The 57,671-nt window shown below is 68.2% G+C and carries 49 protein-coding genes and 1 tRNA gene (1 of these 50 running past the window's edge); 20 read left to right on the top strand and 30 right to left on the bottom strand.

All coding sequences use genetic code 11. From position 1 onward, the window contains the following. Together EEB19_RS20440 and EEB19_RS20435 are read left to right on the top strand one after the other, a co-directional pair. Positions 1 to 57, top strand: partial view of a sulfite reductase subunit alpha gene (locus EEB19_RS20440; protein ID WP_187589194.1) — the end only. The gene continues 1,770 nt to the left of window position 1, outside the view; the window shows 57 of its 1,827 coding nt (coding positions 1,771–1,827); its start codon lies beyond the left edge, outside the window; it ends in the stop codon at positions 55 to 57. An 88-nt stretch (positions 58 to 145) separates the two neighbouring features. Continuing rightward, a complete protein-coding gene (locus EEB19_RS20435; protein WP_262365812.1) occupies positions 146 to 1,165 on the top strand; it encodes a heme transporter in 1,020 nt (339 codons plus the stop codon). A gap of 106 nt (positions 1,166 to 1,271) precedes the next feature. Here the strand turns inward: EEB19_RS20435 and rho are convergent, their stop codons facing one another. From rho to argS, 6 genes are all read right to left on the bottom strand, one after another. Continuing rightward, positions 1,272 to 3,335, bottom strand: coding sequence for a transcription termination factor Rho (rho, locus tag EEB19_RS20430; protein ID WP_187589193.1), 2,064 nt, complete (start codon positions 3,333 to 3,335; stop codon positions 1,272 to 1,274). Between the two features lie 331 nt (positions 3,336 to 3,666). Further along, the gene (thrB, locus tag EEB19_RS20425) at positions 3,667 to 4,626 is read right to left on the bottom strand and encodes a homoserine kinase (RefSeq protein WP_262365811.1); all 960 of its coding nucleotides are present in this window, start codon (positions 4,624 to 4,626) and stop codon (positions 3,667 to 3,669) included. A 22-nt stretch (positions 4,627 to 4,648) separates the two neighbouring features. Beyond that, positions 4,649 to 5,728, bottom strand: a complete 1,080-nt coding sequence (gene thrC / locus EEB19_RS20420) for a threonine synthase (RefSeq protein WP_187589191.1) — start codon at positions 5,726 to 5,728, stop codon at positions 4,649 to 4,651. Next, complete coding sequence (locus tag EEB19_RS20415; protein ID WP_187589190.1) at positions 5,721 to 7,031, bottom strand: homoserine dehydrogenase; 1,311 nt, start codon at positions 7,029 to 7,031, stop codon at positions 5,721 to 5,723. The genes thrC and EEB19_RS20415 overlap by 8 nt, the downstream gene beginning before the upstream one ends. Beyond that, positions 7,028 to 8,449 (bottom strand): diaminopimelate decarboxylase, encoded by a 1,422-nt coding sequence (gene lysA, locus EEB19_RS20410; RefSeq protein WP_187589189.1) that lies wholly within the window; start codon positions 8,447 to 8,449, stop codon positions 7,028 to 7,030. The genes EEB19_RS20415 and lysA overlap by 4 nt, the downstream gene beginning before the upstream one ends. After that, positions 8,446 to 10,098: an arginine--tRNA ligase gene (gene argS, locus EEB19_RS20405; protein ID WP_187589188.1), complete on the bottom strand. Its 1,653-nt coding sequence runs from the start codon at positions 10,096 to 10,098 to the stop codon at positions 8,446 to 8,448. Before argS ends, lysA begins: the two co-directional genes overlap by 4 nt. A 160-nt stretch (positions 10,099 to 10,258) precedes the next feature. Here argS and EEB19_RS20400 point away from each other — a divergent pair, with 160 nt between their 5' ends. Together EEB19_RS20400 and EEB19_RS20395 are read left to right on the top strand one after the other, a co-directional pair. After that, positions 10,259 to 11,122 (top strand): DUF3105 domain-containing protein, encoded by an 864-nt coding sequence (locus EEB19_RS20400; RefSeq protein ID WP_187589187.1) that lies wholly within the window; start codon positions 10,259 to 10,261, stop codon positions 11,120 to 11,122. Positions 11,123 to 11,133: 11 nt separating this feature from the next. Then, a complete protein-coding gene (locus tag EEB19_RS20395; protein WP_187589186.1) occupies positions 11,134 to 12,018 on the top strand; it encodes a DUF305 domain-containing protein in 885 nt (294 codons plus the stop codon). A 10-nt stretch (positions 12,019 to 12,028) separates the two neighbouring features. Here the strand turns inward: EEB19_RS20395 and EEB19_RS20390 are convergent, their stop codons facing one another. From EEB19_RS20390 to EEB19_RS20360, 7 genes are all read right to left on the bottom strand, one after another. Beyond that, the gene (locus EEB19_RS20390; RefSeq protein WP_262365817.1) at positions 12,029 to 12,634 is read right to left on the bottom strand and encodes a hypothetical protein; all 606 of its coding nucleotides are present in this window, start codon (positions 12,632 to 12,634) and stop codon (positions 12,029 to 12,031) included. Positions 12,635 to 12,774: 140 nt separating this feature from the next. Further along, complete coding sequence (locus EEB19_RS20385) at positions 12,775 to 13,650, bottom strand: class II glutamine amidotransferase (protein WP_187589184.1); 876 nt, start codon at positions 13,648 to 13,650, stop codon at positions 12,775 to 12,777. A 154-nt stretch (positions 13,651 to 13,804) separates the two neighbouring features. After that, positions 13,805 to 13,877: transfer RNA gene (locus EEB19_RS20380), tRNA-Arg, on the bottom strand. Positions 13,878 to 13,932: 55 nt separating this feature from the next. Then, a complete protein-coding gene (locus EEB19_RS20375) occupies positions 13,933 to 16,656 on the bottom strand; it encodes an ATP-binding protein (RefSeq protein WP_187589183.1) in 2,724 nt (907 codons plus the stop codon). Further along, positions 16,613 to 17,833, bottom strand: coding sequence for a metallophosphoesterase (locus tag EEB19_RS20370; protein ID WP_187589182.1), 1,221 nt, complete (start codon positions 17,831 to 17,833; stop codon positions 16,613 to 16,615). The genes EEB19_RS20375 and EEB19_RS20370 overlap by 44 nt, the downstream gene beginning before the upstream one ends. Before the next feature lie 86 nt (positions 17,834 to 17,919). Beyond that, positions 17,920 to 19,431 carry an MFS transporter gene (locus EEB19_RS20365; protein ID WP_187589181.1) on the bottom strand — a complete coding sequence of 504 codons (1,512 nt, stop codon included), beginning with the start codon at positions 19,429 to 19,431 and terminating at the stop codon, positions 17,920 to 17,922. Further along, positions 19,428 to 20,072, bottom strand: a complete 645-nt coding sequence (locus EEB19_RS20360; protein ID WP_187589180.1) for a PadR family transcriptional regulator — start codon at positions 20,070 to 20,072, stop codon at positions 19,428 to 19,430. The genes EEB19_RS20365 and EEB19_RS20360 overlap by 4 nt, the downstream gene beginning before the upstream one ends. 98 nt (positions 20,073 to 20,170) lie before the next feature. On the opposite strand from EEB19_RS20360, the gene EEB19_RS20355 reads away from it, so the two are divergent. The 4 genes from EEB19_RS20355 (at position 20,171) to EEB19_RS20340 (ending at position 29,824) form a co-directional block, all read left to right on the top strand. Further along, positions 20,171 to 21,229, top strand: a complete 1,059-nt coding sequence (locus tag EEB19_RS20355) for a glutathione S-transferase family protein (protein WP_187589179.1) — start codon at positions 20,171 to 20,173, stop codon at positions 21,227 to 21,229. Further along, positions 21,222 to 21,992 carry a hypothetical protein gene (locus tag EEB19_RS20350; protein WP_187589178.1) on the top strand — a complete coding sequence of 257 codons (771 nt, stop codon included), beginning with the start codon at positions 21,222 to 21,224 and terminating at the stop codon, positions 21,990 to 21,992. Before EEB19_RS20355 ends, EEB19_RS20350 begins: the two co-directional genes overlap by 8 nt. A gap of 83 nt (positions 21,993 to 22,075) precedes the next feature. Beyond that, positions 22,076 to 25,849 carry an ABC transporter ATP-binding protein gene (locus EEB19_RS20345; RefSeq protein WP_262365816.1) on the top strand — a complete coding sequence of 1,258 codons (3,774 nt, stop codon included), beginning with the start codon at positions 22,076 to 22,078 and terminating at the stop codon, positions 25,847 to 25,849. A 138-nt stretch (positions 25,850 to 25,987) separates the two neighbouring features. Next, complete coding sequence (locus tag EEB19_RS20340) at positions 25,988 to 29,824, top strand: multifunctional oxoglutarate decarboxylase/oxoglutarate dehydrogenase thiamine pyrophosphate-binding subunit/dihydrolipoyllysine-residue succinyltransferase subunit (protein ID WP_187589176.1); 3,837 nt, start codon at positions 25,988 to 25,990, stop codon at positions 29,822 to 29,824. A 143-nt stretch (positions 29,825 to 29,967) separates the two neighbouring features. On the opposite strand, the gene EEB19_RS20335 is transcribed toward EEB19_RS20340, so the two are convergent. Continuing rightward, positions 29,968 to 30,696, bottom strand: a complete 729-nt coding sequence (locus EEB19_RS20335; RefSeq protein WP_262365810.1) for an endonuclease domain-containing protein — start codon at positions 30,694 to 30,696, stop codon at positions 29,968 to 29,970. A 21-nt stretch (positions 30,697 to 30,717) separates the two neighbouring features. On the opposite strand from EEB19_RS20335, the gene EEB19_RS27050 reads away from it, so the two are divergent. Next, a complete protein-coding gene (locus EEB19_RS27050; RefSeq protein ID WP_262365809.1) occupies positions 30,718 to 30,906 on the top strand; it encodes a hypothetical protein in 189 nt (62 codons plus the stop codon). 270 nt (positions 30,907 to 31,176) lie between these two features. Here the strand turns inward: EEB19_RS27050 and EEB19_RS20330 are convergent, their stop codons facing one another. Next, complete coding sequence (locus EEB19_RS20330; protein ID WP_187589174.1) at positions 31,177 to 31,746, bottom strand: TetR/AcrR family transcriptional regulator; 570 nt, start codon at positions 31,744 to 31,746, stop codon at positions 31,177 to 31,179. A 154-nt stretch (positions 31,747 to 31,900) separates the two neighbouring features. Here EEB19_RS20330 and EEB19_RS20325 point away from each other — a divergent pair, with 154 nt between their 5' ends. After that, a complete protein-coding gene (locus EEB19_RS20325; RefSeq protein ID WP_187589173.1) occupies positions 31,901 to 33,466 on the top strand; it encodes an NAD(P)/FAD-dependent oxidoreductase in 1,566 nt (521 codons plus the stop codon). 44 nt (positions 33,467 to 33,510) lie between these two features. Then, a complete protein-coding gene (locus tag EEB19_RS20320; RefSeq protein ID WP_187589172.1) occupies positions 33,511 to 34,341 on the top strand; it encodes an SDR family oxidoreductase in 831 nt (276 codons plus the stop codon). Between the two features lie 30 nt (positions 34,342 to 34,371). On the opposite strand, the gene EEB19_RS20315 is transcribed toward EEB19_RS20320, so the two are convergent. Both EEB19_RS20315 and EEB19_RS20310 read right to left on the bottom strand, forming a co-directional pair. After that, positions 34,372 to 35,364 carry a glycine betaine ABC transporter substrate-binding protein gene (locus EEB19_RS20315; protein WP_262365808.1) on the bottom strand — a complete coding sequence of 331 codons (993 nt, stop codon included), beginning with the start codon at positions 35,362 to 35,364 and terminating at the stop codon, positions 34,372 to 34,374. 70 nt (positions 35,365 to 35,434) lie between these two features. Next, entirely contained in the window at positions 35,435 to 36,052 is a 618-nt protein-coding gene (locus EEB19_RS20310; RefSeq protein ID WP_187589171.1) for a MarC family protein, read from the bottom strand. A 38-nt stretch (positions 36,053 to 36,090) separates the two neighbouring features. On the opposite strand from EEB19_RS20310, the gene EEB19_RS20305 reads away from it, so the two are divergent. Then, a complete protein-coding gene (locus EEB19_RS20305; RefSeq protein WP_187589218.1) occupies positions 36,091 to 37,164 on the top strand; it encodes a magnesium and cobalt transport protein CorA in 1,074 nt (357 codons plus the stop codon). 21 nt (positions 37,165 to 37,185) lie between these two features. On the opposite strand, the gene EEB19_RS20300 is transcribed toward EEB19_RS20305, so the two are convergent. Further along, positions 37,186 to 37,761: a suppressor of fused domain protein gene (locus EEB19_RS20300; RefSeq protein WP_187589170.1), complete on the bottom strand. Its 576-nt coding sequence runs from the start codon at positions 37,759 to 37,761 to the stop codon at positions 37,186 to 37,188. A gap of 47 nt (positions 37,762 to 37,808) precedes the next feature. Here EEB19_RS20300 and EEB19_RS20295 point away from each other — a divergent pair, with 47 nt between their 5' ends. The 3 genes from EEB19_RS20295 to EEB19_RS20285 are packed head-to-tail and all read left to right on the top strand — an operon-like array spanning position 37,809 to position 39,873. Then, positions 37,809 to 38,483: a metallophosphoesterase gene (locus tag EEB19_RS20295; protein WP_187589169.1), complete on the top strand. Its 675-nt coding sequence runs from the start codon at positions 37,809 to 37,811 to the stop codon at positions 38,481 to 38,483. After that, complete coding sequence (locus EEB19_RS20290) at positions 38,473 to 39,330, top strand: chromosome partitioning protein ParB (RefSeq protein WP_187589168.1); 858 nt, start codon at positions 38,473 to 38,475, stop codon at positions 39,328 to 39,330. The genes EEB19_RS20295 and EEB19_RS20290 overlap by 11 nt, the downstream gene beginning before the upstream one ends. Positions 39,331 to 39,390: 60 nt before the next feature. Continuing rightward, entirely contained in the window at positions 39,391 to 39,873 is a 483-nt protein-coding gene (locus EEB19_RS20285) for a nucleoside deaminase (protein WP_222929963.1), read from the top strand. Here the strand turns inward: EEB19_RS20285 and EEB19_RS20280 are convergent. The 5 genes from EEB19_RS20280 to EEB19_RS20260 form a co-directional block, all read right to left on the bottom strand. Then, positions 39,854 to 41,029, bottom strand: coding sequence for an ABC transporter ATP-binding protein (locus EEB19_RS20280; protein ID WP_187589166.1), 1,176 nt, complete (start codon positions 41,027 to 41,029; stop codon positions 39,854 to 39,856). The two genes, EEB19_RS20285 and EEB19_RS20280, sit on opposite strands and share 20 nt — an antisense overlap. 2 nt (positions 41,030 to 41,031) lie before the next feature. Then, a complete protein-coding gene (locus tag EEB19_RS20275; RefSeq protein ID WP_187589165.1) occupies positions 41,032 to 41,862 on the bottom strand; it encodes a carbohydrate ABC transporter permease in 831 nt (276 codons plus the stop codon). A gap of 6 nt (positions 41,863 to 41,868) precedes the next feature. After that, positions 41,869 to 43,014, bottom strand: a complete 1,146-nt coding sequence (locus EEB19_RS20270; RefSeq protein WP_262365807.1) for a carbohydrate ABC transporter permease — start codon at positions 43,012 to 43,014, stop codon at positions 41,869 to 41,871. Beyond that, positions 43,011 to 44,432, bottom strand: a complete 1,422-nt coding sequence (locus EEB19_RS20265; protein WP_187589164.1) for an extracellular solute-binding protein — start codon at positions 44,430 to 44,432, stop codon at positions 43,011 to 43,013. The genes EEB19_RS20270 and EEB19_RS20265 overlap by 4 nt, the downstream gene beginning before the upstream one ends. A 260-nt stretch (positions 44,433 to 44,692) precedes the next feature. Next, positions 44,693 to 45,181 carry a general stress protein gene (locus tag EEB19_RS20260; RefSeq protein WP_187589163.1) on the bottom strand — a complete coding sequence of 163 codons (489 nt, stop codon included), beginning with the start codon at positions 45,179 to 45,181 and terminating at the stop codon, positions 44,693 to 44,695. A 165-nt stretch (positions 45,182 to 45,346) separates the two neighbouring features. Between EEB19_RS20260 and EEB19_RS20255 the strand changes: the two genes are divergently transcribed. The 4 genes from EEB19_RS20255 to EEB19_RS20240 all read left to right on the top strand — a co-directional run bounded on the left by EEB19_RS20255 (position 45,347) and on the right by EEB19_RS20240 (position 49,797). Continuing rightward, complete coding sequence (locus EEB19_RS20255; RefSeq protein WP_187589162.1) at positions 45,347 to 46,669, top strand: CBS domain-containing protein; 1,323 nt, start codon at positions 45,347 to 45,349, stop codon at positions 46,667 to 46,669. Beyond that, complete coding sequence (locus EEB19_RS20250; protein ID WP_187589161.1) at positions 46,666 to 47,199, top strand: DUF1003 domain-containing protein; 534 nt, start codon at positions 46,666 to 46,668, stop codon at positions 47,197 to 47,199. The genes EEB19_RS20255 and EEB19_RS20250 overlap by 4 nt, the downstream gene beginning before the upstream one ends. A 277-nt stretch (positions 47,200 to 47,476) precedes the next feature. Further along, entirely contained in the window at positions 47,477 to 48,616 is a 1,140-nt protein-coding gene (locus tag EEB19_RS20245) for a lytic transglycosylase domain-containing protein (RefSeq protein ID WP_262365806.1), read from the top strand. 35 nt (positions 48,617 to 48,651) lie between these two features. After that, positions 48,652 to 49,797: an Mrp/NBP35 family ATP-binding protein gene (locus tag EEB19_RS20240; RefSeq protein WP_187589159.1), complete on the top strand. Its 1,146-nt coding sequence runs from the start codon at positions 48,652 to 48,654 to the stop codon at positions 49,795 to 49,797. 19 nt (positions 49,798 to 49,816) lie between these two features. On the opposite strand, the gene tatB is transcribed toward EEB19_RS20240, so the two are convergent. The 4 genes from tatB to sigE all read right to left on the bottom strand — a co-directional run bounded on the left by tatB (position 49,817) and on the right by sigE (position 53,301). Then, a complete protein-coding gene (tatB, locus tag EEB19_RS20235; RefSeq protein WP_187589158.1) occupies positions 49,817 to 50,281 on the bottom strand; it encodes a Sec-independent protein translocase protein TatB in 465 nt (154 codons plus the stop codon). A 17-nt stretch (positions 50,282 to 50,298) separates the two neighbouring features. Next, positions 50,299 to 51,750: a S1C family serine protease gene (locus EEB19_RS20230; RefSeq protein WP_187589216.1), complete on the bottom strand. Its 1,452-nt coding sequence runs from the start codon at positions 51,748 to 51,750 to the stop codon at positions 50,299 to 50,301. A 135-nt stretch (positions 51,751 to 51,885) separates the two neighbouring features. Beyond that, a complete protein-coding gene (locus EEB19_RS20225) occupies positions 51,886 to 52,509 on the bottom strand; it encodes an anti-sigma factor (RefSeq protein ID WP_262365815.1) in 624 nt (207 codons plus the stop codon). A gap of 180 nt (positions 52,510 to 52,689) precedes the next feature. Further along, positions 52,690 to 53,301 (bottom strand): RNA polymerase sigma factor SigE, encoded by a 612-nt coding sequence (gene sigE, locus EEB19_RS20220; RefSeq protein WP_187589156.1) that lies wholly within the window; start codon positions 53,299 to 53,301, stop codon positions 52,690 to 52,692. A gap of 316 nt (positions 53,302 to 53,617) precedes the next feature. On the opposite strand from sigE, the gene EEB19_RS20215 reads away from it, so the two are divergent. Continuing rightward, positions 53,618 to 54,286, top strand: a complete 669-nt coding sequence (locus EEB19_RS20215) for an O-methyltransferase (protein ID WP_187589155.1) — start codon at positions 53,618 to 53,620, stop codon at positions 54,284 to 54,286. A gap of 55 nt (positions 54,287 to 54,341) precedes the next feature. Here the strand turns inward: EEB19_RS20215 and EEB19_RS20210 are convergent, their stop codons facing one another. From EEB19_RS20210 to rfbD, 3 genes are read right to left on the bottom strand one after another with little or no spacing between them, the layout of a single operon-like run. After that, complete coding sequence (locus EEB19_RS20210) at positions 54,342 to 55,424, bottom strand: NDP-sugar synthase (protein WP_262365805.1); 1,083 nt, start codon at positions 55,422 to 55,424, stop codon at positions 54,342 to 54,344. 11 nt (positions 55,425 to 55,435) lie between these two features. Next, the gene (locus tag EEB19_RS20205; RefSeq protein WP_187589153.1) at positions 55,436 to 56,317 is read right to left on the bottom strand and encodes a glycosyltransferase family 2 protein; all 882 of its coding nucleotides are present in this window, start codon (positions 56,315 to 56,317) and stop codon (positions 55,436 to 55,438) included. Then, positions 56,314 to 57,237, bottom strand: coding sequence for a dTDP-4-dehydrorhamnose reductase (gene rfbD, locus EEB19_RS20200; RefSeq protein ID WP_187589152.1), 924 nt, complete (start codon positions 57,235 to 57,237; stop codon positions 56,314 to 56,316). The genes EEB19_RS20205 and rfbD overlap by 4 nt, the downstream gene beginning before the upstream one ends. Between the last annotated feature and the right edge of the window lie 434 nt (positions 57,238 to 57,671).

Below are 57,671 nucleotides of genomic sequence, written 5' to 3'. Positions count from 1 at the left end.
CAGGACTACATCGACGACCTCAAACGCGCGAAACGCTATCTGCGCGACGTCTACTGACCGGCCGCTCGCCCCGCCACCGAGAACCACAACCAACCCGACCCCGACCTCGTGGACACCTAGATCGCACGGGAAAGGAATGGCAACGATGCCCGACTCACCCCGCCCATCGGACTCCGGTCGTACCGGAGGGCCTCCACGCCCACGATGCGGAGAGCGCTGCAGTTGTCCGCGGGCGAACGGGACCACCAACGACCTCGACACGTTGTTGGCCACCCCGGGATTCTCGGGCACTGTACTGGGCTCCGACGTCGCCGCGGTCGCCCAGCATCTGCCCCTGCTCGACCAGGTCGTCGGTGTGACGGTGGCGGGTCCGGTGTTGATGAACGATGTCGGAACACACGAGAGCCCCGTCGGCATCGGTGGGCCGATCCGATGCCGGCCGTCGCGGATCTCGTTGCGCATCAACCCCGCCCGGCTCGGTGCCGCGCTCGTGACCGACCCGGCCGCCCACGTCCCGCCGACGTTGCGCCTGTTCGACTCGGACGGCAACACCGCGCACGCCACCTATCTCACCGAGTCGTCGGATCGCCTGGCCTTCGAATCGCTGTCACTGAACGCCGGCGGCTTCGACGCGCCCGATCACGAGGTCGGTGGACGGGTGGATCGCGCCGATCCGCCGCACGAGACGGGATGCGTCGCGGAGCCGGGGGCTGCGACCGACCAGATCGGCCAGTTCGACTCGATCCTGGAAGACGGCGGACGACAACGACTCTCGTCACTGCCCGGCATGATCGACCAGGGATTTGCGCGAGTCGAGTCACGGCGGGTGATCGCGGCTGTCGAGCACGCCGCCCTCCTGGGACTCCCGATGACGATGACCACCGCGGCGCCCGGCTGTCTGCAGATGCGTCATGACCGGCTCGACGGCGCCCGGGAGCACCGTGGGTCGATGGTGATCGCGTCCGGCAGCTGCCGCGCGATGATCAACTTCAATCTGGTGACCGAATGCTGGGTGACCTGGTCGGACGGCGTGTGGGGGCGAACCGGCTCGATCGAGTTGTACGACCGTCACGCCCAGTGCAGTCTCGTCGCCACGCAGACCGGTTCGGTCTCGCCGGAGACCTTCGATGCCTGGAATCAGCTGATGGCCGACGTCGCCGGATAGCTCGCACCCGCCTCAACGTCGAACGTGCGACACACCATCGGTGTGCCGCACGCTCGACGTGAGTAGAAGACACGATCGGCGCACGTCGGCGCCGTCGTGACGGAAATCAGTCGTCGTTCATCGCTCCCGGAGCGGTCTTCTGGACCTGCATCAGGAACTCGATGTTGGTCTTCGACTTCTTCAGCTGGCTGATCAGCAGGTCGATGGCCTGCTGGGAGTCGAGGCCGGACAGCACCCGCCGCAGCTTGTGCACGATGGAGAACTCCTCCGGCGACAGCAGCAGTTCGTCCTTGCGCGTGCTCGACAGGTTCACGTCGACGGCCGGGAACACACGACGCTCGGAGATCTTGCGGTCCAGTTTGAGCTCGGCATTGCCGGTGCCCTTGAACTCCTCGAAGATCACGGTGTCGCCGGTGGAACCGGTCTCGACCAGCGCCGAGGCGATGATCGTCAGCGAGCCGCCGTTCTCGATGTTGCGAGCTGCGCCGAGGAAGCGCTTGGGCGGATAGAGCGCGGTGGAATCCACACCGCCGGACAGGATTCGGCCCGAAGCAGGGGACGCGTTGTTGTACGCACGACCGAGGCGGGTGATCGAGTCCAGCAGCACGACGACGTCTTTGCCGTTCTCCACCAGACGCTTTGCGCGTTCGATGGCCAACTCGGAGACCGAGGTGTGGTCTGACGGCGGGCGGTCGAAGGTGGAGGCGATGACCTCACCCTTCACCGAGCGCTGCATGTCGGTCACCTCTTCCGGCCGCTCGTCGACGAGGACGACCATGAGGTGACATTCCGGGTTGTTGGTGGCGATCGCGTTGGCGATGTCCTGCAGGATCGTGGTCTTGCCGGCCTTGGGCGGCGATACGATCAGCGCGCGCTGTCCCTTGCCGATGGGCATGATCAGATCGATGACACGCGTGTCGAGCCGCTCGGGAGTGGTCTCGAGGCGCAGCCGCTGGTTCGGGTACAGCGGGGTCAGCTTGTTGAAATCGGGCCGCTTCTTCGCGGTCTCGATGTCGGTGCCGTTGACGGTGTCCAAGCGGACCAGCGGATTGAACTTCTGTCGCTGGTTGGGCTGTTCGCCTTCGCGCGGGACCTTGACCGCACCGGTGATCGCGTCGCCGCGCCGCAGTCCGTTCTTGCGGACCATGTTCATCGACACGTAGACGTCGTTCGGGCCGGCGAGATATCCCGACGTCCGCACGAACGCGTAGTTGTCGAGGACGTCGAGGATGCCGGCAACCGGCTGCAACACGTCGTCATCGGAGACCTGCGGTTCGCTGGGACCCGAAGGATCGCGGTCACGCCCGCGGCGACGCTCACGGAAACGCCGACCTCGTCGGCCCCGGCCGCTGCCGTCGCCGTCGTCGTCGCGGTTCTGATTGTCCCGGTTCTGTCCACCGTCGCGGTTGGAGCCGCCACCCTGGTTCTGGTTGTCCCGGTTCTGGCCACCCTCGCGGTTCTGGCCACCGTCGCGGTTCTGATTGTCGCCGCGGTTCTGGCCACCGTCGCGGTTCTGATTGTCGCCGCGGTTCTGGTTGTCGCCGCGGTTCTGACCGCCGTCCCGGTTCTGGTTGCGGCCGCGACCCCGTCCACGCTGGTCACCGGCGTCGGAGGAGTCGGACTGACGATCATCGGTCGAGGTCGTGGCCTCGGGCGAGGACCCGGCCTTGCCGCCCTCGGCCTTGCCGTTGTCCGACTTGCCGCTCCCGGCCTTGTCGGCGGTCGTCGTCTCGGCCGCGGGGGCGCTACCTGCGTCGGTGGTGTCGGCGGGCTTGGTGTCGGCGGGCTTGGTACCGGCGCCGGCATCGCTCGCCTCCGGGGCGGCGCTCCGCGCTCGACGACGACCGCGGGCCGGCGGGCCTGACTCCGTCGACGTGCTGTCGGCGTCGATGGTGAGCTGCGCATCCGACTTCTTCGGAGCCGGCGACGAGCCTTCCTGACGCTCCTTGATCGCGGCGATGAGGTCGCCCTTGCGCATCCCGGAGGTGCCCTTGATGCCCAGCTCGCCGGCGAGGGCGCGCAGTTCGGTGAGCACCATGCCGGAGAGTCCGCTGCGAGCGCGCGTGGAGGAGCCACGTGTGGTCGAACTCACCGCGGACGACGAGCCGTCGGCAGAGGCCTCGGGCGACGACGTGGGGGCTGGTGCGGTGATGAGGTCCGTATCCGTCACGGATATCCTTTCATTCCCTCGCAGACCGGAGCTGCGTCGGGATTCATTGCCACCCCGCCTCATTCAGGCGGGACTTCGTCTCCGTCGGAGATGTCCCTGGGAGTCTCCTCAGAAGACGGTAGAAGAAATGTGGTCCGCTGCGGTGTGTCCGCTGGTAGTGCTGGGCAACCCCTGATGGCAGATCGCGCGTTCGGCATCGGGCCAGACGGCACGATCAGAAATCGGAGAGGAGCACGGCAAGACAAGCCTGCGCGGCTAGACCAGTATATGGTAACTCGTTCGCATGATAGGGGCAACACGCCCGTGACGCCATCTCCGACCGCGCGGCGGCTCAGACGCGACCGTGCGTGACCTCTACCCCGCCTGCGATGGCCACGGACGAGGCCGCGAAACCCAGCGACGCGGCGATCTCACGCGACTCGGCCGGTACCGGGCCGACGCCCAGGACCAGCACGGTGGGGCCGGCCCCCGAGACCGTCGCGGCGTGGCCACGACGACGCAATGCAGAGACCAGCTCGGCCGTCGGCGCCATCGCCTCGGCCCGATAACCCTGGTGCAGCCGGTCGGCGGTGGCGGCGAACAGCACACTCGGATCGGTGGTCAGCGCGACCACCGCGAGCGACGCACGACTGACGTTGAAGATGGCATCCCGGCGCGGAACCAGATCCGGGAGCAGGCCTCGTGTGTACGAGGTGGACGACTCGGTGTCGGGGACGAACACCGTGGCGGTGATGTCCGGATGCACCACGAGGCGGCGTGCGCGGTAACGCGGCTCGTCGGCGGCCTCGATCCAGGTGACCACGGCGGCGCCGAGGACGCTGGCCGCGGCATTGTCCGGGTGTCCCTCGAACTCGGAGGACAGCTGGACGAGTGCGTCGTCGTCGAACGCGGGACGGACACCTGCCTCGACCAGCAGGCCGGAGGCCGCGGCGAGTCCGGAGACGGCGGCGGCCGCCGACGACCCGAGGCCCCGGGAATGCGGGATCGCATTCACGCACCGCAAACTCAGCCCCGGTGCGGCACAGCCGGCGGCGTCGAGTCCCCGCCGGATGGCACGGGCCACCAGATGACTCTCGTCGCGCGGGACATCCTGCGCGCCCTCGCCGATGACCTCGACCTGCACGCCGCCGTCGGTCGTCTCGACGATGAGCTCGTCGTACACGCCCAGCGCGATGCCGAGGCAGTCGAAGCCCGGGCCCAGGTTCGCGCTCGATGCGGGAACCCGGACGCGGGTCGAGATGCCCACGGGCAGAGTCATCTTGGTCTCCGTGAGAGCCACAGGCTCGGTCATCGCGATGGGGTCACCTGCCGGGTCAGCGGACGCCGAGCGCATCGGCAACCGCGATCGGGTCGACGGGGATCGCCTCCACCTCCGGCATACCGCGCAGTGCGGTGTCCGGATCCTTCAGTCCGTTTCCGGTCACCGTACACACGACGGTCGAGCCCGGCGCGATCCAGTTGTCCGCGCGTGCTGCGAGCAACCCGGCGACGCTTGCGGCCGACGCCGGCTCGACGAAGACACCCTCGCGTCCGGCGACGAGGCGGTAGGCCTCGAGGAGTTTCTCGTCGGTGGCGGCGCGGAACTGACCGGAGGATTCGTCCTTGGCCGCGACGGCCTGATTCCAGCTCGCGGGTGACCCGATCCGGATCGCCGTGGCGATGGTCTCGGGGTCCTTCACCGGCGCACCGTTGACCAGCGGCGCGGCGCCTGCGGCCTGCACGCCGAGCATGCGCGGCAGAGACGAGCTGACGCCGTCGGCGTGGTACTCGGTGTAGCCCTTCCAGTAGGCGGTGATGTTGCCCGCGTTGCCGACCGGCAGCGCGTGTACGTCGGGCGCACGGCCGAGGACGTCGACGATCTCGAACGCCGCGGTCTTCTGACCCTCGATACGCGACGGGTTGACCGAGTTCACCAGCTCGATCTCGGTGAACTCCGAGGTCGCCTTGCGTGCGAGCTCGAGGCAGTCGTCGAAATTGCCCTGCACCTGGATGATCTTGGCACCGTGCATGACCGCCTGGGCGAGCTTGCCCATGGCGATCTTGCCCTCGGGGATCAGCACCGCACAGGTGATCCCGGCACGCGTCGCGTAGGCGGCGGCCGAGGCCGAGGTGTTGCCCGTCGAGGCGCACAGGACGGCGGTCTTGCCGTTGTTGACGGCGGTGCTGACCGCCATCGTCATCCCGCGGTCCTTGAAGGAGCCGGTCGGGTTGAGCCCCTCGACCTTGAGATAGACCTCGCAGTCGGTGAGCTCGGACAGGTGCGGAGCCGAGATCAACGGCGTGCCGCCCTCGAGGAGTGTGACGACCTTCCAGTCGTCGGCGACCGGCAACCGATCACGGTAGGCCTCGATCAGTCCGGGCCAGCGCTGATGTACCGGGGTGGCGTTAGTCATCGGTTCCTTCCAATCGCAGCACACTCGACACCTTGATGACGGCGTCCATATCCTCCAGCGCTGCAACCGTTTCCGATTGCGCGCGATCCGGGGCACGGTGGGTCACGACGATCAGGCGGGCGTCGTCGCCCGCGCCCTCCTGCCGGACCGCGGCGATCGACACCGACCGCTTGGAGAACTCGCCGGCGACCTGGGACAACACGCCCGGCCGGTCGGCGACCTTCATCGACACGTAGTAGCGGGTCGGCACGTCGTCGACGGGCGCGATCGGCAGCTTCGCGTACGTCGACTCGAGGGGCCCGCGACCGCCGTGGACCTTGTTGCGCGCGGCCATCACCATGTCTCCCAACACTGCGGAGGCCGTGGGCGATCCGCCGGCGCCCTGCCCGTAGAACATCAGCCGCCCGGCGTTCTCGGCCTCGACGACCACCGCATTGAACGCGCCGTTGACGGTCGCAAGTGGATGGCTGAGCGGGATCAGTGCCGGGTACACCCGCGCGGAGATCCGCTGACGCCCGTCGGCGTCGTGGACGCGTTCACAGATGGAGAGCAGCTTGACCGTGCAGTCGAACTTCTTGGCCGCCACCAGATCTGCCGACGTCACCGACGAGATTCCCTCGCGGTGCACGTCCGCGGCGGTCACGCGGGTGTGGAAGGCGATCGACGCGAGGATGGCCGCCTTGGCGGCCGCGTCGTAGCCCTCGACGTCGGCTGTCGGATCGGCCTCGGCGTAGCCGAGCCGTCCGGCCTCGGCCAGGGTGTCGGCGTAGTCCGCGCCGGTCTCGTCCATCTCCGAGAGGATGTAGTTCGTGGTGCCGTTGACGATGCCCGCCACCCGCTCGACGGTGTCACCGGCCAGCGACTGCATCAACGGTCGGACCACCGGGATCGCACCGGCGACCGCGGCCTCGAAGTACAGATCGACCTTGGCATCGGCAGCGGCGGTGGCCAATTCGCCCGTGTACTCGGCGAGCAGCGCCTTGTTCGCGGTGATCACCGACTTCCCGCTCTCGAGCGCCGCCCGAATGAGCGCGCGGGCCGGATCGATCCCACCCATGAGTTCGACGACGATGTCCACGTCGTCGCGGTCCACGAGCGACGCCGGGTCGTCGGTGAGCAGTTCCTGGGCGACCTTGCGCGGCTTGCCGAGATCGCGGACCGCGACACCGCGCAGTTCCACCGGTGCCCCGACCCGGGCGCGGAGGTCGTCGGCGTTCTCGTCGATGATCCGTACGACCTCGGAGCCGACGTTGCCCATGCCGAGCACGGCCACACCGATGGCGCGGTTGGGTGTCTGGTTCATTCGGTCACCTCCAGGGTGAGGATGTCGTCGATCGTCTCCCGACGCAGGAGCACGCGGGCGGCGGCATCGCGGACGGCCACCACCGGTGGTCGCATCGCGAGGTTGTAGCGACTCGACATCGAGTAGCAGTACGCGCCGGTGGCCGCGACGGCGACGAGGTCACCGGGCGCGAGGTCCGCGGGCAGCCAGCAGTCCTTGATGATGATGTCGCCGCTCTCGCAGTGCTTTCCGACGACTCGGCAGACCACAGCGGGCGCCTCGGACACCCGGGAGACCAGTCGGATGTCGTATTCGGCCTGATAGAGCACGGTCCGGATGTTGTCGCTCATCCCGCCGTCGACCGACACGTAGCGACGGGTGAGATTCTTGCCGACCGTGACGTCCTTGATCGTGCCGACGCGGTACACCGTGACCGTGCCCGGCCCGGCGATGGCGCGTCCCGGCTCGACCGCGATCGACGGCATCGGCAACCCCACAGCCGCACTCTCGCGCCGCACGATCTCGGCGAGATGTTCGGCGACGTCCCCGACCGGCAGCGGATCGTCCTCCGGCAGATAGGAGATACCCAGTCCCCCACCGAGATCCACGATGGACAGCTGCGATGTCTTGTCGACTCCGAACTCGGCGACGATGTCCTTCAGAAGGCCGACGACGCGGTGGGCGGCCAGGTCGAAGCCGTCCATATCGAAGATCTGCGAGCCGATGTGGCTGTGCAACCCGACAAGACGCAGGTTGTCGGTCGCGAACACGCGCCGGACTGCATCCATCGCGACGCCCCCGGCCAGCGCGAAGCCGAACTTCTGGTCCTCATGGGCGGTGGCGATGAACTCGTGCGTGTGCGCCTCCACGCCGACCGTCACCCGGACCAGCACGTCGGCGACGAGGCCACGCTCTGAGGCCAGCGCGTCGAGACGGTCGATCTCGGTCATCGAGTCGAGCACGATGTGGCCGACGCCGGCGTCGAGTGCCATGGCGAGCTCGTCCACGCTCTTGTTGTTGCCGTGCAACGCGATTCGGGCGGGCGGGAAGCCGGCACGCAACGCGATGGCCAACTCACCACCGGTGCACACGTCCAGCGACAGCCCCTCCTGGTCCACCCACCGGGCGATCTCGGTGCTCAGGAACGCCTTGGACGCGTAGTGCACCCGCCCGTACGGCCCGAAGGCGGCGAGCATGTCGGCGCACCGCGAACGGAAATCGTCCTCGTCCACGACGAAGAGCGGTGTGCCGTAGCGCTCGGCGAGTTCGGCGACCCCGACACCGGCGAGGCGGACCTCACCGTCGTCGTCGCGGGCCGCGTTGCGCGGCCACACATTCGCCGGGATCCGGGCGAGCTGCTCGGGATCGTTCGGCCGCTCGGCGAGGTGCGGGGCGGCGAGGAGCTCGGCGTGCCGGGGCCCGGCGGGGTGCGCGTTCACATCCGCTCCGGTGCGCCGACGCCGACGAGGTCGAGCCCGTTGGCGAGGACCTGACGGGTGGCCGCGCACAGCGCCAGCCGGGCGGCGTGGATGTCCGCGGCCGGTTCATCCCCCTGCGGGAGCACACGACATCGCGCATAGAAGCGGTGATATGCACCCGCCAGGCTCTCCAGATACCGGCAGACCCGATGCGGCTCACGCAGTTCCGCGGCAGTGGCCACGACGTCGTCGAAGTCGGAGATCGTGCGGATGAGCTCGCCCTCGGCCGGGTCGTCGAGGAGGTCGAGGTGATCGAGCGACGCCGTCAGTCCGAGATCGGCGGCGTTGCGCGACAACGCCGACAACCGTGCGTGCGCGTATTGCACGTAGTAGACGGGATTGTCGTTGGACTGCTTGCGCAGCAGGTCGAGGTCGATGTCGATGTTGATATCGACCGACGAGCGGATGAGGGCATAGCGGGCGGCGTCCACTCCCACCGCGTCGACGAGATCGTCGAGGGTGATGACCGTCCCGGCCCGCTTGCTCATCCGGACCGGCTTCCCGTCCCGGACGAGGTTCACCATCTGCCCGATGAGGACCTCGACGGTGGCCGGGTCGTCACCGAGCGATGCCGCGGCGGCCTTCAGCCGCGTGATGTAGCCGTGGTGGTCGGCACCCAGCATGTAGATGCACAGGTCGAATCCACGGTTGCGCTTGTCCTTGTAGTACGCGATGTCACCGGCGATGTAGGCCGCGTTGCCATCACTCTTGATGACGACCCGGTCCTTGTCGTCCCCGAAGTTCGTCGACCGCAACCACCATGCGCCGTCGTTCTCGTAGAGGTTCCCGTTCGCCTTGAGCTCGGTGATGCACTTGTCGACCAGACCCGACGTGAACATGGTGTTCTCGTGGGTGAACACGTCGAAGTCGGTGCCGAACTCGTGCAGGCTCGTCTTGATGTGCTCGAACATCAGGTCCACACCGACCGCCCGGAAGGTCTCGAGCCGCTGGTCCTCGGGCTGATCGAGGACCCCGGGGACCTGCGCGACGACCTTCTCGGCGATCTCACCGATGTAGGCGCCCGCGTAGCCGTCCTCCGGGGTGGGCTCGCCCTTCGCTGCGGCATGAAGCGAGCGGGCGAACCGGTCGATCTGGGTGCCGTGGTCGTTGAAGTAGTACTCGCGGGTGACCGCGCCGCCCCGCGCCGCCAGCACGCGACCGAGAGCGTCGCCCACCGCGGCCCAACGCGTCCCGCCGAGGTGGATGGGCCCGGTCGGGTTCGCCGAGACGAACTCCAGATTGATCCGCCGACCCGCGAATTCCTCACCCCGACCGTACGCGGTCGCCGAGTCGAGGACGCCGGCGACGATCGAGTTCTGGGCGGCAGCCGCGAGCCACACGTTGACGAAGCCGGGTCCGGCGACCTCGGCCTTGGCGATGCCGTCGGCCGCCGCGAACGCATCGGCCAGCCATCCGGCGAGCTCCCGCGGGGACACCCCCAGGTTCTTGCCGATCCGGAGCGCGATGTTGGTGGCATAGTCGCCGTGATCCGCGTGTCTCGGGCGCTCGACGACGACGGTCTCGGGCACCAGGGCATCATCGAGTCCGCGGTCTCGGACAACGGTCAGCGTCACGGCCCGGAGCAGCTCGGCGAGGTCGGCAGGAGTCACAGGAGACCATCCTATTGGCCCACGTCCGCGCGGGGACAATCGCCTCCGCGTCCGGCGACGCCGTCCGCACCCGTTCACGCCCGATCGGCATCGGGCGGCTCATCAGTAAACTGTCGATCGCTGCGCCGATCCGTGGCCGGCAGGTGGCAGAAAGAGAGCAATGGCACGCAAAGCCGGGGCCAACGTACCCAAGTCCAGCAAGCGCCCCGCCCGATCCGGCTCCGTTCCCGCCGCCTCCGGACGGCACATCGACTGGACCGTCATCGGTGCCGTTGTCGTCGTCCTGGTCCTCATCGCCGGGCTGGCCTGGTACCTGGTGCCGAAGTTCGTGGACGAACAGGAGGCCGAGGCGCTCAAGCCGCAGACCGTCGAGGGCTATGTCCCGTCGGCGCAGGATCCCGATCCCTCCACCCGCATCTCCGGCGTGACGAAGCTCTACTACAAGGCGGCACAGCACGTGCGGGGCGATCAGCGGGTCGCCTACGACCAGTCGCCGCCGTTCGGCGGACCGCATGACGAGGTGTGGGCGACGTGCACCGGGATCGTCTATCCGAATCCGCTGCGGACGGAGAACGCCGTCCACGCGCTCGAACACGGGGCCGTCTGGATCACCTACAACCCGGACACCATCGGCGCCGAGGACCTGGACACGCTGAAGAAGAAGGTCTCCGGCGAACAGTTCCTGTTCCTCTCGCCCTACCCCGGACTCGATCACCCGCTCTCGCTGCAGAGCTGGGGTCACCAACTCAAGCTCGACTCGGCGGGCGATCCGCGTGTCGACCAGTTCATCACCGCACTGCGACGCAACACGACCCCCGGTGTGTACAAGGAGAATCCGTCCGAGGCCGCCTATCCGGAGACCCAGGCCGCGTGCGCTGCCGTCCCCGGTGCCTTCGACCCGAGCAATCCCCCGCCGGCCGATGAGGGGGAGCCCGGACCGGACGCCGTGCCGATGGACGGTACCGGCGGTATCGCGGCCACCGACGAGAACACCGGCGCCGGCGCGCCGATGCCCGCGGGCTGAGGAGGAATTCGATGACCGAACCCACCGGCGACCAGCCGTCGTCCAGCGCCGCGGACGCAGATGCAGTCGAGCACACCACCGCCCCTGACCCCGCGGCGGGCAATCCTCGACCGGATACGTCACGACGCACGCTGCTGGCGACGCTCGGGGTGGTCGCGACCCTCCTGATCGGGATGGGACTCGGCTTGCTGATCTCCGCGATGTTGCACAGCGACGATCCCGCGGCGGACGAGGTGCCCGCATCCGACTCGGTGGCGGTCGGGTTCGCGCAGGACATGATCCGTCATCACGAGCAGGGCGTGGAGATGGCGACGATCGAGCTCGAGAACGGCTCTGATCCGCAGGTCCGCAGCATGGCCTTCGACATCCTCACCGCGCAGAGCAACGAGATCGGGCAGATGCAGTCCTGGTTGACCCGATGGGGTTACCCGGTGATCAATCCGAATCCGACGATGGCATGGATGGGGCATGAGGACCACGCCGGCGCGGGTCACGGTGACTCCGGGCCGGACACCGGGCACGGGACAGATGGGCACGGGACCGACAAACACGCCGGTCACGACATGAGCGACATGCCCGGGATGCCGGCGCCGTCGACATCGCCCCCGACGCCGACTGCCGAGGCCCCGCCGATGCCGGGGATGGCCACGACGGCCGAGATGAACCGGCTGCGTTCGCTGCGCGGCGCCGAGGCCGACGTCTATTTTCTCCAACTGATGCTGCGCCACCACGAAGGCGGGATGCCGATGATGCAGTACGCGGCCGACCCGGCGAACGTCTCCCAGGACTACGTGCGCGCCCTGGCGACCGCGATGGAACAGACGCAGACGAAGGAGATCTCGGTCATCCAGCAGATGCTGGCCGAGCGCAACGCCGCTCCCCTGCCGATGAACTGAGCCGAGCGACTCAGCCGGACGTCGCGGACCCGCGCCCGGCATGACGCCGACGCGGCAGCGTGAGCGCGGCCGACGCCAGGAAGCAGATGGCGCCGACGAAGGTGCCGGCGCTCGCCACGGCGTCGCTGACCGTGTCGCCGGCGGAGGTGACGTAGGCGCCCGTCGCCGACACGCCGAACGCGACGCATCCGAGCAGATTGATCTGGGTGGCCCACCATTCGCGGGCGCGCGGGGCCCACCACCACCGAACGGCATGTCCGACGACGATGACGGCGAGGATCCCGCTCACCAGGAAGGCCACCGACCCGGCGGCGTCCGGGGTCCAGACGCGACGACGTTCCTCGGTGACGGTGTCCGCGTGCAGAGCGGCCGCGGTGCTCGCATTGAACAACAGGGTTCCGGCGAATTGCGTGGCCGCCGACAGCCATTCCCCGCGAAACCGATTCGTGCCGTCGGGCGCCAGGGTGGTGGCGTTGCCGCTGAGTACGAGTTGCACGAGGGCAGCGCCGGTGAAGAACCACGCACCGACGAAGAAGCTGAGATTCGCCCCGGACGACCCCGCCCACGCCGCGAACCCCGGTGCCGACCCCAGCGCGAACAGCGCCGAGCCGATCATGAAACCCCAACACTGTTTCTCCACGGTCGCCGACAGGACTCCGAACCGACCCGCTGACGCTGCGACATCTCCGCTCACCCGACCATCCTCATACGTCGGCGGGCGTTCCGCGAGAAAAGCGCGCCCGGTGACGGCGGGTGTCAGGTCGCGATCGGTACGAAGTCCCCGATCTCGGGTTCCTGCCCGGCATGCAGGGTGACGCTGGAGGACTCGGGGACCTCGACCCAGTGCGAGCGCCGGTACTCGAGTTCGAGGGGTTCGGAGACCAGGATGCGTCCGTCGTCCGGGATCTCGATGTGGCCACCGTCCGCTGCTCGGATCCGCATGCCCGCCACCGAGTGATACAGGGTGCGGGACGCACGATCACTCGAATAGCGCACCGCGTACGCGGTCTGACCGTTCGCGGCACAGATCGTCGCAGTGAACGGGTCGTCGACGCCCCGCTCGGCGCGTGCCCGCTCGATTCGTCCGACGGTGCGGGCGAGAGCACCGAGCGGATCGCCGTCCAGACCGTAGGAGAGGGCGAGGAAGAAGCAGAGTTCGGTGTCGGCGTTACCCTCGATGTGCGGATACAGTCCTGGATCGACGTCGAGCGTGAGATCGCGCTTGAGCGTGGGGAATCCACCGATCTCACCGTTGTACTGAAACAGCCATCCGCCGTGGGCGAACGGGTGGCAGTTGACGCGGTCGATCGTGCCGCCGATCGCGGCGGCACGGACATGGGCGAGAAACATCGGCGACCTGATCTGCGCGGCGAGGCGGTGCAGATTGTGATCACTCCAGGCGGGGCGCTCATCTCGGTACTGGCCGGGAAACTCGCGTTCGCCGTACCAGCCGACGCCGAAGCCGTCGCCGTTGGTCGGCCAGGCATGGTGACGGAACATCGTCGTCATGGGCGATCCGGGAAGATACAGTTGGCGCGCCTCGAAGCTCTGGTCGACGAGGGAGTGCGACGGCCGGGTGAGCAGATCTTCCAGCAGGATCGGGGTACCTGCGTAGGCGAGCCAGCGGCACATGGCCTCACGCTAGTCCGTCGTCGAGCAGAGCGGCCTGAAATGAGGTGATGCGACAGGCGCCTCGACCCGGCAGGAATGTCACGGTGCGCCCGCATGAATCGTTCCCACACACTGGAGGCGCACACCGCCCGGAGGCCGGCAAGGATGTCAACTGTGCCCCCGGCAGGATTCGAACCTGCGGCCTTCTGCTCCGGAGGCAGACGCTCTATCCCCTGAGCTACGGGGGCTCAACGGGCGAGGCTCAGCGTAGCGTACGCGCGCCGGTGGACTCAAAACCGGGGCTCAGACGGCGACCACCGTCGCACCCTCGACACCACGGTAGCGATCGGGACTGCAGGTCAGCACGATGACCTGAGCGTCTCGTCCGGCGGCCGTCAGCACCTCCCCCATCGCCGCGAGGCGTCGGGGATCGCTGTAGCCGAGGGCATCGTCGACGAGTACCGGGACTCCGTCGGCCTCGTCGACGAGCGTGGCGCACGCCAATCGCGTCAGGACGCCGATCTGTTCGCGCGCACCGCCCGACAGCGCGTCGTGGCGGACCGTCACTCCGTCGACCGTGCGTGACACGACGTCGAGTTTCTCGTCCACGTCGAATCGCACGCCGTCGCCGAAGACATGGGATCCGAGTTCGGCGAGTCGGCGCGCGAACGGATCGGCGTAGCGCACCCGCGTCAGCTGCCGCTTCTCGGTGAGGGTCTGCCACAACAACGTCGCGGCGTCCGCCCGTCGTCGGACGCGAGCCAAAGCCTCACGCGCAGCGCGGAGTCCGGCGCTCGCCTCCTGCAGGTCGTCGAGTCGGGACTCGTCTCGGTAGAGCTCGATCCGGGTCCGGAGTTCTGTCGCCGTGCGGTCGGTGTCGGCGTGCTCGCGCCGCAGTCGTTCGAGGTCGGCGGCGACCCGCGCCCGGCGCATCTCGATATCCGCGACGTCGAGGGCATCGAGGTCGGCGGCGACCCGGCCGCGCTGCTCCCGTGCCTGTTCGAGCCGCTGCTCGGCCAGGTCCACGGTCTCCTGCGCCTGTACGTCGTCGAGTTCGCCGGCGAGCTCGTCGCGTCGGCGGGTCAGTTCCTCGAGCGACGCGACGACCCGGGAACGCTCGGCGCACATCGCGTCGGCCTGCGCCGTCGACTCGCGTTCTGCCGAGAGTCGTTGGGTCACCGCCAGTTCGGCCCGCATCACCAGGCCACCGAGTTCGCGTTCGGCGATGGTGAGGTCATCGATCGTGGCGCTGAGGTCCACTCCCTCGTCGGTCTCGGGCCCCTCGGACGCGATCGACTCCGACTCGTCGAGCCGTGCGCGGAGTTCGTCCCGGCGCGCGGCGAGCATCGACGGGTCGCGGCCGCCGCACAGGTCGGCCATCCGTTCGCGAACCGCGCGGAGGGCATGGGTGGTCTCCACCCTGCGCTGCGCGCGGTCGTGGTGATCGGCCAGGGAGGACAGACCGTGTCGGGTGCAGTACTCGGCGATGTCGGCGTCGACGGCGGCGAGCTGCTCGACGGGCCGTTCCGACCCCGCAGTGCGATGCACCTGCACGCGGACGATGCCGTCGACCTCGATCACCGAATCCGCCAGGGCGACATGCTCGGACTCGCCGTCGACCACGGCGCCGTCGACCCGCACGGGTGTGGTGCCGGTCGGTGACACGGTGAATCGCGCGGCCGCGGCGTCGACACGGGCCTGGGCGTCCGCGCGGCGGCGGCCGAGTTCTGCTGCCGCGTCGACCGCGGCCCGGTCGACGGAGTTCGATGCCGACTCGGCCGACAACTCATCGCGTCGGGCGGCGAGATCGTCGAGGTGCTCGAGCAGTGCGGTGAGGTCGTGCAATTCCCGACGTTCCCGCAGGGCTCGGTGAGCGATGTGGGCGGCGGCGAGCTCGGTGCGCACCTGTTCGCATCGATCCCGCGCACCGCGGAGCTCGTCAGAGAGTGCGGCGACATCGGCCGCTGCCGCCGTCGCGGTCGCACGATGACGCTCGACGATCTCCGCCAGACGATCGGAATCTCTTGTCCGGGAGTCGATCTCCGATTTCGTGCGTTGCCTCTCGGCGACGTCGCGACGCGCCAGCTGCACCGCTGTCAGGAGATGACGGACCTCACTGTCGGCCGATGCCATCGCCGTCTGCAGCCGCTCGACCTGTTCCCAGACCACGGCGAGCTCGTCCCGCTCGACCGCGCGGAGTTCGGTGGCGCGTTCCACCTCGGCGCGACGGTCGAGGGTCTCGCGAAGTCGGCCGGCATCGGCCTCCACCGCATCGCGGGCGGCCACCAGCTGATCGCGCCGCGCCTGTGCGTCGTCCACCGCGGCCAGTGCCGCGGACAGTTCACCGGTCGGGCGTCCTTGCCCCGGGGTGCGATACCGGCGGTACTCGGTGAGGACAGCATCGATCAGCGCGTGGTCGGCCGGGTCGTCCGCGTCGGGGTCTCCGGTCGGGGCGTCGCCGGGTCGGGAGCCGCCGTCCGCGGCCCGGTCGAGTGCCCGCGCGAGAGCCGAGCTGTCCGTGAGTGCGCCGAGCGCCGGATCTCCCGATTGGAGGAGCCGCAGCGCCCGGAAGAGCGCCAGATCCGCGTGGGCACCGAGGATCTCGAGGACTCGCTCGTGGGCGTCGCGGCCACTGACCTGCTCGGCGCGCGGCGCATGCACGGTGAGCGTCGTCGAGGGCTGCCGGTTGAATCGTTTGGCGTAGGTGACATGCCAAGGGCCACAGGTCATCTCCACCTCGACCTCGGAGCCGACGTCGCGGCCCGACGGCATGATGTCGCGCACCTTGGCGGATTTGCTGTCGGCGCGGGTGTGCAACAACAGGTCGAGCGCCTCGATCATGGAGGACTTGCCCGCCTCGTTGGCGCCTTCCACCACCGTGACACCACGCTCGGCGAAGCGCACGTCGCGGTCGGCGATGCCGCGATAGTCCCGGAGCCGCAGGCGGTGGATCCTCATCGCCGGGTCCTCGACGGTGACGAGGTCATCGCGTCGTCCCGGCCAGGCGCCGAAGGAGCCCGAGCGCATCGCGTGCCGCCCCGGCCGCATCCGCGTCATCGGAACGGCTGAGTCCCAACAACTCCTGCGCCGCCGCCTGTGCGTAGCCGCTCACCGCCAGGTCGTCGGCGTCGCCGTCGGCCGCGACCACGACGAGGTCGTCGTCGCGTTCGGAGCGGGTGACCGCCGCGAAACGGTCGGCGAACTCCTCGAGAAGGTCGTCGAGCATCGCGTTCTCCGCGACGGTGACCGTGCCGACGAGGCCGAGTCGGACGACCACCCGCGGTTTGTCCTCGATCGCCGCGAGCTCGACGCGCAGGGCCTCGATGTCGGCACTGCCGGCGATGTCACGGGTGATGCTGCGGAACGACCATTGACCGACACGATGCGGTGTGACGGTCACCTCACGACCGGCCGGCCCGCGGCGGAGGGTCACCACGAGGGCGTGGCCGGGCTGTTCCTCGATGGTGTCGAAGTTCGTCACCTCGTGGGCGCCCGCGTACCAGACACGTTCGCTCCGACCGACCGACGTCACCGAGTGGCGGTCTCCCAGTGCGACATAGTCGACGAGTCCGGCGTCTATCGAGTCCTCGAGACGCGCCACTGCTATCAGTGCGGCGTCGTCGCCGGGACTCGTCTCGTCGGTCCCACCATGGCCGACAACGACCCGGATGTCCTCGCTCGGCCGCAACCGCGAGACCTGGGCGTCGACGAGATCGGTACCCGGATGTTTGTGAGACCAGGGGGCTGCCACCACCTCGACGCCGTCGCGCACCCGGTGCACGCCGGGCGTCGAGAGCACCACGACGTTGTCCGGGCACGCCTGGACGAAGGTCCGGGAGCGGTAGATGCCCGCGGCGTCGAACGGATCATGGTTGCCCGGAAGGAGATACACCGGTACGGCGAAGCCGGCGAGGATGTCGAGGGTGCGCCGGATGATGCGCGAGGACACCCGGTGATCCTCGAACACGTCCCCGGAGACGACGACGAACTCGGCTCCGACCTCGAGCGCCAGCGCCCCGATGCGTTCGACCGCATCCAGCCGGGCGGCACCGTAGGCGTGCGCCGACTCGGCGTCGAGGTAACGCCGAGTCATGCCGAGCTGCCAGTCGGCGGTATGGACGAAGGTGACCTCGCGGACGGCGCCCTGGTGGCGCTCGCCGTCGGACGAGGTCACCTCGTCCAGCTCGAACAACGGCACGGTCATGTCTCACCTCCGACTCTCGAGGAGATCCTACGAGTGCGGGCCGACAGACTGTGGGACGCGACGCCGGGCCCGACCCCGGCCGACGCTCAGGCGGTCGGCACCTGCCCGGAGGCCGCCGGGTCTCCCGCCGGACGCGTCGGCGCCGGCGGCGTCTGGTGTCGCGGCTTGATGAAGAAGAGTGCAGCGGCCACGCCGATGAGCAGAATGGCGGCCGGCAGGTACAGCGTCTCCCCCATGGCCGTCGCGAATCCCTCACGGACCATCGCCGGCAACTGTCCGACGGCGCTGTGGTGCTCGGTGTCGACACCGGGCAGTTCCGCGGCCAGTCGGGTCTGCATCAGGGCGCCGACCGCGGCCGCACCGAGGACCGACCCGATCATGCGCGTGGTATTGTACACGCCGGCTCCGGCGCCGGCCTGATGCCAGGGCAGGTTGCGCGTGGCGGTCGCCGCGAGCGGGGCCCAGATACCGGCCGAGGCGATGCCCATGAGACACATCGGGATGATCAACTGCCACACCGGCGTCGTCGGGCGGGCGATCATGCCGAGCCATGCGACCGCGACGGCGTTGAGGAACAGCGCGGAGGCGATGATCGTGCGGGGGTGGACCCGATCGAGGATGCGGCCGACGATCGGCGCGAGTGCGCCGGTCAGCAACGCCATCGGCACCATCATCACCGCGGACTGCGTGGGCGTCATGCCGCCGACGAGTTGCAGGAAGAACATCGTCGGGATCATCAGTCCGGAGATCGCGAACCCCATCGACGCGATACCGATGTTGGCCAGGGAGAAGTTGCGGTCCCGGAACAGCGACAGCGGGACGAGCGGCTCGCCCTTGATGCGCGACTGCCAATAGACGAACAGGGCCATCACGGCGACACCGCCGACGATGAGCACCCAGATCCAGGCGTTCCAGTCGTACTTCTCGCCGTCCTGGATGCCGAACACGAGGGCGAACAGACCGATGGCGGACAGGAACACGCCGATCCAGTCGAACTGGTGATCGTGTGTCTCGACGTCGGGCACGAGGATCGCGGCGAGGATCAGACCGACCACACCGACGGGCAGGTTGACGAAGAAGATCCACTCCCAGCCGAAGGCGTCGGTGAGGACACCGCCGAGCAGCGGCCCGACGAGGGTCGCGACACCGGCGACGGTGCCCCAGACACCCATTGCGGCGCCGCGCTTCTCGGGCGGGAAGATGCGCGTGATCAGCGCCATGGTCTGCGGTGTGATGAGTGCGGCACCGACACCCTGCAGCGCGCGGGCGGCGATGAGTTCGCCGATCGAGCCGGACAGTCCGCACCAGACGCTCGCGATGGTGAACACGAGCAGGCCGATCTGATAGACCCGCTTCGGACCGAATTTGTCACCGAGTCGGCCCGTGATCAACAGCGGCACCGCATAGGTGAGCAGATACGCACTGGAGACCCAGACGATCCCGTTCACATCGGTGTCGAGGGCGACCTGGATCTGCGGCTGCGCGACGGCCACGATCGTCATGTCGACCAGGATCATGAAGAAGCCGACGCAGAGCGCCAGCATCGCAGCCCAGGGCCGCGTCGTCACCTGCGCGGCGGGGGTCGGGGTGGAGGTCATTCGTCGTTCGCTTTCTGCAGAGATGGGCCCGCGACCACGGCACTGCCGTGGTACGGCGAGTCGGGGTCGTCGAGCCATTCGATGGTGGACGTGCGCAATCGTTCGACGAGGTCGGCGACCCAGTCGATCTGGGTGGCCAGCGTCGCGATCCGGCAGCCGACGTCGAGATAGAACATCTCGGGTGTGCCGCGGTCGCGGACGACCGCGGCCGCCGCGTCCAGATCGGCCAGATCGGCGCGCATCGCGTCGAGTCGGGTGCTCAGCAACTCGATCACGCGCTCGCGCGGCAATCCGTGCGCCTCGGCGAGCGCGAGATACAACTCGGAGTACTCCGTCGGGTGTCGCTCCAGTATCTGCTCGAGACTCTCGAACAGCGCCTGCCGGCCGCGATCGGTGATCGAGTAGACGGTCCGCTCCGGCCGATTGCCCTCGCGACGGACCTCATGGACCTCGATCAGTTCCTTGGCGGTCAGCCGATCGACCGTGTGATACATGGTGCCCGGCCGGAACTTCGCCAGGCGGTCCTCCCGTCGCTCGATCGTCGTCTGGAACATCTCGTAGGGGTGCATCGGCCGCTCCGCGACCAGACCGAGGACGAGAACCGCCAGGGGCGGCAACGGCCCGCACGATGTCGATCCCACGTGGTGTCTCCCATGATCCAACCCAAATATTCCACGTGGAATATACCGCTCGAAGCATCCGATGCCAACCGTCGGTGACGATCACTACCCTGGGAGGCATGAGCACCGAGAACGCCGGCGACGAACACAGCGGGGACGAACAGGGTGTCTACGTGACCACGGGCCAGGAGTTCGTCCGCGACACGAAATACATCGAGACCCGGATCACCCGCGACGGGCGGGACGGCTACCCCGTCGAGGCGGGTCGCTACCGGTTGGTGGTCGCCCGCGCCTGCCCGTGGGCGAACCGGACGATCATCGTGCGTCGCCTCCTCGGTCTCGAGGACGCGATCTCGATGGGGATGTGCGGGCCGACGCATGACGCCGACTCGTGGACCTTCGATCTCGATCCGGGCGGACTCGATCCGGTCCTGCACATCCCGCGCCTCAAGGACGCCTACGAGAAGCGGTTCCCCGGCTACCCCAAGGGCATCACCGTGCCGGCGATCGTGGATGTCCCCACCGGCGCGGTGGTCACCAACGATTTCCCGCAGATCACCATCGACCTCGAACTCGAGTGGACCGAGCATCACCGGCCGGGTGCGCCGGACCTGTACCCGGAGCACCTGCGAGACGAGATCGACGAGGTGGCCCACGGCGTGTACACCGAGGTGAACAACGGCGTCTACCGCTGTGGCTTCGCCGGGAGCCAGGACGCCTACGACAAGGCCTACGCCCGGCTGTTCACCAAGCTCGACGAACTCACCGAGCGGCTGTCGGGACGCCGATACCTGGTGGGCGACACCATCACCGAGGCCGACGTCCGCCTGTTCACGACCCTGGCCCGATTCGATCCCGTGTACCACGGACACTTCAAGTGCAACCGGTCGAAGCTGTCGGAGATGCCGGTGCTGTGGGCCTATGCCCGCGACCTGTTCCAGACACCCGGATTCGGTGACACGATCGACTTCAGCCAGATCAAGCGTCACTACTACGTGGTCCACCGGGACATCAACCCCACCGGGATCGTCCCGGACGGACCGGATCTCACCACCTGGCTGACGCCGCACCACCGGGAGGAGCTCGGTGGGCGGCCGTTCGGCGACGGCACCCCGCCGGGACCGCCGAAACCCGCAGAAGTCGTTCCCGCCGAGGATTGGGTGCCCGTTCATGGTTGACATCAGCAAGCGTTCCGGCCACGGATCCGGTGGCGCGCAACAGCCTCCGGGCAAGGCCGTCGAGGTCACCGGCGGCCTGCTCGACCGCGCGCAGCGCCTCCAGGCGCCCGCCGTGGCAAAGTACGTGCGCGGTCTGCGGACAGCACACCCCGAGGAGTCGCCGGCGCAGATCATCGCCCGCCTGGAGAAGCACTACCTGACCGCGGTGACAGGTTCCGGCGGCGCGGTCGGCGCGACCGCCGCGGTACCCGGGGTCGGAACGATGACCGCCCTCGGCGCGATGACCGGGGAGACCGCCTTCTTCCTGGAGGCCTCGGCCCTCCTGGCGCTGTCCATCGCCGAGGTGCACGGGATTCCGGTGCACGACTCCGAGCGGCGCAAGACCCTCGTGCTCGCCGTCGCCCTCGGGGAGGAGGGGGTCGTCGCACTCGGGCGACTCGTCGGCACCCAGGGCGGCGCCCTGCGCCGACTGGGCGGGGCCGCGATACCGGGCGGCGGCGTCGGCAAGCTCAACAAGATGCTGATCAACAAGCTCACCAAGAAGTACGCCATCAAACGTGCTCCCCTGCTGTTCGGCAAGCTGCTGCCCGCCGGGATCGGCGCGATGATCGGTGGTGTCGGCAACCGTGCCCTCGGCAAACGCGTCGTCACCAACGCCCGGGAGGCGTTCGGCCCGCCGCCGTCGACCTGGACGATCGACGGCGAGGTCCTCGATGACACCGCACTCCCCGGGGCCACTCGGCTTCCCGACGGCGATCGGTGACTCCGACGCTCCAGACCGAGACCCGAGCCACCCGACCCGAACCGCGCTCGACCACACCAGACCCGACCGCCCCCCGCCGCTGGATCCGACGGCTGGCGGCCGAGTGCTGGCGTCACCGCCGACTCGTCCTGATCACGCTTGGGGTGACCGTGGTCGCCGTGGGCGTCGATCTGCTCGCACCGCTGCTCGCGAAGGCCGCGATCGACCACGCGACCGGCGCGGTGCACGACGGGCTCTCGCTTCGGACGATCGTGGTGGCACTGCTCGTCCTCGCGGTCGTCCGTTACGGCTGTCAGTTCGGTCGACGGCTCACCGCGGGTCGCCTCTCGATCAACGTGCAGAACGCGCTGCGCCTCCGGCTGCTCGACACGCTGCTGCACCTGGACGGCAACGCGCAGAACCAGATCCGCACCGGCCAGATCGTGTCGCGGTCGATCTCCGACCTGCAGATCGTGCAGGGGCTGCTCGCGATGGTGCCGTTGTCGGCGGGAGCCGCGGTACAGGTGGTCCTCGCGATCGGGATCATGGCCTACCTGTCCCCGCTGCTCACCTGCGTCGCACTGCTCATCTTCCCGGTGGTGGGATTCGTCGTCTTCCGCACGCGCCGAACGCTGTTCGCCGCCACCTGGTCGGCGCAGCAGGCCGCCGCCGACGTCGCCCAGCATGTCGAGGAGACGGTGACCGGCGTGCGCGTCGTCAAGGGTTTCGGCCAGGAGGAGCGTGCCGTCGACGAGCTGGTCGGCCTCGGCGGCCGACTCTATTCGCTGCGCCTGCGGGCCGGAAAGATCAACGCCCGCTTCACCCCGACGATGGCGGCGATCCCACAGCTCGGCATGGTGGCGGTCATCGCGGTCGGCGGCTACCTCACCATGCACGGCCACATCACCGCCGGGACCTTCCTGGCGTTCGCCACCTACATCGCGTCGATGACCGCGCTGGCGCGGCTGCTCACGAACCTCGTCGTCAGCGCCCAGCTCGCGCGAGCGGCGGTGGACCGGGTATACGACGTGATCGACCATCCCCATGACGCGGCGGAGGCCAACACCGCGACGTTGCCCGACGGTCCGCTCGGGATACGGCTGAGCGGTGTCGGGTTCGCCTTCGGCGACCGCCCGGTGCTCGCCGACGTCGATCTCACGGTCGGGCCGGGCGAGTGCGTCGCCGTGGTCGGGCGCCCGGGGTCGGGCAAGTCCACACTGGCCGACCTCGCCGGCCGCTACTACCGGCCTGGCAGCGGGGTCGTGGAGCTGGTGTCGGCCGACGGCGCTGCGCACCCGGTGGAGGAGCTCGCACCGGACGCCCTGCGCGCCGCGGTCTCCGTCGTCTTCGACGAGCCGTTCCTCTACTCCGACACGATCGCCGCGAACATCGTGCTCGGTCCGACGACGGCCGCCGACGAGGGCGGCGAGCCGTCGGCTCGGCTGATCTCCGCGGCGCAGCGGGCGGACGCGTGGGAGTTCATCGATGCGCTCCCGGACGGATTCGACACCGTCGTCGGCGAGCGCGGACTCACCCTGTCGGGCGGTCAGCGTCAGCGTGTGGCCCTGGCCCGCGCACTGTATACGGAGTCGCGTGTACTCGTGCTCGACGACGCGACATCGGCGGTGGACGCCACCACCGAGGCGCAGATCCTCCGCTCACTGCGCGCCGATCACCGGACGATGCTGCTACTCGCCCACCGTCGGTCGACGCTCACCCTCGCCGATCGGGTCGCCGTGCTGGACGAGGGCCGCATCGTCGACATCGGCACCGTCGCCGAACTCGACGAGCGGTGTGCCCTGTTCCGGTCGCTGATGGCTTCGGGCGATCCGGAGGTGGCCGGTCGAGGGACGACACAGGAGTTGCCCCCGAGCGTCGACCTCGATCGACTGTGGCCCGAGGCGAGCCAGGAGATCTCCACCACCGACACCACGATCCGTCGGCCCGCCACCCCCACCACGGGGCCCGGGGGCGGTGGCGCCAAGGGCGGCAGCGGGATCGGCGGTGCGCTCGGTTCGATGCCCGCCACCCCCGAGCTGCTGGCCGCTGTCGACGCACTGCCGCCCGCCGACGAGGAGCCGCACGTCGACGTCGACGCCGCGCGCACCGAGAGTCGATCGTTCTCCCTGCGTGGACTGCTCACCCCGGTGCGGTGGCTGCTCGTGGCGGCCATCGTCGCGATCGCGATCGACACCGTGGTCGGGCTCGCGTTCCCGACGCTGGCCCGAACCGTCATCGACGCCGCATCACGGACCGACGAGTCGACCCTGTGGTGGGCCACCGCGATCGGCGTGGTGCTCGTGGGTATCGGCTGGATCGGCTCGGGCACCGAGATCCTCTACTCCACCCGGGCCGGCGAACGTGTCCTGTTCGGTTTGCGTGTCCGCAGTTACGCACACCTTCAGCGTCTCGGCCTCGACTACTACGAACGCGAACTCTCGGGCCGGATCATGACGCGGATGACCACGGATGTCGACGCATTGTCGACCTTCCTGCAGACCGGGTTGTCGACGGCCATCGTCGCAGCCTTCACCCTGGTGGGGGTCAGCGTCGCCCTGGTCCTCACCGATCCCCTGCTCGGCGCGATCATGCTCCCGGTCTTTCCCGTCCTGATCATCGCCACGGTGATCTTCCGGCGCATCTCGTCGGTCGCGTACACCCGCTCCCGTGAACTCGTCAGCATCGTCAACGCCGATTTCCAGGAGAACATCGCGGGGATCAAGACGACCCAGACCTACCGCCACACACCGGCGGCCACGGCCAGATTCACCCGTCGTGCGCTCGACTGGGTTCACGCCCGGATGGTGTCGCAACGGGCGATCGCCACCTACTTCCCGTTCATCACCCTGATGTCGGATCTCGCGACGGCGGTCGCGATCGCCGTCGGCGCCCATCAGATCACCACCGGCCAACTGTCGGCGGGCACGTTGGTGGCGTTCGTGCTGTACCTGTCGATGCTGTTCGGACCGGTCCAACAGCTCTCCCAGGTGTTCGACGGATACCAGCAGGCGGTCGTCGGCCTGCGACGCATCTCCGATCTGCTCCGGACCCCGAGCTCACTCGTCCGCCGTGACGACACCGTCGACGTCCCCGCCCACGGGTTCGACGGGCATGCCGCGCTCGACGATGTGGGTTTCCGCTACAGCGGCGCCGACCGTGACGCACTCTCCGGCATCGACCTCACCATCGAACCCGGCACCTCCCTGGCCCTCGTGGGCAAGACCGGCGCGGGCAAGTCGACCATCGTCAAACTCCTCGCCCGCTACTACGACCCGACCACCGGCGCGGTGCGGATGGACGGGACCGACATCCGCGACTTCACGCTGGCCGACTACCGCGGTCGCCTCGGTGTCGTGCCGCAGGAACCGCATCTGTTCACCGGAACCGTGGCCGACAACATCGCGTACGGACGCCCCGGCGCCGACCGGGCCGCGATCGCCGCGGCCGCACACGCCGTCGGGGCCGCGGGCATGATCGCCTCACTCCCGGGAGCGATGAATCATCCGATCGGCGAACGTGGCCAGGGCCTGTCGTCGGGTCAGCGTCAGCTGATCGCGCTGGCACGCGCCGAACTCGTCGAGCCCGACCTGTTGCTCCTCGATGAGGCGACCGCCACGCTCGACCAGGCCACCGAAGCACTGGTCCTCGCCGCCGGCGAGGCGCTGACCCATCGTCGGACATCGGTCATCGTGGCGCACCGCCTGGCCACCGCGGCCCGCGCGGACGTCATCGCGGTGGTCGACGACGGGCGCATCGTGGAGATGGGAACACACGCGGAGTTGCTCACGTTGGGTAAGAGGTACCGCGCGTTCTGGGATGCGGGTGTCGCGCCCGACGCAGACGGTATCGCCACCGCTGGTGACATGCGCCTCAGATGAGCCCGGATGGTGAGGTCAGCCGCACGTCGGGTTCCGCGCGCGCGTAGCATCGGCAGGTGGTTCACCGATAGTCTTCACAAGGGACTTTCCTGGTGACAAGCGACCCGACACCAGAGGGAATTGAGGCGAGATAGCGCTGTGAGCAGTTCGATATCGGATTTCGGACAAAATACGTGGCTGGTCGAGGAGATGTACCAGCAATACAAGAAGGACCCCAAGTCGGTCGACCCGAGTTGGCACGACTTCCTCGCCACCTATGACCCGACGTCGAACGGCTCGTCTGCCGAGGCCTCCGCGGCCTCCGCCAACGGCGGCTCCGCCTCCGCAGCTCCGGCCGCACCCGAGAAGGCCACCCCGGACAAGCCCGCTCCCACCCCCACTGCTCAGGAGACAGCCGCCAAGCCGGCACCGGCCAAGCAGTCCAAGCAGGTGACCCTCGACCAGCAGCCCGCGGCCGCCGCCCCCACCCGCAAGTCCGGTCCGGCCAAGGAATCGACCGCGACGAAGGCCGCCTCCGGTTCCAGCACCGCGAGCCGCGACGGGTCGTCGCGTTCGCAGAACGGCAAGGCCAAGTCGCCGGTGCCCGCCTCCGCACCGACACCGTCGGAAGACGAATCGAAGGTGCTGCGCGGGCCGTCGGCGGCCATCGCGAAGAACATGTCGGCCTCGCTGGAGGTGCCGACCGCGACAAGCGTGCGCGCGATCCCGGCCAAGCTGATGATCGACAACCGCATCGTCATCAACAACCACCTCGCCCGCACCCGCGGCGGGAAGATCAGCTTCACCCACATCCTCGGGTACGCGATCGTCCAGGCCATCAAGGCGTTCCCCAACATGAACCGCCACTTCGCCGAGGTCGAGGGCAAGCCGAATGTCGTCACACCGGCGCACACCAACCTCGGTCTGGCCATCGACCTGGTCGGCAAGGACGGCAACCGCACACTGGTGGTCGCGGCCATCAAGAAGTGCGAGACCATGGGCTTCGCCGAGTTCTACACGGCCTACCAGGACATCGTGCGTCGTGCGCGCGACGGCAAGCTGACCGGCGACGACTTCGCCGGTGTCACCATCTCGCTGACCAACCCGGGCACGATCGGCACCGTGCACTCGGTGCCGCGGCTGATGAAGGGCCAGGGCGCCATCGTCGGCGCCGGTGCGATGGAGTACCCGGCCGAGTTCCAGGGGGCGAGCGACGAGCAGATCGCGAACTTCGGCGTCGGCAAGCTGATGACGCTGACCTCGACCTACGATCACCGCATCATCCAGGGCGCGGAGTCCGGCGACTTCCTGCGGACGATCCACGAACTGCTTCTCGACGACGCGTTCTACGACGAGATCTTCACCGCGTTCCACATCCCCTACGAGCCCATCCGGTGGCGCCGCGACATCCCCGCGGGTTCCGTCGAGAAGAGCACTCGCGTGCTCGAACTCATTGCGGCATACCGTAATCGCGGACACCTGATGGCCGACATCGACCCGTTGATGATGGACAGCGACGCCCGGGCCAGCCATCCGGATCTCGACGTCCTCACCTACGGACTGACCCTCTGGGACCTCGACCGGACGTTCAACGTCGGCGGCTTCCACGGCCAGGAGAAGATGAAGCTGCGCGACGTGCTGTCGATCCTGCGGGATGCGTACTGCCGGCACGTCGGCGTCGAGTACACCCACATCCTCGAGCCCGAGCAGCAGCGCTGGGTCCAGGAGCGGGTCGAGATCAAGCACGTCAAACCGCCTGTCGCCGAACAGAAATACATCCTGTCGAAGCTGAACGCCGCCGAGGCCTTCGAGACGTTCCTGCAGACCAAGTACGTCGGCCAGAAGCGGTTCTCGCTCGAGGGCGCCGAGTCGGTCATCCCGATGATGGACGCCGTGATCGACCAGGGCGCCGAGCACACCCTCAACGAGGTCGTCATCGGGATGCCCCACCGTGGCCGCCTCAACGTGCTCGCCAACATCGTCGGCAAGCCGTACTCCAAGATCTTCACCGAGTTCGAGGGCAATCTGAACCCGTCGCAGGCGCACGGTTCCGGCGACGTCAAGTACCACCTCGGCGCCGAGGGCAAGTACTACCAGATGTTCGGCGACAACGAGATCAACGTCTCGCTCACCGCCAACCCGAGCCATCTCGAGGCCGTCGATCCCGTTCTCGAGGGTCTCGTCCGCGCCAAGCAGGATCTGCTCGACGACGACGACCAGTTCTCCGTGCTCCCGCTCATGCTGCACGGTGACGCGGCGTTCGCCGGCCAGGGCGTGGTCGCCGAGACGCTGAACATGGCGATGCTCCCGGGCTACCGCACCGGCGGCACCATCCACATCGTCGTCAACAACCAGGTCGGATTCACCACCGCCCCTGAGCATTCCCGGTCCACCGAATACTGCACCGACGTCGCGAAGATGATCGGCGCGCCGATCTTCCACGTGAACGGGGACGATCCGGAGGCGTGCGTGTGGGTGGCCAAGATGGCCGTCGACTACCGCCAGGCATTCGGCAAGGACGTCGTCATCGACCTCGTCTGCTTCCGTCGTCGCGGCCACAACGAGGGCGATGACCCGTCGATGACCCAGCCGGCCATGTACGACGTGATCGACACCAAGCGCGGCGTCCGCAAGAGCTACACCGAGGCCCTGATCGGTCGCGGTGACATCTCGACCAAGGAGGCCGAGGACGCCCTGCGCGACTACCAGGGTCAGCTCGAGCGGGTGTTCAACGAGGTCAAGGAACTCGAGAAGTACACCGCCGAACCGAGTCCGTCCGTCGAGTCCGACCAGACGCTGCCGACCAAACTCGTCACCGCGGTCGACAAAGAGGTCCTCGAGTCGATCGGCGACGCCTTCCTGAACACCCCGGACGGCTTCGGACCGCATCCGCGCGTGAAGCCGGTGCTGGAACGCCGCCACGAGATGTCGCGCCACGGCAATGTCGACTGGGCATTCGCCGAGTTGCTGGCCTTCGGGTCGCTGGTCCTCGAGGGACGTACGGTGCGCCTGTCCGGTCAGGATGCGCGCCGAGGCACCTTCACGCAGCGGCATTCGGTGCTCATCGACCGGGTGGACGGCTCGGAGTACACACCGCTCAATCACCTGAAGTCGGTGGACGGTGTCGACAACGGCGGTCAGTTCAAGGTCTACGACTCGCCGCTGTCGGAGTTCGCGGTCGTCGGCTTCGAGTACGGCTACTCCGTCGGCAACCCGGACGCACTCGTGTTGTGGGAGGCGCAGTTCGGCGACTTCGTCAACGGCGCACAGTCGATCATCGACGAGTTCATCTCCTCCGGTGAGGCGAAGTGGGGCCAGCTGTCCGACGTTGTGCTGCTGCTGCCGCACGGCCACGAGGGTCAGGGTCCCGACCACACCTCGGGACGCATCGAACGGTTCCTGCAACTGTGTGCCGAGGGTTCGATGACCGTCGCGTTGCCGTCGACACCGGCGAGCTACTTCCACCTGCTGCGCCGCCACGTCCTCGACGGCATCAGCCGCCCGCTGATCGTCTTCACCCCGAAGTCGATGCTGCGCAACAAGAACGCGGTGAGCCCGATCGAGGAGTTCACCGACGACAAGTTCCGCTCGGTGCTCGACGACCCGCGGTTCGTCAACGGCGCCGACCGCAGCAAGGTCAAGCGGGTGCTCCTGGTCAGCGGCAAGCTCTACTACGAGCTCGCCGCCCGCCGCGACAAGGAGAAGCGCGAGGACATCGCGGTCGTCCGCATCGAGCAGCTCTACCCGGTGCCGCACCGCCGCCTGCGCGACACCCTCGAGCAGTACCCGAACGCCGAGGACTTCCGCTGGGTGCAGGAGGAGCCGGCCAACCAGGGTCCGTGGCCGTTCCTCGGTCTCTGGCTGCCCGAGGTGCTCCCGGACGTGCTCAGCGGTCTTCGCCGTATCTCGCGCCGCGCGATGTCCGCGCCGTCGTCGGGGTCGAGCAAGGTCCACGCGGTCGAGCAGCAGGAGATCCTCGACGAGGCCTTCTCCTGATCTGAAGTCACGATCGGCGGCGGGTGTCCCGAGCGGACACCCGCCGCCGGTGTCTTCCTGCTCTTCGCCGACGGCACCGTGATTCGCGCCGACGGCAACCGGTTCTTCGCCGACGGCAACCTGCTGCTCCTCGATGGCACCGATCAGAAGTAGCCGCCGCGCTTCCTCAAAGCCCGTTCGATCTCCATGACGATCCCCCACGGATCGGTCCTCAGCCGGTCCGCGGTGATGCGGATGATGATCCACCCCAGAGCGCGAAGTCTGGCATCACGCTGCTCGTCGTGCGCCCGCTGCTCCGGACTCGAGTGGAAGTCCTCACCGTCGTACTCGATGGCGATCTTGAGATGTTCGTATGCAAGATCGATTCGGGCGAAAGCTATGTCATCCCCATCGAACACCTCGACCTGGAGGTCGGGTGTCGGTAGATCTCCACGATGCATCAGCAGGCGAACCCAGCCCTCCGGTGGCGACTCGGCGCGCCCGTCGATGAGTGGGATCAGGGCTCGCAATCGCCGAATCCCGCGATATCCGTCGAAGCGCGATGCATAGGCGAGGAGGTCGTCGAGAGCGAATTGGGTCGCCGCGTGCAGATCGTCCAGGTGCCCGAGGGCACGCCAGTCCGGTGCCATCCTGCCGAGATCGAACGCCGTCCTCATGACCGAGGTCACGGCGATTCCGTCGATATGCACGACGTCGCTGGGGGTCAGATCTGCTCGATGCACCTCGCGGCCTCGCCCCGGCCTGTTGCCTGAGCCCGGCGGCCGAAACAGCTCCACCGCGAAATCGCCGTCGTGCCACTTGCCGCCGTGCATGACCTTGGCGGCGACACCGCCGACGACAACCTCGTACGGCGTCGAGTGCACTGTGACCACGATTCGCTGGGAAGGAGCGAGATGACCGTCCCGACCGATGTAGAGGTCGCCGTGGAGTCGCGTAAAGGCCGCCTCGAATTGTTCCGCGGTCAGGTCGCCGCGGCGCAGCGCTTCTTGACGTCGAACGAGGCGTGGGTCGGGGCGTTCCGTATGTCGCTTCATGCATCTTGGACGCGCCGCCTGCACGATCGGTTTCATTCGGGCTGGTGACACTCCACTGTCCAGTGTGAGGACAGGGTTCCCGCCAGCGCTGTTTCGGTTGCCGCCAGCGCTGTTTCGGTTGCCGTCGGCGCTGTTTCGGTTGCCGTCGGCGCTGTTTCGGTGGCCGTCGGCGCTGTTTCGGTGGCCGTCGGCGCTGTTTCGGTGGCCGTCGGCGCTGTTTCGGTGGCCGTCGGCGCTGTTTCGGTTGCCGTCAGCGCTGCTTCGGTTGCCGTCAGCGCTGCTTCGGTGGCTGTCGGCGTCTGACCGATCGGCGCGAGGTCAGGCCTCGACGGCCGACGCCAGCGCGGGCAGCGCCGCGGAGATCAGCGAGAGCAGCTGCTCGCGGGTGATGACGGGTTCGGTGAGCCAGCTGATCGTGGTCTCCTCGACGAACGAGATCCACCCGTGCACGGTCATCTCGACGACGGGCGTGACGTCGATGCCGAGTGCCGGCGCGTGATCGAGGACGCGGGCGGCCATCACCGCGCGGGTCTGGTCGAACACCTCGCGCATCGCCGGATCGGCGCTCGACGACCCGCGCATGAACGCCATGTAGGCCTTGCGATTGTCGCTGACGTAGTCGATGAAAGCCGACATCGAGGCCGACAGCATCGTGATCGGGTCCCCCAGCGACGGGTCGGGTGCCGTGCACTCGAGCATCTCGTCGGCCTGCGCACGCGCGATGGCGACGTGGAAATCCTGCTTGGATTCGAAGTAGTGGAACAGCAGCGCCCTCGAGACCCCGGCGGCCTCGGCGATCGCGTCGATCGACACCTGCTCCAGCGGACGGTCGCGCACCATCGTCAGACCCAGTTCGATCAGCTGGTCCCTGCGTGCTTCCGGGCTCATCCGTGTCCGCTTGGCTGCAGGCGCAGCACCTGGGGTCACCGCCACTGTCCGTGTCCTCTCTGCCGTCGTGCCTGGTGAGCTCCACCGTATGCGCTTATTGATCAGTATTCAACAAGCTATTGACGCCCATTCAGTAGACCTCTATGGTGAGACCATGACAATGATCGATGTACAGATCGCCATCATCGGGGCAGGCTTCTCCGGCCTGGGCGCAGCCATCAAGCTCAAGCAGAACGGGTTCGACGACTTCGTCGTCCTCGATCGGGGCACCGACTTCGGCGGAACCTGGCGCGACAACACCTACCCGGGTGCCGCCTGCGACGTTCCGTCGCACCTGTATTCGTACTCGTTCGCGCACAACCCGCAGTGGTCGCGCTCGTACTCGCATCAGCCCGAGATCCACCGCTACATCAACAAGGTCGCGGCCGAGCACGCCATCGCGGCGAACACGCGCTTCCGCACCGAGGTGAGCAACGCGCAGTGGCACGAGGACGAGCAACGCTGGGTGCTCGACATCGAGCGCGACGGCAACCGGGAGCAGGTCCGCGCCCAGATCATGATCGGCGCGGTGGGTCCGCTCTGCGAACCCAATCTCCCCGACATCGACGGATTCGACTCGTACCAGGGCACCATCGTGCACTCGGCACGCTGGGACAACGACCTCGACGTCTCCGGCAAGCGGGTCGCGGTCATCGGCACCGGCGCGTCGGCCATCCAGCTGGTTCCCGAACTCGCGAAGTCCGCCGGCCGGCTCGACGTCTACCAGCGCACGGCACCGTGGATCGTCCCGCGCACCGAACGACCGTACTCGGCGCCGGAACAGTGGGCGTTCGCCCACGTCCCCGGATACCAGAGCGCCGTCCGCGGCGCGATCTACGCGATGAACGAGGTGACGGCGTTCGGCCTCACCTACTCGCCACGCTCGCTCAAGCCGGTCGAACTCGTGTGTCGCGCCAACATCAACCGTGCCATCAAGGATCCCGAGACCCGCCGCAAGGCCACGCCGACCTTCCAGGTCGGGTGCAAGCGCATCCTGCGCTCCAACGACTGGTACCCCGCCATCGCCCGCCCCAACGTGGACCTGGTCACCGACGGCATCGCACGTGTCACCGAGAACGGCATCGTCACCAGGGACGGCACGGAGCGCGAGGTCGACATCATCGTCGTCGCAACCGGATTCCACGTCACCGACTCACCGGTGTTCGACCGGATCGTCGGCACCGACGGACGCAGCCTCGCCGGGGTGTGGGAAGAGATCGGGATGCAGGGCTACAAGGGCTCCTTCATCAACGGATTCCCGAACATGATGCTGATGATCGGGCCGTCGACCGGACTCGGCCACACCTCGATGGTCTACATGATCGAATCCCAGCTCAACTATCTCGTCGACTACCTGAAGACCGTTCGCGCGCAGGGGATCACCCGCGCCGAGGTCAAGTTCGACGATCAGCGGCGCTACAACGCCGACATCCAGCACAGCTTGCGCAACAGCGTCTGGGTCAACGGCGGATGTTCCTCGTGGTACAAGGACCATCACGGCAACATCACCACGCTGTGGCCCGGGTTCACCTTCAACTTCCGGCGGATCACCAAACAGTTCGACATCGCCGCCTACGATGTGGAACGTCGCGGCGGACGCGCACTCTCGGCGGTCGCCGACCGATCTCACGACTCGGCCGGCGACACGGCCGACGACCGGTCCGCCGGCGTGACCGCCTGAGCCCACCGACCCACTGACCCACCGATCGATCCCAGGAGCATCAGATGAAGGATTTTCGTGACAAGGTCGTCGTGATCACCGGCGCCGGTTCGGGTATGGGCCGCGACCTCGCCGTCAAATTGGGCCGCATGGGTGCCCGGCTGGCGATCTCGGACATGAACCCCGACGGCCTGGCGACCACCGAGAAGCTGGTCACCGATACCGGCGCGCAGGTGCACGCCCAGATCCTCAACGTCGCGGAACGCGAGGCCGTCCTGGAGTATGCCGAGACCGTCGTCGCCCACTACGGCCGGGTCAATGTCGTCTTCAACAACGCCGGCATCGCCCATCACGGCGAGATCGAGCGCACCGAGTTCAAGGACATCGAGCGCGTCATGGATGTCGACTACTGGGGAGTTGTCAACGGCACCAAGGCTTTCCTCCCCCACCTGATCGCCTCCGGTGACGGTCACATCGTCAACACGTCGTCGCTCTTCGGCCTGCTGGCCGAACCCGGCCAGGCCGCCTACAACTCGGCGAAGTTCGCGGTGCGCGGGTTCACCGAGGCACTCAACCAGGAGATGATCCTCGCCAAGCACCCGGTGAAGGTGACCTGCGTCCACCCGGGCGGGATCAAGACGGCGATCGCCCGCAACGCCACCACCTCCGGCGACCACGATCAGAAGAAGTCGGCCGAGTTCTTCGATCGGTACCTGGCTCGCATGACCTCGGAGGATGCCGCCGACGTCATCATCAACGGCGTCCGCAAGAACCGTGCGCGCGTGCTCGTCGGCACCGATGCGAAACTGCTCGACCTGTGGGTGCGGCTGGTCGCCTCGGGCTATCAGGGCATCACCGCGCGGGTGACCGGATGGGCCCTCTCCAAGACGAAATGACGGACTGATCTCGACGCGACGGTTGGCCGATCACAGTCCGTGCTCGGCCAGCCATTCGTTGGCGAGGTCTGCCGGTCGGGCGCCGGCGATGGCCTCGCGTGCGAGGGCGGCGAGGTCCGCCGTGGTCAGTTCACCCGCCACCTTGTTGAGGGTCTTGACCTCGTCCCGCGAGAACGCGGCACTGCGGTAGACCGGCACCAGTTCCTGTGCCCGCGGGCCGGATTCGACGACGGCGGACTCCGCCGACGCAGAAGAAGGAGCCGCGGAGGAAGGTGCCGCAGGAGAAGATGGCACCGAGGACGACTGCGCGACACCGCCCTCGGTGGTCGACTTCTCCGCGGCGGCGAGCGCCCGGATGTCCGACGCCGCATCCTGTTCGTCGTCACCCGCGACGTCGAGGGGGGTGAGGATGCCGATCGCGCGACCGGTCGCGACACGGCCGACCGCATCGCGGACCGAGTCGACCGACTCGGTGGGGCCGAACCGGCAGCCGGCAGCGGCGAATGCGTCCATGGTCGAGGCCTGCGGCGTGCCGACGACGACCACGGGGAGTCCGGCGGGCAGTGTGCCGCAGTCGTCGAGGTCGGTCGCCGTCGTCGCCTCTGCGGTCGATGCCGCGACGAAGATCTGCGGGGTCGCCGACACCATCGTGGCGTCGCCGACCGAGACCCCTTGCGGGAGAGACCTGTTCAGGTCCTTGTACACGTCTTCGGCGGTCGCGGGGGCCAGCTGCGGCGCGAGTTGATCGAGCAGCAGACCGCTGAATGCCGGGAACACGTCGACGCTCGTTGCGTCCATGTCGTCGAGGAGGGTGCGGTAGTCACCGCGCTCGACGGTCGGCGACACCGCGCTCCCGGCGTTGCGCAACGCGCCGGCGTAGATGTGCGCCATCACCGTCATCGTCGGTGTGTCCGGTGCCCCCATGACCAGAGGCCGGTCGGCGGGCGCCGGTTCCGAGCAGCCCGCCACCGTGGCGGCGAGGGCGAAAATCACCAGTATCGCTGTCGCGGCGCGCTTGATCACGCGCACCACAGTACTGTCCCGGAGTCCACGATCATCCCCGCGGTGCTGGTGGCGGACGACCGCGTGCTGGTCATCCCGCGGCGATGAACCCCGCGATCGAATCGGCGATGAGCTGAACGGCGATCGCCGCGAGCAGAAGACCGGCGATCTTGGCGAGAAGGGTGATGCCACCGACGCCGAGAACCCGGATCAGCACGGTCGAGTAGCGCAGCACGATCATCACCACGAGGTGCACGCTGAGGATCGCCGCCGCGATCGCGACATAGCCGCCGGCCTGCCCGGACACGCTGCTCACCTCGACGATGACCGCGGCGATCGCACCCGGTCCGGCGAGCAGGGGCGTACCGAGGGGCACGAGCGCCACGTTGACGTCCTCACTGGCCTGTGGTTTGCCGGCATTGCCCAGCCCGGTGAGCAGTTGCAGCGCGACGAGCAGCAACAGCAGTCCGCCTGCACCCTGCAGGGCGGGGATGCCGATGTGGAGGTAGTTCAGAATCGCCTTCCCGGCGACGGCGAACACGCTGATCACCAGCAGGCTCACCAGCGGCGCCTGCCACGCGGCCCTGCGTCGGTACTCGGGTGAACGGTGGCCGACGAGACTGAGGAACAGTGGGATCTGCCCGGGCGGATCCATGATCACGATCAGCGTGATCAGGGTCGTCGTGTAGACGGTCACGTCGAAGGGCACGCGGTGATCTTACGAGTAGCATCCGTGCTGTGCCCTCGATGCCGCACCTCCGACCCGGCGGTCTCGTCCCCGCGCGACGGGACAAGAGGCCGCTGCCGCGTATCCCGGTGCCGGTGGCCAGGGCGGTCGTGGACTGTGCGGTCTACGTCGACGGCGTCCGGCGTCCCGGGCGTGTCTCCTACCGTGAGGCGCTCCACGAGGTGCGCTCGACCGGCCAGGGGTTCGTCTGGCTGGGACTGCACTCCCCCGACGACGAGCAGATGCAGGGCGTCGGCGAGGTGTTCGGACTGCACGAACTCGTCGTGGAGGACGCGGTGTCGGCCCATCAGCGGCCGAAACTCGAGGTCTACGACGACACCCAGTTCCTGGTGCTGCGCACCGTCAAGTACGTCGAGCACGAGTCGATGGAGAAGGCCAGCGAGGTCGTCGAGACCGGTGAGATCATGGTGTTCACCGGCCCGGACTTCGTCATCACCGTGCGCCATGGCGATCACACCCATCTGTCCGGTGTCCGCCGGCGACTCGAGGCGCGTCCCGAGCGGTTGGCCCTCGGACCCACCGCGGTGCTGCACGCCATCGCCGACCTCGTCGTCGACAGCTATCTGGCCGTGACCGACGACATGGAGACCGACATCGTCGCCATCGAGGAGGCGGTGTTCGGTGCGCAGCGGTGGCTCAACATCGACCCGGTGTACCTGCTCAAGCGGGAGGTCCTCGAACTCCGCCGTGCAGTCACGCCCCTGACCGGGCCGCTGGCCCGACTCACGGCACAGAACCCCTTGGTGCCCAAGGAGATCCGACGCCACTTCCGGGACGTCGCCGATCACCTCACCACGGTGATCGATCGGGTGGTCGAGTACGACGAGGTGCTGACGTCGCTGCTCGGTGCGGCCGCGGCGAAAGTGGGCATCCAGCAGAACAGCGATATGCGCAAGATCTCGGCCTGGGTCGCCATCGGCGCCGTACCGACGATGGTCGCCGGCCTCTACGGCATGAACTTCGACATCCTGCCCGGCATGCACGACCGTCAGGGATTCCTCATCGTGTGCCTTGTCCTGCTGGTCGCCTGCACGTCGCTGGCCGTGGTGTTCCGACGGCATCACTGGCTCTGACCGCGGTCGAGACCTCTCCGGTCAGAGCGTCGCGCCGGCCCGATCCGCCGACATCACGTCGATGCCGGCCTCCCGCCAGGCGTCGCGGAGGGCATCGGCACCCTTGAGGCGCACCCAGGCCGCCTCGTTGGCCGTGATGGGCACAGCGCGAAGGAACCGGACGGGCTCACGCGGTTCGTCGAGCGACACCTCACCGAGGTCGTCGTCCTCCAACAGCACGGCGGTGCACATCGCGTCGTCCCAGAGCGGCTCGGACAGGTCGACGAGCGCGTCGTCGGCGAGGACGAGCCCTTCCACCGCCGGCGCCGCGGCCAGCGTCGCCATGCGTCGATGCAGCCCGGGCAGGGCGCTACCGCCGTGCATGCGCACGACCAGTTCCGCGCGCGGGCCGAGAAGTGGGTCGGCGTGCAGGTCCGACGGGTCCGCCATGGGGTGCCGCGAACAGCCGACGGTGACGTAGACGACGTCGTCGCCGGAGGCGAACCGCAGGACGTCGATCGGCTCCACGCCGAGGAAGGTCACCGACGCCCGCTGCGGCGTACTCGCCAGGGTCGCGGCGAGATGGTCGTCGATCCGACCGGTCACCTCATCGCTCACGCGTCCACCGTAGTCGCCGCGCCGTCGCGGGCCGTAATCTGGCAGTCGTGGTGCGTGTGCTGGCGGTCGCGGACGAGGTCGTGGACTCACTGACCTTCGGGGTCGGCATCGACGCGCGTCCGGACGTCATCCTCGGGGCCGGCGACCTCCCGTTCGAGTACCTCGAGGTCCTCTCGACCCTGTGCGACGCACCGTGCGTGTTCGTGCCGGGCAACCACGACCGCGACCTGTCCGGGTACCGACACGGACGTGCCGGATGGTTGCGCGCCGGGCTGCCCAGCGAGGAACCCGGCCCGCGCGGAGCGATCAACGCCGACCGCCGCACCGTCGAGGTGGCGGGGCTGAGCATCAGCGGCCTCGGCGGGTGCCGGCGCTACAACGAGGGCCCCAACCAGTACACCGACGTCCAGCAACGTCTGCGGTCGTGGCGGTTGACCTGTGGCCGCCCGTCACCCGACATCCTGCTGACCCACAGCCCGGCCCGCGGCGTCGGCGACGGCGACGACCGGCCGCATCGTGGGTTCGACTGCTATCACGGACTCGTCCGCTCGCTGCAGCCCACCCTCCTCGTGCACGGGCACGTCCATCCGTTCGGCATGCGTCCGCGCGACATGATGATCGGCGACGAGACCATCTCGATGAACGTCGTCGGCTACTGCCAGTTCGACATCGAACCCGGCTCCCGGGAGTTCCGGATCGTGAGGCGACGACATGGCGCGTGACACCGGATTCCCTTCTGCGGACGCGGAGAACGATTTCGCGCGGATGCGCCGTCACGCCGAGATGTCGCGCCTCCTCGCGTGGTTCACCCGCCAGCCCGCCGACGTCAACACGATCCTCCCGTTCGACGAGGTCGTCGCCGCGCTCGGCCGGTTGGGCGAGACCTATCTGGGACTGCAGCAGGTCGAGGTGTCCTCGATCGTCGGAAGTGTGGACCGCACCAAGGATTTCGATCGCTACTTCCGGCCGACGTCGTCGCGCATCCGCGCCCGGTGGCAGCGTCTGGCCGTCGCGCAACGCCGCGGTGAATCGGTGCCTCCGGTGCAGCTGTACCGAATCGGATCGATGCACTTCGTGATCGACGGGCACCATCGGGTGTCGATCGCGATCGCGCGTCATTTCCACCACATCGACGCCTATGTGACGGAGATCCACACGCGTATCTCGCCGGACGGCATCAACGTCGAGTCGGACCTGATCCTCAAGGATCACCGTCGGCTCTTCCTGTCTCGGGTGCCGCTGAGCGGCGCGCAGGCCGCCGCCATCCGGCTCGCCGATCCGTTCGACTACGCCGAACTCGCGGAGAACGTGGAGGCGTGGGGTTTTCGGCTGAGTCAAGAGGTCGGCGAGTACATCAGTCGCGTCGACGTCGCCCGCCGATGGTTCGGCGAGGAGTTCCTCCCGGTCGTGCGCATGGCCCGGCGTGCCGAGATCCGGCCGGATCTGATCAGCGACGCCGAGCTCTACATGTGGCTGGCGTGCGAGCGCTATCGGCTTGTGCGCAAACACATCTGGGATGACGAGATCCTCAAGGAACTCCACGACCAGGGCCGGCGCCGCCGTCGGTGACCCGGCACGAACCGAGCACGCGAGCGGCGAGCCGAATCAGGAGGGCGCGGACACATGACCATCACCGATGACGACATCCGGCGACTGCGACGGTGCGTCGAGCTGGCGCAGGAGGCGTTCGACGACGGCGACGAACCGTTCGGGTCGATACTGGTGGGCGACGACGGCACGGAACTGTTCGCCGACCGCAACCGGGTGTCCGGCGGTGACGCGACCGCCCACCCCGAGTTCGCGATCGCACGATGGGCGGCAACACATCTGAGTGCGCAGGACCGAACAGCGAGCACCGTGTACACCTCGGGTGAGCACTGTCCGATGTGCTCGGCGGCGCATGCCTGGGTCGGTCTCGGCCGGATCGTCTACGCGTCGTCGTCGGCACAGCTGCAGCAGTGGCTCGCCGAATGCGATGCAGCGCCGTCACCGGTGGCGGCGCTGCCCATCCGCGACGTCGCACCGGACGTCGAGGTGGACGGCCCGGTGGCGGAGTTCGCGCCGACGATGCGCGAACTCCATCACGCCCGCGTCAGCCGAGACGCAGGTTGACCCCGGAGGCCTGATCGAACACCGCGACCTTCGCCGGGTCGTAGAACAGTTCCGCCGACCCACCACGGGAGATGGACGATTCCGGCGCGACACGCGCGATCATCTGGCCGCCGCCGATCTCGGCGCCCGAATCCGCCGACAACTCGGCGAGCGCATCGCTTGTCGCGTGGGGTGAGTCGACGTTGAAGTAGACGTAGTTGTCCGAGCCCATCGACTCGATGACGTCGACTGTCGCGGTGAAGGTGGCCCCGTTCGACCGGGCCGACGTCTCCACGAGCGCAGCGTCCTCCAGGTGCTCCGGACGGATGCCGACGAGGACGTCGCCGTTGCTCTGTGCCCGTTGGGCATTCGCGACGATCTTCTGGTGATCGGGCACGTTCACCCGGCCGATCGGGGTGTCGATGCCGTCGCTGCCGAGGCGACCCGGCAGGAAGTTCATCGCGGGAGAACCGATGAACCCGGCCACGAAGAGGTTGTTCGGTGTGTTGTAGAGCTCCTGCGGCGTGCCGATCTGCTGGACGTACCCGCCACGCAGCACGACCACCCGGTCGCCGAGGGTCATCGCCTCGGTCTGGTCGTGCGTGACGTAGACGGTGGTGGTGCCCAGGCGGTTCTGCAGGCGGGCGATCTCAGTGCGCATCTGCACGCGCAGCTTGGCATCGAGATTCGACAGCGGTTCGTCCATCAGGAACGCCTTGGGCGAGCGCACGATCGCGCGTCCCATCGCGACACGCTGCCGCTGACCGCCGGAGAGGTTCGCCGGCTTGCGATCCAGATACGGGCCGAGGTCGAGGATCTTCGCGGCCTCGTCGACCTTCGTCGCGATCTCGGCCTTACTCAGCTTCGCCAGCGTCAGCGGGAACGCGATGTTGTCGCGGACCGACATGTGCGGATAGAGCGCGTAGCTCTGGAACACCATGGCGATGTCGCGGTCCTTGGGCGCGCGGTCGTTGACGCGTTCCCCGCCGATGCGCAGTTCGCCCGACGAGATGTCCTCGAGGCCGGCGATCATGTTGAGCGTCGTCGACTTACCGCAGCCCGACGGTCCGACGAGGATGATGAACTCGCCGTCGGCGATGTCGATGTCGACCCCGTGGACCGCGGTGGACCCGTCCGGGTACTGCTTGGTGACGTTGTCCAGAACGATGTCGGCCATGGTTATCCCTTCACCGCGCCGGAGGTCAGCCCGGCCACGATTCGACGTTGGAAGAAGAGCACGAAGATGATGATCGGAATGGTGATGACCACAGCGGCCGCCGCGATCGATCCGGTGGGTTCCTCGAACTGACTGTCACCGGTGAAGTTCGCGATCGCCACCGGTGCGGTGATGGCGCGTTCGGTGGAGGTCAGCGACAGGGCGAGCAGGAGATCGTTCCAGGCGAAGATGAACACCAGGATCGCGGCCGTCACCACGCCCGGTGCCGCCAGCGGCGCGATCACCTTGCGGAAGGCCTGCCACGGGGTGGCGCCGTCCATCTTGGCCGCCTTCTCCAGCTCCCACGGGATCTCGCGGAAGAACGCCGACAGTGTGTAGATCGCCAGCGGCAGCGCGAAGGTGATGTACGGCAGGATCAGTCCCGGCCAGGTGTCGAACAGGCCGAGGTTGCGCTCGATGTTGAACAGCGGTGTGACGAGCGAGATCTGCGGGAACATCGCGATGAGCAGTGCAGCGCCGATCAGCAGCTTCTTGCCCGGGAAGTCCAGCCGCGCAACGGCGTAGGCGGCCATCGTGCCGAGGATCACCGCGATGAGCGTGGTGATCAGTCCGATGCCGATCGAGTTGCGCAGTGCACTGGTGAAGGCACTGGTCTCGAAGATGCCCGCGTAGTTGTCCCAGGTCCATTCCTTGGGGATGAAGCTGCCGTCCTTGACGCTGCCCGGGGGCTTGAACGACAGGCTCACGATCCACAGCAGCGGGATGATCGCATAGAGGATCACCAGGATGTTGGCGATCGACCACCAGGCCTTGTTACCGATTCCGGTCTTCACGCGGCCCTACCTCCCCTCGTTGTCGGAACCGGGCGCCGCGGTGCCGAAGCCCTTGATGAAGATGAACGCGATGATCGCGACACAGATGAAGATCACGATGCTGATCGCCGATCCGACACCGAGGTTGAACGCCTTGAACAAGTTGTCGTAGCCGAGCATCGACACCGAGTACGTGTTGTTCGAGCCTCGCGTCAGGACGTAGATGTTGTCGAACACGCGGAACGCGTCCAGGGTGCGGAAGAGCAACGCGACCAGGATGGCAGGCTTCATCAGCGGAATGATGATGCGCCACAGTCGGGTCCACGCGCCCGCCCCGTCCACCTGGGCCGCCTTGAGCAGGTCGTCGGGGACCAGCGCCAGACCGGCCAGCAGCAGCAGCGCCATGAACGGCGTGGTCTTCCAGACCTCGGCGAGGACGATGATCGCCAGCGACGGCCACTGCTGGGTCAGCGGTGCGCTCCCGTCGGGCAACAGGTTGGCGAGATAGCCGGTCTCCGGCGTCCAGGCGTAGTACCAGGAGAAGGCCGCTGCCACGGTGACGATCCCGTACGGGATGAGCACCACGGTGCGGATGGTGCCCTTGCCGAAGATGGTGCGGTGCATGACCAGAGCGATCGCCATGCCGAGCACGAGCTCGATGATCACGGACACGACCGTGATCCCCAGGGTGACGGTGAACGCCGTCCACCAGTAGCTGTCACTGAGCACCGTGACGTAGTTCTCGAACCAGACGAAGCTGCGTTCACCCGGTGCCGACAGGCTGGACTTGTTCAGCGACAGCCAGAATGCGTAGACGATCGGATAGCCCGTGACCAGGGCCATCATGATGGCCGCCGGCGCGACGAGCCAGAACGCCAGTCGGCGCTCGGCGGCCTTGCCCTCACTGATCTTCTTGCCGCCCTTGGCGGGTGCCGGTTGCGGACGCTCGGCGGTGGCGACCGCGCCCGACGGCGCTGCGGCGGCAGACGCACCGGAGGTCTCGCCCGCGGACGACGACCCCGCGGGCGGGGTCCACGCATCGGAGTACACCGGTTGCGCCCCGGTGTCGCCGATGGACGGTGGACGAACCGACGGTTCGCGCGGCGGCGCGTCGTCGGGAAGGCTGTGGCGACCCGCGCGGGGGCGGTTCTCGCCGTTGTCACCGGTTGTCATGGGATCAGGCCCTCCCCGTCGATGGCTTTGCGAACCTGTTCAGCGAGCTCGTCGACCAGCGTCTCCGGGTCCCACGCGCCGACCGGACTCAACTTCGCGGTCAGCAGCGTCGAGATCGCCTGGTAGACCGGCGAGGCCGGGCGTAGCGCGGCATTCTCGGTCTCGAGCTGGGTGCGGATGTCCTCACCCATCGGGTAGGCCGCCTTGAAATCGGGATCGTCGTAGATCGACGAGATCGTCGGTGGTGTACCACCCTCGACCGAATAGACCTTCTGCGCCGCCTCGTTCGTCAGGCATTCGGCCGCCTGGAACGCCAGATCCTTCTGCTGCGAGGTGCTGGCGACCGCGATGTTCACGCCACCGAGGGTGGTCTTCGTCGGCAGATCCTTGCTCACACCGGGATAGAGCGCGAAGTCGAACTTGCTGCGCACCGTCTTGTTGACCGGTCCGAGTTGTGCGTCGGTCGGCGGGTTCGCGTTGTCCTCCGAGAGCAATCCGGCGTACTGCTGCATCTCCGGGAACCACGGCACGTCGCCGGCCGCGGCGTTGGATCGCATGGAGGAGAACACGAACGGCCAGTTGACCTCGAAGGCCGCGCTGCCGGTCTCCATGCCCAGACGCGCCGACGACTCGTCGGAGTTCGTCAGTGACGGATCATGGCCGGGCGCGGTGGCGATCGCCTTGAGCACCTGCAGCGCCTTCACCGTGGCGGCGCGGTGCTCCGGGGTGTCGTTGAGTGTCACCAGGTTCGGGTCCTCGGTGCCGACGACCGACCCACCGGCGCTGGCGAGCACCGAGTTGAACCACACCATGAGGCCCTCGTATTGCTTGCCCTGCACCATGATGTAGCTCGGTCCCCCCTTGGCCCGGATGGCCTCGGTGTCGGCGAGCATCTCGTCCCAGGTGGTCGGCGCCTTGGTCTTGTTCAAGTACTTGCGCATCAGATCCGGCCGGTACCAGAGCAACTGGGTGTTGGTCCAGGTCGGGATCGCGTACAGCCGCTTGTCGGCGTCCTCGTCGGTCTTCCACATCGCCGTCTCACGCGGACCGCCGAGGTTGGTCTCGGCGACCTTGGCCGCCAACGCATCCGGCACCGGCTCGATCCAGCCGGCGTCGGCGAACTCGGCGGTCCACACGACGTCCATGCCCATGAGGTCGAGGCCGGGATCGTTGCCGGCGAGGCGCCGCGCCAGCTGCAGACGCTGGTCGTCGGCGGACTTCGGGAGCGGCGTGGTGACGATCTTGTAGGCGCCGTCGGAGTCCGCGGAGCACTTCTGACCGACCTTGTCGATGAAGGTCGCGCCGTCCGCGGGCGGATAGATGTTCAGCACGCGGGGCGTGTACCCCGACCCGCATGCCGTCACGATCGGCAGAGCCGCGACCAGCGCCGCAGCCGCCACCACCACTTTTCGCCTCATCGGGAGTCGGGATCCGCGGTCCGGTGATCGCCCTGTCGGGGAGCCATCGTCGGGGACTCGACCGAATTCGGAAGTGCCAGCTCGGAACCGCACGCAGCCTCCTTGTTGTCGTTCGCGGTGCCAGACAACGAGGCTGCACCGGTCAACGTCTGCTGCGTAACGTTATATGTCGCAGTTCGTGACATGCAACACATTCGGCATGGGCGTGCCAGAAGTGGCCGAAATGGTGGGCCCGCGGACGACGGATTTGCGCCGGGGTGTCAGTTCGACAGTTTGCTGAGCATGTCGCGCGCCTTCTCGGCGCTGCGCGGATCGCACAACACGTCGTACCGCCCGGCGACGAGCTGCATCGTCGAGGCGAAATCGCGCTGGCCACGGGTCGCGGCATACGGGATGGTCGCCGAGATGAGACCGAAGACGATGCCGCCGATGAGACCGAACAGGACCGGCGCGAATCCGGCGCCCGTCACGACCAGGGACACCAGCAACCCGAAGAACAGACCCAGCCAGGCTCCGGAGACGACTCCGCCACCGATCACCTTGCCCCAGGTGAGCCTCCCGATCACCCGTTCGACCTGCATGAGGTCGACGCCGACGATGGTGACGTCCTGCACCGTGAAATTCTGGTCCGACAGATGGTCGACGGCACGCTGCGCCTCCGCGTAGGTCCCGTACGAGCCGATCGGCCAGCCCGTCGGCGGCGTGGGCAGACCGGGGGTCTCTCGACCGGAGCGCATCGGGTTGGTCATCTCGAGTCCTCCACTGGTTGTCTCCTGCGGTGAGCCGGGTCGGTCGGCCCATCGTCCCCACCAGGGCGCACAGTAGTCGACACCCGCGTGTGACGTCGGGGAGAAGTACCCCGACAGCGCGTGTGGGTGCGCTGCGTGCATCCCGCTGCCACTACCCTTACTCCCATGGCGTCGGTGAGCAAGGTGTTCGTGGCCAGACTGGTCGGTCTCGCCGTGCTCGGACCCGACGGCGAGTCGATCGGACGGGTACGCGACGTGGTGGTCGCCGTCCGACTACCCGGGCAGCAGCCGCGCGCCCTGGGACTCGCCGTCGAACTCACCACCCGCCGACGCATCTTCGTCCCGATGCTGCGGGTGACCGCCATCGAGCCGCACGCGGTGACCCTCAACACCGGAACGGTCAGCCTGCGGCGGCTGCATCTGCGCCCGGGCGAGGCCCTCGCCGTCGGGCAGATCCTCGACTCGCGTGTGCGCGTGGACGATCCCGACCTCGACCATCTCGCCGGAGTCGATGTCAGCGTCGTCGACCTCGGAATCGAACGCACGCGCACCCGGGACTGGGTCGTCGCCCGCATCGCCGTGCGCCCGGGCCGCAAGGGCTTCCGCCGACGCGGCGAGACCCATGTCGTCGACTGGCACCGTGTGCACGGGCTGACCCAGACCGAGCTCAACCTGCCGGGGCAGGGCGTGGCGCAAGCGCTGCAGCAATTCGAGGGAATGCGGGCCGCCGACGTCGCGAACGCGCTGCGCGAACTGCCGGTCAAGCGCCGGGACGAGATCGCCGCCGCGCTCGACGACGAACGACTCGCCGACGTCCTGCAGGAACTGCCGCCCGACGACCAGACCGACCTGCTGGCCCATCTCGAACTCGACCGGGCCGTCGACGTCCTCGAGGCGATGGACCCCGACGATGCCGCCGACCTCCTCGGCGAATTGCCCGATGCGGAGGCCGAGTCCCTGCTCGAGCGCATGGACCCCGAGGAATCCGAACCCGTCCGCAGGCTGCTGGTGCACAATCCCGACACCGCGGGCGGTCTGATGACCTCCGAGCCCATTGTCGTCACGGCGTCGACGACGGTCGCGGAAACTCTTGCGCGCGTTCGTAATCCGGATATCACACCGGCCGCGGCGAGTCTGGTGTTCGTCGTCCGGCCGCCGACGGCGACGCCGACCGGCAAGTACCTCGGTTGCGCCCACCTGCAGGCACTGCTACGCGAACCGCCCGCCAACATCGTCGGCGGCATCCTCGACACCGACCTGTCCCACCTCGATCCGGAAGACTCGCTGGAGACCGTGACCCGCTACTTCGCGACTTATAACCTGGTCTGCGGTCCGGTGGTCGACGACGAGGGTCACCTGCTCGGCGCGGTCAGCGTCGACGACCTGCTCGACGAGTTGCTGCCGCGTGACTGGCGCGAGACCGAACCCGAGGATGCCGAACCGATCGGCGACATCACCGGCGTCAACACCGCAGGAGCGGGTGCGTGAGCGCCGAGCAGTCCGGTCGTCGCCTCGACACCCCCCGCCCGAATCGTCGGCTGTCGTTCAACCTCGACAGCGACGTCATCGGCGTCTACGCCGAGCGGATCGCCCGCTTCCTCGGCACCGGGCGTTATCTCGCGATCCAGACCGTCATCGTCATCGTGTGGGTGGCCCTCAACCTCATCGCGGTGTCCTGGCGGTGGGATCCGTATCCCTTCATCCTGCTCAATCTCGCGTTCTCGACGCAGGCCGCCTACGCAGCACCGCTGATCCTGCTGGCGCAGAACCGTCAGGAGAACCGGGACAAGGTGGCCCTCGACGAGGACCGGATGCGAGCGGCGCAGACCAAGGCCGACACCGAGTTCCTGGCCCGCGAGCTCGCCGCGGTCCGCCTCGCCGTCGGCGACACCGTCACGCGCGACTATCTCCGCAAGGAGTTCGACGACCTGCTCACCGAGCTCACCGACCGGTTGCGCGTCAATGATCTCGACCGACCGGTCGGGGATGACGACGACGAGGTCACGCGCACCTCGTGACGTGTCGCCGTTCATGCGGCGGTCAGATGCACGTGGTCGAGAATTGTCGGGTTCCTGCATTGGGGCACTCGTCCCATATGTATGGTGGGTCACACGTCGGACGCGCGGGAGGCTGGTGTCCGGGTTGCCCTGTCAGGGCAGGTCCGACGGCTATCCGCGAGATCTCGGGGGCGGACATGGTCGTGTGTCAGAGCAACGGAGTGCGTGTGAACGGGCAGTCGAATCCGACGATGAGCCGAACGGTCATGCGTGGCCCGACCGCGATCGGGATCGGCCGGTGAGCCCGCGTCTCCTGCGGCGCGCGCACGGGCCGCGTCGTACACGCCTTCCCCGCCGTGCGTTGTCGGTCGGTGCGGGCGGCGTCCTGGTGGGGGCGATGCTGCTGGGTGCCGCGACGTCGAGCGCCACCGGCGGGACCATCACGGCAGCCCCGGCGAGCAATGCCGGCACCGTTACCGGCGCGGCCGCCGAGATCGTGCCGGGCGGCCCGGTGACCCTGCTCGGTTTCGCGCCACCACCGAAGCCGGTCGTCGAGCCGACCGTGCTGCCACAGTTCCGCATCGCTGCCGATCTGCCGTCGGGGCCGCTCGGCATCCCGGGCGTCGTCCTGCAGGCATACAAACTCGCGGCCAATCGCGTCGGCGCCGAGAGTCCGCAGTGCAAGCTGCCGTGGTTCCTCCTCGCCGGGATCGGCCGGATCGAGTCCAACCACGCCTCCAACGGGTCGGTCGATCAGTACGGCACGACGATCAACCCCATCGCCGGACCGGTCTTGGACGGCTCCCTGGCCGGCAATGCGGTCATCCGGGACACCGACGGTGGCCGGATCGACGGCGACGGTGCCCACGACCGGGCCATGGGCCCGATGCAGTTCATCCCGAGCACCTGGGCGAGCTGGGGCACCGACGCCAACGGTGACGGCAAGGCGGACCCCAACAACGTCTTCGACGCCACCTACTCGGCGGGGCGATATCTGTGCGCCGGTGTCACCGACATCATGACCGAGAAGAACAAGGTGTCGGCCGTGCTCCGCTACAACCACTCGATGGAGTACGTCGCCAACGTGCTGGGTTGGGCGGGTGCGTATGCGACGGGGGTCATGCCGACCAATCCGATCCCCGAGCCCAAGCGCAAGGCGAGCAAGTCCTCGACGAGCAAGCCGTCCACCCCCAAGCCCGGCGACAGTTCGTCGTCACCGTCGTCGCCGGAGAGCTCCTCGACCACCCCGCCGCCGGAAACATGCATCGGCGCACTGTGCCTGCCGCCGAATCTCATCCCGCCGCAGTTGCTGCCACCGCAGCAGCGACCTGCGCCGAAGCAGGCGCCGACCAAGGTCGCACCGAAGAAGGCGCCCGCCACGACTCCGACCACACGGGTTCCGGGTCCGCGCACGCCGAGCACGACCCCGCCGCGCTGAGGGCGGTGTCGTCGCGGCGGTTAAGCTGGGCAACGATGACTACCGGAGTTGTACCCACCGAATCGGCGATCCGTGCCGCCCTCAGCAAGGTGAACGATCCCGAGATCGGCAAACCGATCACCGACCTGGGCATGGTGAAGTCGATCGGCGTCAACGACGACGCCAGTGTCGACGTCACCATCTACCTCACCACCTCCGGCTGTCCCATGCGCACCGAGATCTCCGGTCGCGTGGAACGTGCCGTGGCCGATGTCCCCGGGGTCGGTGCGATCTCCGTCGACCTCGACGTGATGGACGACGAGCAGCGCACCGAGCTCCGCAAGAAGCTGCGCGGCGACAAGGCCGAACCCGTGATCCCGTTCGCCCAGCCCGGATCGCTGACCCGCGTCTATGCCGTCGCGTCGGGCAAAGGCGGTGTCGGCAAGTCGAGCGTGACGGTCAACCTGGCGACCGCGCTCGCCGAGCGTGGACTGACCGTGGGCGTCCTCGACGCCGACATCTACGGACACTCCGTCCCTCGCATGCTCGGCAGCGAAGCCAAGCCCACCCAGGTCGAGCGGATGATCATGCCGCCGATCAGCCACGGGGTGAAGTTCATCTCGATCGGCCAGTTCACCGACGGCAACACCCCGGTCACCTGGCGCGGCCCGATGCTGCACCGCGCGCTGCAGCAGTTCCTGGCCGACGTCTACTGGGGTGACCTCGACGTCCTGCTACTCGACCTGCCGCCCGGCACGGGCGACGTCGCCATCTCGATCGCGCAGCTCATCCCGGGCGCCGAGATCCTGGTCGTGACCACCCCCCAGCAGGCGGCCGCGGAGGTCGCCGAACGAGCCGGTGCGATCGCTCTGCAGACCCGGCAGAAGATCCTCGGTGTCGTCGAGAACATGTCGTGGATGGAGCTGCCCGACGGCTCACGGATGGAGCCGTTCGGCTCGGGCGGGGGCGAGAAGGTCGCCCAGCGACTGACGCAGGCCGTCGGCGCGCCGGTCGAACTGCTCGGGCAGGTTCCGCTGGAGACGACGCTGCGCGAGGGCGGCGACGCGGGTGTGCCGGTGGTGTTGTCGGATCCCGAGTCAGTGTCGGGGTCGGCGCTGCGTGCGATCGCGGAGAAGCTGGCGGTGCGCCGTCGAGGACTCGCCGGGATGAGCCTGGGTATCGACACCACCCGTCACGCCTGACATCCGTCGCCGCGACCGCTCAGGTGGCGTCCCAGTCGCTGATGCTGCGCTTCGTCGACGGGGTGTCCGACTTCGCTGCCTCTGACGGTGCGGCGGCGGTGGTGACGTCCTCGTCGGCCGGCCCCGGCAGGGGCGCCGACACCGGCTTGATCTCCGGGGTCTCAGTGGTGTTCCGGTCTACCGTCGTCGGGCCGAGCCCGAGCTTGAACACCGAGTCGTCGCCGTCGAGGAGATGTCTGGTGACCACGGCGCGCGGTGTCATGCCCCGGAGTTCGTTCAACTCCGACAACGGTTTGCGCAACTCGTCGAAGTCGGGTCCGAGTTCGTCCTTGAGCTGGTTGGTCGCGCCGGTCGCGTAGTCGCGGACCTGGCGAAGGGACTTCATCGTCCAGGAGACGGCACCGGGAAGGCGATCCGGTCCGAGGATGATCAGGCCGGCCGCCAGCAGGACGACGATCTCACCCCAACCGATACTGCTGAACATCGCCTCATCCCCCGTTGTCAGTCACTGGCCGGCGTGATCGTCCCGCTGAATGTGCGGCCGTCTCGCCAGTAGGTGAATCCGACCTTGCCGTCGATCTTCGCCGTCCGGACGGCGACCGTCAATTCATCGGCACTCTCGATCGTGCGTCCGTCGAACGAGGTGATGACATCGTCCTCGCGGACACCGGCGCGATCGGCCGGTCCCCCCGCGACGACGTTGCGCACCTGGGCACCTAGCACACGATCGTTGCGCACCGAGCTGGCGTTGACACCGATCTGCGGATGGTTCACCGTGCCGTTGCGGATGAGTGTCTGGGCGATCGGCACGACCTGGTTGATCGGGATCGCGAAGCCCAGTCCGATCGATCCGCCACCCGGGACCAACCCTGCGGTGTTGATGCCGACCACCTCGGCCTCGTCGTCGACGAGCGGGCCACCCGAGTTGCCCGGGTTGATGGCGGCGTCGGTCTGGATGGCGTCGATGACCGCGTCGGTGTCGGATTCGGCGTCGGGCCGCAGCGGGACCGGCCGATGTAGCGCACTGACGATGCCGCTGGTGACGGTACGGTCCAGTCCCAGAGGCGAACCGAAGGCGATGACCTCCTGGCCGATCTGCAGGTTGTCGGAGTTCCCGAGCTTGGACACGGTGAGGTTGTCGACGTTGTCGACCTTCACGACGGCGAGGTCGGTCTTCGTGTCGCGTCCGACGATCCGGGCCGGCACGCGTTTGCGGTCGAAGAAGACGGCCTCGAGTTTGGCGTTGCGGTCGTTGGCGGCCATCGCGATGACGTGGTTGTTGGTGACGATGTAGCCGTTCTCGTCGATGACGAAGCCGGACCCGGTACCCACGGCGCTGGACGTCCGGACGTCGAGGGCGACGACCGACTTCTCCACGGCGCGTGCCACGGTGGCGACCGGCGACTTGGCGTCGCCGTTGTCGGTGTCGCCGGTGGAGAGCTGCACGGAGTCGGAGTTGAGTGGGGACACCACTTCGGCAGTCCATCGTCCGATCAGTCCGCCGAACACGCCCACGAGTACTGCGAGGACGGCGAGGGTGGCGAGAGCATGCCAGCTGACGCGTTTGCCGAAGAGCACGTCCTGGATCCCCAGCTTGGGTCCGGATTCTGTGGGCTCTGCGGCCGTGGGGCGGGACAGGGCCGGACCCGACAGCGCGGCGACACTCTCCGGGTCGCGCCATGGATCGGCGGGTGAGGGGGCATCGTCCGGCTCGCCGTAGCTCGCGAGCGGATCCCGTTGCAGTGTCTCGGTTTCGCCGGAGGGACGGCCGAAGGCCTCGGCGAGCACAGGATCGGGTGCGGACACCTCGGGCTCGGGGCGATCGGTGGGCTCGGAGGTCTGCGCGAACGATCCCTGGACCCCGGCGGGCCTGCCGAACACCGCGACGGTCTCCGGTGAGAAGGCGGTGTGGCGGACGCGGTCGGCGTCGTCGCGACGGTTCCCCTGCTCCACCCCGCTGCCCGCAGCCGTGTCGGCCGGTCCGTGGTCGTCACCGGACGCGACGGCGCCGCCGGTGTCACCGGTCGCGGTGTCCTCGGCGGCGTCGGTCGTGCGGTCGAGTTCGCTCTCCCCTGTGTGGTCCACCTGTCAGCGGCCTCGCCAGCGACTCATCCGTGCCCTCGTACTTCCTTGTTCAGGGTGTTGTCCATGGCCATCGGCCGGCGGCGCGCCGGTTCCACGGGCCCGGTCCGCCGGAATACCGGCGACCGGGAAGCCGGGCGCCGCCATCGGGCTGGTGGTGCCGTCGCGATCCCACGGCGCCACGGTGGGTTGCGGATCGGTCTGGGCCTCACCGGACACACCGGTGAGGTCGATCTCGCGGGTGGGGATCTGACTCAGCTGTCCGAGCAATCCGGCGGGCATCGAGACGTCACCGGCGGAGCGGAGTCGGGTGCGCGCCGCGATCTGTGCGTCGACCGCCGACATGCATTCGGGGCAGTGCGCGAGATGCTGGGTGGCGCGCATGTGCGCGGTCATGCCGAGTTCCCCGTCGACGAATGCCGCGACGGCCTCCGACGCGAGGTGCTCGGTCGAGGCGAAACGGCGTCCGCCGGGTGTACCCGGCGCACGATAGGTGCGATTGGGCGCGAAGGACGCGGTGACCGGCGACCAGGTCGCCGGATTCCACGCGGAACGGCGGCGGCGCCGGAGATTCGACATGGGTAGCGGGCTGTCGGCCTGCTGTCCCGAGGCGGGTCGACCTCGATTCATCTCCATCTGACGCTCACCTCTTCCACCGCAACGGTCTGCTCCGGCCGTCGTCTCGAATCCCGTTCCACGCTACTGCGCTGTCGGCAGATGTGCTTCTCGCACCGCTGTCGGGCGCGGCCACCCAGCCTATCCGAAGGTGACAACGAAGCCCGGGCGCCCGGGGTTCCCGGCGGGAGGGATCTAGCCGACGGTGCCGACGGCGACCGAGCGGCTGCCCGTGTGACCACGGGCGGTGAGGTGGTCGCGGATCGTCTGGCGACCGCGATGGATGCGGCTACGGACCGTACCGAGTTTGACACCCAGCGTCGCCGAGATCTCCTCGTACGACAGACCCTCGATGTCACAGAGCACGACGGCTGCACGGAACTCCGGCGGCAGGGCGTCGAGCGCCTCCTGCAGATCGGGATCGAGATTCGCATCGTGGAAGATCTGCTGCGGATCCGGGGTGTCGGCCGGGACGCGGTCGTACTCCTCCGGCAGTGCCTCCATACGGATCTTGCTGCGCCGGCGGACCATGTCGAGGAAGAGGTTGGTGGTGATGCGATGCAACCAACCCTCGAACGTGCCCGGCTTGTAGTTCTTCAATGACCGGAACACCCGGATGAACGTCTCCTGGGTCAGGTCCTCGGCGTCGTGCTGGTTGCCGGACAGACGGTAGGCCAGCCGGTAGACGCGGTCGGCGTGCTCGCGCACGAGTTCGTCCCACGACGGCATGAGGTTGTCATCACCGGTGGCGTCGAATCCGGCGGTCCCGGACGGGACGACTTCTGCAGACCCCTGAGGATCGGTCATCGTTGGTGGCCAGTTCCCTTCCCCGGACATCACGTCGGATGACGGATGTTCACGATGGTAAACCACGTGTACCGGCAGTCTATTCCCGCACTCCCGGCGACGCCGTGGGGCGAGAGACGCCCGACCCACGAGCGCGTTGGTGCGCTAGTAGAACCCTCTCCCATCGGGGTGTGGTCGCAGTGTGAGTGTCCTGAGGTTTCGCTGAGGAAGTCCGCCCGGCCGTCGAACCCGGCTGACCACCGACTTCGACCGTCGACTTCGCACCTGGTGGCGTGCCGCGCACGCGATCACCGACGGCGCGACATAACCTCGGGGGGTGACCGACTCATCAGGCGATTCCCCCGGTACCGGTGCGCCCGCCGGGAGCGCACTCATCGACTACGCGGAATCGGCGATCGTCGAGGACGACGCGCTGCTGGCCGCCCGTGGCCGTGCCGAGGAACTCGGCGCGCCGGCCGTCGCCCCCGCAGTGGGCGCCCTGCTCGCCCTGCTCGCGCGCTCCTGCGATGCCCACGCCGTCGTGGAGATCGGCACCGGCGCAGGGGTGAGCGGTCTGTGGCTGCTCAACGGCATGTCCGACGACGGCGTGCTGACCACGATCGACCCCGAGTCGGAACATCATCGAGCGGCCCGTCAGTCGTTCGCGGGGGCGGAGATCGCGCCGGGCCGGACCCGTCTGATCAACGGCTATCCGACCGAGGTGCTGCCGCGCCTGGCCGACGAGTCCTATGACCTCGTCCTCGTCGACGGCCCGCTCATCGATCACCCCCGGCATGTGGTCGAGGCGATCCGTATCCTGCGTCCCGGTGGTGTGGTCGTCGTGCACAACCCGACCGCCGACGGCGCCGTCGCCGATCCGTCACGGACCGACCCGCCGGCTGCCGCGGCCCGTGAGGCCGCGATGCTGATCGCCGACGACGAGCGTCTGCTGCCCGTGGTCATCCCGCTCGGCGCAGGTGTGCTGGCGGCGGCCAAGGCCCGCTGACCGCGCGCCGTCCGCAATCCGAACGTCCCCGGTTCCGCCGGGACCGCCCTGGCGCTCAGACGTCGGTGGAGAAGCGGATCCCGTTGTCGGGCACCTGGACTCCCGGCCATACCCGGGCCCCGCGGAGCAGTTCACATCGCGCGCCGACGTCGGCGCCGTCACCGATGACGGTGTCGCGGATGAGTGCGCGGGGTCCGATCCGGGCACCGAACCCGACGATGCTGCGCTCGACGACCGCGCCCGCCTCCACGACCGCACCGTCGAAGATGACGGCTCCGTCGAGGCGAGCCCGCGGACCGATCTCGGCCCCACGTCCGACGACGGTCCCGCCGATCAGGACCGCGCCCGGCGCGACACCGGCACCGTCGTGCACGAGCGATTCCCCGCGGCGATCACCGAGCGCGGGCGAGGGTGCGATGCCGCGAACGAGGTCGGCGGACCCGCGGACGAAGTCCTCGGGCGTCCCCATGTCGCGCCAGTAGGCGTGATCGACGTGTCCGTGGATGTGGCGTCCCTCCTGCAGCAACTTGGGGAACACCTCACGCTCGACGGACACCGCACGACCGGCGGGGATCTCCTCGATGATCGACCGCCGGAACACGTAGGTGCCCGCGTTGATCTGGTCGGTGGGCGGATCCTGGGTCTTCTCCAGGAACGCGGTGACCCGTCCGTTCTCGTCGGTCGGCACGCAGCCGAATGCACGCGGATCGCTGACCGGCACGAGATGGAGCGTGACGTCGGCGCCACTGGCGTGGTGTGCGTCGAGCACCTCGCGGACGTCGGTCCCGCCGAGGACGTCCCCGTTGAACACGAGAATGGTGTCCGCGGTGAGTTCGTCGAGCACATTCCGGATGCCGCCCCCGGTGCCGAGGGGTTCCGGTTCGGTCACGTACCTCAGCTTGAGTCCGAGTTTCGAACCGTCTCCGTAGTACTCGGAGAACACCGGCGCCTGAAACGAGGTGCCGAGGACGACGTCCTCGATCCCGGCCGCCTTGATCCGCGACAGCAGGTGGGTCAGGAACGGGACTCCTGCGGTCGGCAACATCGGCTTGGGCGCCGACAGGGTCAGCGGGCGCAGGCGCGTGCCCTTGCCACCCACGAGGACGACCGCCTGCACCGAGGGGTTCTCACTGGCCACCGGTTTCCTCCTCATTCCTCAGGGGATCGATCGAGCGAACGTCGGGCCGCGACGACCGCGACCCGCGAGCGGACTGCGAGACCGGCGCGCAACGCCAGACGCAGCGGGGCGCGCAGCACACCCGGATGACGGTCCGCCTGGAACTGATAGGCGCTGCGATGGTGTGCGGGCAGCATCTTCTCGGGATTGCGTCCTGCCGCATGCCCTTTGGTGTGGACGATCTCCGCCGACGGTACGTAGACGTTGAGCCAGCCCGCTTTACCGAGGCGATCGCCGAGGTCGACGTCCTCCATGTACATGAAATAGCGCGAGTCGAATCCGTTGATGGCGTCGAACGCGTCGCGGCGCACCAACAGGCAGGAGCCGGACAGCCAGCCGACCGGGCGCTCACTGGGCGCGGCGTTGTCGGCGCGATAGGCGGCAGTCCACGGATTCGTCTTCCAGACGGTGGAGAAGAGCGCGTGTCCGACGCCGGAGACCAGATCGGGCACGCGGCGGGCCGACGGATAGATCGAGCCGTCGGGCTCGTGGATGAGCGGACCCAGCGAGCCCGCACGCGGCCACCGTCGCGCCGCCTCCAACAATTCGTCGAGCGACCCGGGACCCCATTCGACGTCGGGGTTGGCCACCGCGACGAACTCGATCGACGGGTCGAGCTCGGCGACGGCCCGGTTGATCCCACCGCCGTAGCCGATGTTCCCGCCGGTCCGGACGAGCGTGACGTTGTCGAAGTCGCGTTCAGCGGCCTCCGGCGCGCCGTCGGTCGATCCGTTGTCGGCGATCACCACCCTCGGCACCTCGTCCACGGTCGCCTTCTCGAGGCTCTGCAGGAATGCCGTGAGGTATTTCCCCGACGAATAGGTCACCGTCACGACGGCCAGCTGAGCAGTCACGGGGTCAGGGTATCCAACGCCGGTCCGGGATCCGTGATCGCCGCGTGCAGGGCCGAACGCCAGTCCCGGAGCGGGGTCAGACCCGCCGCCGCCCAAGATCGGCCCGACAGCACGGAAAAGGCAGGTCGCGGCGCCGGACGCGGGAACTGGGCCGTCGTGCACGGGCGGACCCGGCTCGGGTCGGCGCCGATCTCGGTGAACACCGCCTGCGCCACCGTGTGCCAGGTGACGCTCCCCTCGTTGGTCGCGTGCAGGACGGCACCCGCGATCCCGTCACGTGGCCCCGCCGCCGCCAGCTCCCACAGTCCCGCGGCGAGGTCGACGGCATAGGTGGGCGAGCCGGTCTGGTCGTCGACGACGGTCAGTTCGTCGCGCTGCGACTCGAGTCGGCGCATGGTGCCGACGAAGTCCGGGCTGTCGGGGCCGCCGGTGTAGACCCAGGCGGTGCGCACCACGGTCGCGGTCGGGTCGGCGCCGAGCGCCCCCCGTTCCCCGGCGAGCTTCGACGCCCCGTACACGGTCTCCGGGACGCCGGTCACGTCATCGGGTTCGTACGGCCGGCTGCGGCGCGGACCGGCATCGGTGGCGGCCGCACCGGCGAAGACATAGTCGGTGGACACGTGGATGAGCCAGGCGCCGGCGGCCGCCGTCGAGCTTGCGAGGTGCGTCGGTCCGTCGCGGTTCACCGCGTACGAACCGTCCGGATCCGCTTCCGCTCCATCCACATTCGTGAAGGCCGCACAATTGAGTACCACGTCGCCTGCACGGAGTCCCGCGAGCGCGGCCGTCACCGACGACGCATCGGTGATGTCGACGTCGGCCGAGGTCAGGGCCCGCACGTCGGCGCCCGCGGCCGCTCGCGCGCGCAGCGCGGTGCCGAGTTGGCCGCCTGCGCCGACGATGTACGTGGTCGGACTCATGCGTCACATCGTGCCGTACTCCGCCGGATGGTGGTGGATGACCACGGTGTGTCCGAGTGGTGATGTCGATCTCGATCGCGCCCATCGGCGTTGCGTTCTCGATTTCGTTCTTCACTTCAGTAGCCTTGCGTCAGCACAGCAACATCCGACACGTCAACACCACGGATCTCGTTGCTCTCACGAGTAACAGCGGCGCTGCGCCGCGGCCGACGTTGACCCCGACGCAAAGGACTGACCCGCTCGTGGAGTCTCGACCCGATGGTGCACGCCGACGCCCCGGTGGCCGCGCACGTCCGGACGAGCCGACCCCGCAACCGCGCGAGCGATCCGATCCCCGACGCCGCGCCGAGGGACAGCCGGCCGATCCCGCGGCCCGTCGTCGGCGTCGACCGCCGGGAGCCGACCCGCGTTCGGCCGACGGCCCCACCCCCGGG

The sequence above is a fragment of the Gordonia sp. OPL2 genome (genome assembly GCF_003797825.1).
Classification (GTDB): Bacteria; Actinomycetota; Actinomycetes; order Mycobacteriales; family Mycobacteriaceae; genus Gordonia.
Note: the sequence above shows the minus strand (reverse complement) of the source record. Positions and strands in the feature narration are given on the sequence as shown.

What these genes read in the sequence shown, in the direction of transcription:
- EEB19_RS20225 (WP_262365815.1), bottom strand. Translation starts at nt 52,509, where the DNA reads ATGAATCGAGGTCGACCCGCCTCGGGACAGCAGGCCGACAGCCCGCTA.
- EEB19_RS20370 (WP_187589182.1), bottom strand. Translation starts at nt 17,833, where the DNA reads ATGACCGTGCCGTTGTTCGAGCTGGACGAGGTGACCTCGTCCGACGGC.
- EEB19_RS20270 (WP_262365807.1), bottom strand. Translation starts at nt 43,014, where the DNA reads ATGACAACCGGTGACAACGGCGAGAACCGCCCCCGCGCGGGTCGCCAC.
- tatB (WP_187589158.1), bottom strand. Translation starts at nt 50,281, where the DNA reads ATGTTCAGCAGTATCGGTTGGGGTGAGATCGTCGTCCTGCTGGCGGCC.
- thrC (WP_187589191.1), bottom strand. Translation starts at nt 5,728, where the DNA reads ATGACTAACGCCACCCCGGTACATCAGCGCTGGCCCGGACTGATCGAG.
- EEB19_RS20240 (WP_187589159.1), top strand. Translation starts at nt 48,652, where the DNA reads ATGACTACCGGAGTTGTACCCACCGAATCGGCGATCCGTGCCGCCCTC.
- EEB19_RS20305 (WP_187589218.1), top strand. Translation starts at nt 36,091, where the DNA reads ATGCCGCACCTCCGACCCGGCGGTCTCGTCCCCGCGCGACGGGACAAG.
- EEB19_RS27050 (WP_262365809.1), top strand. Translation starts at nt 30,718, where the DNA reads ATGACCGTCCCGACCGATGTAGAGGTCGCCGTGGAGTCGCGTAAAGGC.
- EEB19_RS20400 (WP_187589187.1), top strand. Translation starts at nt 10,259, where the DNA reads ATGGCACGCAAAGCCGGGGCCAACGTACCCAAGTCCAGCAAGCGCCCC.
- sigE (WP_187589156.1), bottom strand. Translation starts at nt 53,301, where the DNA reads ATGACCGATCCTCAGGGGTCTGCAGAAGTCGTCCCGTCCGGGACCGCC.
- EEB19_RS20320 (WP_187589172.1), top strand. Translation starts at nt 33,511, where the DNA reads ATGAAGGATTTTCGTGACAAGGTCGTCGTGATCACCGGCGCCGGTTCG.
- EEB19_RS20390 (WP_262365817.1), bottom strand. Translation starts at nt 12,634, where the DNA reads ATGATCGGCTCGGCGCTGTTCGCGCTGGGGTCGGCACCGGGGTTCGCG.
- EEB19_RS20255 (WP_187589162.1), top strand. Translation starts at nt 45,347, where the DNA reads ATGGCGTCGGTGAGCAAGGTGTTCGTGGCCAGACTGGTCGGTCTCGCC.
- thrB (WP_262365811.1), bottom strand. Translation starts at nt 4,626, where the DNA reads ATGACCGAGCCTGTGGCTCTCACGGAGACCAAGATGACTCTGCCCGTG.
- EEB19_RS20290 (WP_187589168.1), top strand. Translation starts at nt 38,473, where the DNA reads ATGGCGCGTGACACCGGATTCCCTTCTGCGGACGCGGAGAACGATTTC.
- EEB19_RS20375 (WP_187589183.1), bottom strand. Translation starts at nt 16,656, where the DNA reads ATGCGCTCGGGCTCCTTCGGCGCCTGGCCGGGACGACGCGATGACCTC.
- rfbD (WP_187589152.1), bottom strand. Translation starts at nt 57,237, where the DNA reads ATGAGTCCGACCACGTACATCGTCGGCGCAGGCGGCCAACTCGGCACC.
- EEB19_RS20365 (WP_187589181.1), bottom strand. Translation starts at nt 19,431, where the DNA reads ATGACCTCCACCCCGACCCCCGCCGCGCAGGTGACGACGCGGCCCTGG.
- EEB19_RS20415 (WP_187589190.1), bottom strand. Translation starts at nt 7,031, where the DNA reads ATGAACCAGACACCCAACCGCGCCATCGGTGTGGCCGTGCTCGGCATG.
- EEB19_RS20350 (WP_187589178.1), top strand. Translation starts at nt 21,222, where the DNA reads ATGGTTGACATCAGCAAGCGTTCCGGCCACGGATCCGGTGGCGCGCAA.
- EEB19_RS20355 (WP_187589179.1), top strand. Translation starts at nt 20,171, where the DNA reads ATGAGCACCGAGAACGCCGGCGACGAACACAGCGGGGACGAACAGGGT.
- EEB19_RS20395 (WP_187589186.1), top strand. Translation starts at nt 11,134, where the DNA reads ATGACCGAACCCACCGGCGACCAGCCGTCGTCCAGCGCCGCGGACGCA.
- EEB19_RS20385 (WP_187589184.1), bottom strand. Translation starts at nt 13,650, where the DNA reads ATGTGCCGCTGGCTCGCCTACGCAGGTACCCCGATCCTGCTGGAAGAT.
- EEB19_RS20280 (WP_187589166.1), bottom strand. Translation starts at nt 41,029, where the DNA reads ATGGCCGACATCGTTCTGGACAACGTCACCAAGCAGTACCCGGACGGG.
- EEB19_RS20265 (WP_187589164.1), bottom strand. Translation starts at nt 44,432, where the DNA reads ATGAGGCGAAAAGTGGTGGTGGCGGCTGCGGCGCTGGTCGCGGCTCTG.
- EEB19_RS20330 (WP_187589174.1), bottom strand. Translation starts at nt 31,746, where the DNA reads ATGAGCCCGGAAGCACGCAGGGACCAGCTGATCGAACTGGGTCTGACG.
- EEB19_RS20435 (WP_262365812.1), top strand. Translation starts at nt 146, where the DNA reads ATGCCCGACTCACCCCGCCCATCGGACTCCGGTCGTACCGGAGGGCCT.
- EEB19_RS20325 (WP_187589173.1), top strand. Translation starts at nt 31,901, where the DNA reads ATGACAATGATCGATGTACAGATCGCCATCATCGGGGCAGGCTTCTCC.
- EEB19_RS20260 (WP_187589163.1), bottom strand. Translation starts at nt 45,181, where the DNA reads ATGACCAACCCGATGCGCTCCGGTCGAGAGACCCCCGGTCTGCCCACG.